53 protein-coding genes and 1 pseudogene (1 of these 54 running past the window's edge) are annotated in these 56672 nt (G+C 61.7%); 20 read left to right on the top strand and 34 right to left on the bottom strand.

Translation table 11 applies throughout. The annotated features are described in order from the left end of the window. Positions 1-210, bottom strand: partial view of an alpha/beta fold hydrolase gene (locus KGA85_RS19735; RefSeq protein WP_223459858.1) — the start only. Its footprint begins 747 nt before the window's first position; 210 of the gene's 957 nt are visible here — the first part of the coding sequence; its start codon is at positions 208-210; its stop codon lies beyond the left edge, outside the window. 22 nt (positions 211-232) lie between these two features. Next, complete coding sequence (locus tag KGA85_RS19730) at positions 233-1687, bottom strand: flavin-containing monooxygenase (RefSeq protein WP_223533725.1); 1455 nt, start codon at positions 1685-1687, stop codon at positions 233-235. Positions 1688-1885: 198 nt separating this feature from the next. Between KGA85_RS19730 and KGA85_RS19725 the strand changes: the two genes are divergently transcribed. Beyond that, on the top strand, positions 1886-2959 hold the full coding sequence (locus KGA85_RS19725) for a diguanylate cyclase (protein ID WP_223537722.1): 1074 nt from the start codon (positions 1886-1888) through the stop codon (positions 2957-2959). A 56-nt stretch (positions 2960-3015) separates the two neighbouring features. Here KGA85_RS19725 and KGA85_RS19720 read toward each other — a convergent pair whose 3' ends face one another. The 3 genes from KGA85_RS19720 to KGA85_RS19710 all read right to left on the bottom strand — a co-directional run bounded on the left by KGA85_RS19720 (position 3016) and on the right by KGA85_RS19710 (position 6128). Continuing rightward, positions 3016-3885, bottom strand: coding sequence for an oxaloacetate decarboxylase (locus KGA85_RS19720; RefSeq protein WP_223533727.1), 870 nt, complete (start codon positions 3883-3885; stop codon positions 3016-3018). Positions 3886-4027: 142 nt separating this feature from the next. Then, positions 4028-5062 carry an arginine N-succinyltransferase gene (astA, locus tag KGA85_RS19715; protein WP_223533728.1) on the bottom strand — a complete coding sequence of 345 codons (1035 nt, stop codon included), beginning with the start codon at positions 5060-5062 and terminating at the stop codon, positions 4028-4030. A gap of 49 nt (positions 5063-5111) precedes the next feature. Continuing rightward, entirely contained in the window at positions 5112-6128 is a 1017-nt protein-coding gene (locus KGA85_RS19710) for an arginine N-succinyltransferase (protein WP_223543325.1), read from the bottom strand. 563 nt (positions 6129-6691) lie between these two features. Between KGA85_RS19710 and KGA85_RS19705 the strand changes: the two genes are divergently transcribed. Next, the gene (locus KGA85_RS19705; RefSeq protein ID WP_223533730.1) at positions 6692-7264 is read left to right on the top strand and encodes a histidine phosphatase family protein; all 573 of its coding nucleotides are present in this window, start codon (positions 6692-6694) and stop codon (positions 7262-7264) included. After that, positions 7264-8019: a precorrin-6A synthase (deacetylating) gene (gene cobF, locus KGA85_RS19700; protein WP_223533731.1), complete on the top strand. Its 756-nt coding sequence runs from the start codon at positions 7264-7266 to the stop codon at positions 8017-8019. Before KGA85_RS19705 ends, cobF begins: the two co-directional genes overlap by 1 nt. Before the next feature lie 133 nt (positions 8020-8152). On the opposite strand, the gene ftrA is transcribed toward cobF, so the two are convergent. Next, positions 8153-9127 carry a transcriptional regulator FtrA gene (gene ftrA / locus KGA85_RS19695; protein ID WP_223537731.1) on the bottom strand — a complete coding sequence of 325 codons (975 nt, stop codon included), beginning with the start codon at positions 9125-9127 and terminating at the stop codon, positions 8153-8155. 101 nt (positions 9128-9228) lie between these two features. Between ftrA and KGA85_RS19690 the strand changes: the two genes are divergently transcribed. Further along, a complete protein-coding gene (locus KGA85_RS19690; protein WP_223533733.1) occupies positions 9229-9663 on the top strand; it encodes a rhodanese-like domain-containing protein in 435 nt (144 codons plus the stop codon). A gap of 152 nt (positions 9664-9815) precedes the next feature. Here KGA85_RS19690 and KGA85_RS19685 read toward each other — a convergent pair whose 3' ends face one another. After that, complete coding sequence (locus KGA85_RS19685; protein ID WP_223459841.1) at positions 9816-10457, bottom strand: type 1 glutamine amidotransferase; 642 nt, start codon at positions 10455-10457, stop codon at positions 9816-9818. A gap of 330 nt (positions 10458-10787) precedes the next feature. Here KGA85_RS19685 and KGA85_RS19680 point away from each other — a divergent pair, with 330 nt between their 5' ends. From KGA85_RS19680 to KGA85_RS19670, 3 genes are all read left to right on the top strand, one after another. Then, positions 10788-11567, top strand: a complete 780-nt coding sequence (locus tag KGA85_RS19680; RefSeq protein WP_150752940.1) for an ABC transporter substrate-binding protein — start codon at positions 10788-10790, stop codon at positions 11565-11567. Positions 11568-11674: 107 nt separating this feature from the next. Next, on the top strand, positions 11675-12787 hold the full coding sequence (locus KGA85_RS19675) for a succinylglutamate desuccinylase/aspartoacylase family protein (protein WP_223459839.1): 1113 nt from the start codon (positions 11675-11677) through the stop codon (positions 12785-12787). A 210-nt stretch (positions 12788-12997) separates the two neighbouring features. Further along, positions 12998-13714, top strand: coding sequence for an alpha/beta hydrolase (locus KGA85_RS19670; RefSeq protein ID WP_223543324.1), 717 nt, complete (start codon positions 12998-13000; stop codon positions 13712-13714). Between the two features lie 3 nt (positions 13715-13717). On the opposite strand, the gene KGA85_RS19665 is transcribed toward KGA85_RS19670, so the two are convergent. The 3 genes from KGA85_RS19665 to KGA85_RS19655 form a co-directional block, all read right to left on the bottom strand. Next, positions 13718-14284: a hypothetical protein gene (locus KGA85_RS19665; protein ID WP_223459836.1), complete on the bottom strand. Its 567-nt coding sequence runs from the start codon at positions 14282-14284 to the stop codon at positions 13718-13720. Positions 14285-14604: 320 nt separating this feature from the next. Beyond that, on the bottom strand, positions 14605-15276 hold the full coding sequence (locus tag KGA85_RS19660; RefSeq protein WP_223533735.1) for a glutathione S-transferase family protein: 672 nt from the start codon (positions 15274-15276) through the stop codon (positions 14605-14607). 97 nt (positions 15277-15373) lie between these two features. Further along, positions 15374-16180, bottom strand: a complete 807-nt coding sequence (locus tag KGA85_RS19655) for a hypothetical protein (RefSeq protein ID WP_223533736.1) — start codon at positions 16178-16180, stop codon at positions 15374-15376. 167 nt (positions 16181-16347) lie between these two features. Between KGA85_RS19655 and KGA85_RS19650 the strand changes: the two genes are divergently transcribed. Beyond that, on the top strand, positions 16348-16878 hold the full coding sequence (locus KGA85_RS19650) for a chalcone isomerase family protein (protein WP_223533737.1): 531 nt from the start codon (positions 16348-16350) through the stop codon (positions 16876-16878). Positions 16879-17063: 185 nt separating this feature from the next. On the opposite strand, the gene KGA85_RS19645 is transcribed toward KGA85_RS19650, so the two are convergent. The 3 genes from KGA85_RS19645 to KGA85_RS19635 are packed head-to-tail and all read right to left on the bottom strand — an operon-like array spanning position 17064 to position 19657. After that, positions 17064-18245: an acetyl-CoA C-acetyltransferase gene (locus KGA85_RS19645; RefSeq protein ID WP_223543323.1), complete on the bottom strand. Its 1182-nt coding sequence runs from the start codon at positions 18243-18245 to the stop codon at positions 17064-17066. An 11-nt stretch (positions 18246-18256) separates the two neighbouring features. Next, on the bottom strand, positions 18257-18922 hold the full coding sequence (locus tag KGA85_RS19640) for a CoA transferase subunit B (RefSeq protein ID WP_223533739.1): 666 nt from the start codon (positions 18920-18922) through the stop codon (positions 18257-18259). A 36-nt stretch (positions 18923-18958) separates the two neighbouring features. Then, on the bottom strand, positions 18959-19657 hold the full coding sequence (locus tag KGA85_RS19635) for a CoA transferase subunit A (RefSeq protein ID WP_046043267.1): 699 nt from the start codon (positions 19655-19657) through the stop codon (positions 18959-18961). Positions 19658-19832: 175 nt separating this feature from the next. On the opposite strand from KGA85_RS19635, the gene KGA85_RS19630 reads away from it, so the two are divergent. Next, positions 19833-20735, top strand: a complete 903-nt coding sequence (locus KGA85_RS19630) for a LysR family transcriptional regulator (RefSeq protein ID WP_223459828.1) — start codon at positions 19833-19835, stop codon at positions 20733-20735. Positions 20736-20753: 18 nt separating this feature from the next. Here KGA85_RS19630 and KGA85_RS19625 read toward each other — a convergent pair whose 3' ends face one another. Both KGA85_RS19625 and KGA85_RS19620 read right to left on the bottom strand, forming a co-directional pair. Continuing rightward, positions 20754-21596: an NAD-dependent protein deacetylase gene (locus tag KGA85_RS19625; RefSeq protein WP_223533740.1), complete on the bottom strand. Its 843-nt coding sequence runs from the start codon at positions 21594-21596 to the stop codon at positions 20754-20756. Between the two features lie 103 nt (positions 21597-21699). Continuing rightward, positions 21700-22746 carry a class I SAM-dependent methyltransferase gene (locus tag KGA85_RS19620; RefSeq protein WP_223543327.1) on the bottom strand — a complete coding sequence of 349 codons (1047 nt, stop codon included), beginning with the start codon at positions 22744-22746 and terminating at the stop codon, positions 21700-21702. Between the two features lie 414 nt (positions 22747-23160). Here KGA85_RS19620 and KGA85_RS19615 point away from each other — a divergent pair, with 414 nt between their 5' ends. From KGA85_RS19615 to KGA85_RS19605, 3 genes are all read left to right on the top strand, one after another. Continuing rightward, on the top strand, positions 23161-24495 hold the full coding sequence (locus tag KGA85_RS19615; protein ID WP_223459824.1) for an acetamidase/formamidase family protein: 1335 nt from the start codon (positions 23161-23163) through the stop codon (positions 24493-24495). A gap of 171 nt (positions 24496-24666) precedes the next feature. After that, positions 24667-25491: a DUF692 domain-containing protein gene (locus KGA85_RS19610; RefSeq protein WP_223543322.1), complete on the top strand. Its 825-nt coding sequence runs from the start codon at positions 24667-24669 to the stop codon at positions 25489-25491. Positions 25492-25494: 3 nt separating this feature from the next. After that, positions 25495-26250 carry a DUF2063 domain-containing protein gene (locus KGA85_RS19605; protein ID WP_223543321.1) on the top strand — a complete coding sequence of 252 codons (756 nt, stop codon included), beginning with the start codon at positions 25495-25497 and terminating at the stop codon, positions 26248-26250. 865 nt (positions 26251-27115) lie between these two features. Here the strand turns inward: KGA85_RS19605 and KGA85_RS19600 are convergent. The 16 genes from KGA85_RS19600 to KGA85_RS19525 all read right to left on the bottom strand — a co-directional run bounded on the left by KGA85_RS19600 (position 27116) and on the right by KGA85_RS19525 (position 45724). After that, the gene (locus KGA85_RS19600) at positions 27116-27910 is read right to left on the bottom strand and encodes a ChbG/HpnK family deacetylase (RefSeq protein WP_223460086.1); all 795 of its coding nucleotides are present in this window, start codon (positions 27908-27910) and stop codon (positions 27116-27118) included. Then, complete coding sequence (locus KGA85_RS19595) at positions 27882-29099, bottom strand: GNAT family N-acetyltransferase (protein ID WP_223460084.1); 1218 nt, start codon at positions 29097-29099, stop codon at positions 27882-27884. The genes KGA85_RS19600 and KGA85_RS19595 overlap by 29 nt, the downstream gene beginning before the upstream one ends. 4 nt (positions 29100-29103) lie before the next feature. Further along, the gene (locus KGA85_RS19590) at positions 29104-29790 is read right to left on the bottom strand and encodes an N-acetyltransferase (protein ID WP_223460082.1); all 687 of its coding nucleotides are present in this window, start codon (positions 29788-29790) and stop codon (positions 29104-29106) included. 84 nt (positions 29791-29874) lie between these two features. After that, positions 29875-31794, bottom strand: a complete 1920-nt coding sequence (locus KGA85_RS19585; RefSeq protein WP_223543320.1) for a hypothetical protein — start codon at positions 31792-31794, stop codon at positions 29875-29877. Beyond that, the gene (locus tag KGA85_RS19580; protein ID WP_223533773.1) at positions 31791-33095 is read right to left on the bottom strand and encodes a lipopolysaccharide biosynthesis protein; all 1305 of its coding nucleotides are present in this window, start codon (positions 33093-33095) and stop codon (positions 31791-31793) included. The genes KGA85_RS19585 and KGA85_RS19580 overlap by 4 nt, the downstream gene beginning before the upstream one ends. Next, entirely contained in the window at positions 33092-34090 is a 999-nt protein-coding gene (locus KGA85_RS19575) for a polysaccharide deacetylase family protein (protein WP_223537915.1), read from the bottom strand. The genes KGA85_RS19580 and KGA85_RS19575 overlap by 4 nt, the downstream gene beginning before the upstream one ends. Before the next feature lie 12 nt (positions 34091-34102). Further along, positions 34103-35239 carry a glycosyltransferase gene (locus KGA85_RS19570; protein WP_223533771.1) on the bottom strand — a complete coding sequence of 379 codons (1137 nt, stop codon included), beginning with the start codon at positions 35237-35239 and terminating at the stop codon, positions 34103-34105. Beyond that, entirely contained in the window at positions 35232-36200 is a 969-nt protein-coding gene (locus KGA85_RS19565) for a glycosyltransferase (RefSeq protein ID WP_223460072.1), read from the bottom strand. Before KGA85_RS19565 ends, KGA85_RS19570 begins: the two co-directional genes overlap by 8 nt. Next, positions 36197-37564: an O-antigen ligase family protein gene (locus tag KGA85_RS19560; RefSeq protein ID WP_223460071.1), complete on the bottom strand. Its 1368-nt coding sequence runs from the start codon at positions 37562-37564 to the stop codon at positions 36197-36199. The genes KGA85_RS19565 and KGA85_RS19560 overlap by 4 nt, the downstream gene beginning before the upstream one ends. Further along, positions 37561-38655 carry a glycosyltransferase family 4 protein gene (locus tag KGA85_RS19555; protein ID WP_223533769.1) on the bottom strand — a complete coding sequence of 365 codons (1095 nt, stop codon included), beginning with the start codon at positions 38653-38655 and terminating at the stop codon, positions 37561-37563. Before KGA85_RS19555 ends, KGA85_RS19560 begins: the two co-directional genes overlap by 4 nt. Beyond that, a complete protein-coding gene (locus KGA85_RS19550; protein WP_223533768.1) occupies positions 38652-40244 on the bottom strand; it encodes a GumC family protein in 1593 nt (530 codons plus the stop codon). The genes KGA85_RS19555 and KGA85_RS19550 overlap by 4 nt, the downstream gene beginning before the upstream one ends. A 15-nt stretch (positions 40245-40259) precedes the next feature. Next, positions 40260-41291, bottom strand: a complete 1032-nt coding sequence (locus KGA85_RS19545) for a polysaccharide biosynthesis/export family protein (RefSeq protein ID WP_223460066.1) — start codon at positions 41289-41291, stop codon at positions 40260-40262. A gap of 22 nt (positions 41292-41313) precedes the next feature. Continuing rightward, positions 41314-41961: a CpsD/CapB family tyrosine-protein kinase gene (locus KGA85_RS19540; protein WP_223460064.1), complete on the bottom strand. Its 648-nt coding sequence runs from the start codon at positions 41959-41961 to the stop codon at positions 41314-41316. Then, positions 41962-42708, bottom strand: a complete 747-nt coding sequence (locus KGA85_RS19535; protein ID WP_223460062.1) for a sugar transferase — start codon at positions 42706-42708, stop codon at positions 41962-41964. It abuts the gene before it with no gap. Between the two features lie 131 nt (positions 42709-42839). Then, positions 42840-44192, bottom strand: coding sequence for a UDP-glucose dehydrogenase family protein (locus tag KGA85_RS19530; protein ID WP_223460060.1), 1353 nt, complete (start codon positions 44190-44192; stop codon positions 42840-42842). 491 nt (positions 44193-44683) lie between these two features. Next, a complete protein-coding gene (locus KGA85_RS19525; protein ID WP_223537909.1) occupies positions 44684-45724 on the bottom strand; it encodes an AraC family transcriptional regulator in 1041 nt (346 codons plus the stop codon). A gap of 71 nt (positions 45725-45795) precedes the next feature. Between KGA85_RS19525 and KGA85_RS19520 the strand changes: the two genes are divergently transcribed. Continuing rightward, positions 45796-46710, top strand: coding sequence for a LysR family transcriptional regulator (locus KGA85_RS19520; protein ID WP_223537905.1), 915 nt, complete (start codon positions 45796-45798; stop codon positions 46708-46710). 49 nt (positions 46711-46759) lie between these two features. Here KGA85_RS19520 and KGA85_RS19515 read toward each other — a convergent pair whose 3' ends face one another. Continuing rightward, positions 46760-47680 (bottom strand): LysR family transcriptional regulator, encoded by a 921-nt coding sequence (locus KGA85_RS19515; protein ID WP_223543319.1) that lies wholly within the window; start codon positions 47678-47680, stop codon positions 46760-46762. Between the two features lie 94 nt (positions 47681-47774). On the opposite strand from KGA85_RS19515, the gene KGA85_RS19510 reads away from it, so the two are divergent. The 6 genes from KGA85_RS19510 (at position 47775) to ycaC (ending at position 53641) form a co-directional block, all read left to right on the top strand. After that, the gene (locus tag KGA85_RS19510) at positions 47775-48614 is read left to right on the top strand and encodes an AraC family transcriptional regulator (RefSeq protein WP_223543318.1); all 840 of its coding nucleotides are present in this window, start codon (positions 47775-47777) and stop codon (positions 48612-48614) included. A gap of 860 nt (positions 48615-49474) precedes the next feature. Beyond that, entirely contained in the window at positions 49475-49834 is a 360-nt protein-coding gene (locus KGA85_RS19505) for a DUF6124 family protein (RefSeq protein WP_223537898.1), read from the top strand. Between the two features lie 254 nt (positions 49835-50088). Continuing rightward, positions 50089-50505, top strand: a complete 417-nt coding sequence (locus KGA85_RS19500; RefSeq protein ID WP_223533765.1) for a DoxX family protein — start codon at positions 50089-50091, stop codon at positions 50503-50505. Continuing rightward, positions 50498-51106 carry an antibiotic biosynthesis monooxygenase gene (locus tag KGA85_RS19495; RefSeq protein WP_223533764.1) on the top strand — a complete coding sequence of 203 codons (609 nt, stop codon included), beginning with the start codon at positions 50498-50500 and terminating at the stop codon, positions 51104-51106. Before KGA85_RS19500 ends, KGA85_RS19495 begins: the two co-directional genes overlap by 8 nt. Further along, the gene (locus KGA85_RS19490; protein WP_223460046.1) at positions 51106-52944 is read left to right on the top strand and encodes an amidohydrolase; all 1839 of its coding nucleotides are present in this window, start codon (positions 51106-51108) and stop codon (positions 52942-52944) included. The genes KGA85_RS19495 and KGA85_RS19490 overlap by 1 nt, the downstream gene beginning before the upstream one ends. A gap of 70 nt (positions 52945-53014) precedes the next feature. After that, positions 53015-53641, top strand: coding sequence for an isochorismate family cysteine hydrolase YcaC (ycaC, locus tag KGA85_RS19485; RefSeq protein WP_007977200.1), 627 nt, complete (start codon positions 53015-53017; stop codon positions 53639-53641). A 125-nt stretch (positions 53642-53766) separates the two neighbouring features. Here the strand turns inward: ycaC and KGA85_RS19480 are convergent, their stop codons facing one another. After that, complete coding sequence (locus KGA85_RS19480; RefSeq protein ID WP_223537895.1) at positions 53767-55194, bottom strand: mechanosensitive ion channel family protein; 1428 nt, start codon at positions 55192-55194, stop codon at positions 53767-53769. Positions 55195-55339: 145 nt separating this feature from the next. On the opposite strand from KGA85_RS19480, the gene KGA85_RS19475 reads away from it, so the two are divergent. Further along, a complete protein-coding gene (locus tag KGA85_RS19475; RefSeq protein ID WP_223460042.1) occupies positions 55340-56236 on the top strand; it encodes a LysR family transcriptional regulator in 897 nt (298 codons plus the stop codon). 96 nt (positions 56237-56332) lie between these two features. Here KGA85_RS19475 and KGA85_RS19470 read toward each other — a convergent pair. After that, positions 56333-56672, bottom strand: a pseudogene (locus KGA85_RS19470) (hypothetical protein); the annotation flags it as partial.

Genomic DNA, 56672 nt, shown 5'->3' with positions numbered 1-56672 from the left:
ATGGAGCATCAGCACATTGCTGGTGGCTTCGTACGGTCCGCCTTGCCAGGTCGAGACGGTCATCTCGGGGATGGGCACGACGATTTTGTGCAGCCGGTACAGCTTGGCCTCGGCCGCCATGTTCAAGTCATAGAGCCAGTAGCCGATGGCCGGGTAGGTCAGCCAGCTCCAGGTGACGAACACTGCGAGAACGACGAACAACAAAAGCATCACGCGTCTCCCTTGTATCTGCTCAGGACAAAATGTGATCGGCGGGTTTCAGCGCTCGGGTCAAGCGATGAAAGCTGAAGCTGAATCCCGGAAACATCGCAATCACATGACCGCTCTTGCTTTGATACCAACTGTGGCAACCACCGGACTTCCACACGGTGCGTTCCATTTCCCGGTGGATCATTTCAGTGTAGGTACGTTCCGCCTCATGGCGAACTTCGATGCTACGTAAACCTTGATTCTTCAAGGTGCGAATGCAATCGAGGATGTAGTTCATCTGGGATTCGATGATGAACAGCGCCGAGGTGTGGCCGATGCCGGTGTTCGGCCCGGTGACGATGAACAGGTTGGGAAAATCGGGCAGGGCGGTGCCGAGGTAGGCCCGCGGGTATTGCGCCCAGACCTCCTTGAGACGGGTGCCGTTTTTGCCCGTTACCGGGTAGGAGATCACCCCGTCGGTGGCGTCGTAGCCGGTGGACCAGACGATCAAGTCCAGGACAATGTGCTGGCCATCAAGGGTAACGATGCCGGTTTCGTCGATGGCCGCGATGCCTTGCTCGCTGCTGTGCAGGGTCACATTGCGGCGGGCCAGTGCCGGGTACAGCGTGCTGGACAGAATCACCCGTTTGCAGCCAATGGTGTAGTCCGGCGTCAGTTTGCGCCGCAGTTCGGCGTCCGGCACCTGGTGTTTGAGAAAACGCAGGGCCTGGCGCTGGACCCTGTGCACGGCCGGTTTCGAGTACTTGAAGCCAATCACCCGGGTTTCGAATTGCCAGTAGATCCCCCAGCGCAACAGCTTGTAGGCGGGTTTGAGGCCCAGCAGCCAGCGTTGGAAGCGGCCGAAGCTGCGGTCAGCTCGGGGCAATACCCAGTGGGGCGTGCGCTGGAACACATGCAAGTGCCCGACGTCCGGGGCAATGGCCGGAATGACCTGGGCCGCACTGGCGCCGCTGCCGACGATGGCCACGCGTTTTTGCCGATAGTCGTAGCTGTGATCCCAGTTGTTGGTGTGAAACGTCTTGCCCTGAAAGCGTTCCTGTCCGTCGAAGTGCGGCACCACCGGCTGACTCAACGGCCCGGTCGCGTTGATCAGGAACTGCGCGCAAAACGTGCCTTTGCCGGCGGTGTATACCGTCCAGCGCTTATTGGCGTCGTCCCATTCGACGCGCTCGACATTCGCGCCCAGTTCCACTTTGTCCTGCAGGCCGAAGTGTTCCACCACGTGGCGGGTGTAGCGGTGCAATTCGGCTTGTTCGGCGAACATTTGCGTCCAGCGATACGGGGCGAAAGACAAGGAGTACAGCGGCGAGGGCACGTCGACTGCCGCGCCGGGGTAGGTGTTCTGGCACCAGGTGCCGCCGAAGAAATCCCGCCGCTCCAGCAGGCGGAAATCGTCGATTCCGGCCTTGAGCAAATTAATTGCGGCACACTGGCCGCCAAACCCGCTGCCGATGATCAATACTTGAAAGGTCTGCATGGGCCTCCTCTTATGGTCATTGATCAACCCTTCTTTCATGTATAGCCGTTTCTGGAGACGAGGCTTTTGCTTTTATGCGAGCGTGATGTCGCGATATTCAGCCTGTCAGTCGGTGATGGCTATTTGATTTCACCCTGATAGACTCCAGCACACAGGCACAGGCTGTTATCGCATTCCGTCGAGTGGCACAGAGGCCCTATGGCAAAAACGGGAGGAAACGGATTTTCATTGGCCAGGAGGCTCTATACATCGCGAATCCTGGGGGTGGCCCTTGGGTTGGTATGCGTGAGCGCGGCGATGTATCCACTCGATCCGGCGCCCTGGGTCTGGGGGTTCATGTGGTTCAATGGCCTGGTCTGGCCACACCTGGCCTACCAATGGGCGCGTCGGGCCAGAAAGCCTTATCACGCCGAACACCGCAATCTGCTGATCGATGCCTTTCTCGGCGGCTTCTGGATTGCCGCCATGCATTTCAATCCACTGCCCAGCGCGACCACCATTTCCATGATGGCCATGCACAACGTGGCCATCGGTGGCATGCGCTTCCTGCTCGCCGGGACGGCCGCGCAAGTATTGGGCGTGGGCGTTGGCCTGCTGATTTTCGCCCCGGCGTTCATTCCTGCCACCAGCCCGTTGCAGCTCTATGCCTGTTTGCCGTTGCTGTGCCTGTATCCACTGGCGCTGGGCTGGATCTGCTTCCGCCAGGCCCATACCCTCGGCCGTCAGAAGCGTGAACTGCTGGCACTGAGCCGCACCGACAGCCTGACGGGCCTGCTGAACCATGGCACTTGGAAGGACCAACTGGAGGTCGAGTTCCAGCGTTGCAAACGCCAGCAAAAAGGCGGGGCGATCGCGCTGATCGACATCGACCATTTCAAGACCATCAACGACACCTACGGCCATGTTGCCGGCGACATCGTCCTGCGTCGGTTGAGTAAAATGCTCAGGCAGAGCCTGCGAGCGGCCGATATGGCAGGGCGCTACGGCGGTGACGAGTTTTGCGTGATCCTTCCGGACCTGCCCCTGAACCGCGCCGCCGCCGTCATGGATGCCCTGCGCGATCGCTTCGCCACCTTGGGGTACGAGCAGAACCCGGCGCTGAAAGTCAGCCTGAGCATTGGAATGGCGTCATTCAACCCGGCCCATGGCGACGCGACGCTTTGGCTCAACGACGCCGATCATGCGTTGTACGAAGCCAAGACTACCGGGCGCAATCGAGTGATCTGCTGCGGGAATGGGAAACCCCATCGCGAACTGCTCGACTCGGTGTGACTGTCCACCGCTAAACTGCGGACGCTCTCGCGATGGCGGCGTGTCTGTTTAAACCGTCATTCCTTCACACTCATGAACTCCTCCGCGTAGCGGATGTATTCCTCGGGTTGCGTGTAGGTGTGCGTCAGCTCTGTAGCGTTCAGGTCCGAGGTCTGGGTGAGGATCTGGCGTTGTTCGCGCAGGCTGTCGTAGGTCGCCTTGATCGCGGCGAAGTACGCGCCATGGCCGTCGATGGTCACGCGCACACCCAGTTCGGCCAGGCGCTTGTCATCGCGTAGCAGCGGGTTGCCGTAGGTCACCAGCATCAGTGGCACGTTCAGGTGCTCGGCGATCTGCTCCAGATGGTCGAAGTCCTTTACGCCCACCATGCAGATCCCGTCGGCCCCGGCACGCTGGTATTGCCGGGTGCGGCTGATGATTTCCTGCACCGGCAGAATCCCGGCATGGGTGCGGGCGATGATCGCCATTTCCGTATCGCAGCGGGCTTCCAGTGCCGCGCGGATCTTGCCGACGCCTTCGGCGACCGTGATCAGGTCGGTGGATTTGCGGCCAAACTGCGCCGGCAGCAAGGTGTCTTCGATGGTCAGCGCAGCGACGCCGGCCCGTTCGAGTTCGACGATGGTGCGCATGACGTTGAGCGCGTTGCCGTAGCCGTGGTCGGCGTCGGCAATCACCGGCAACTGGGCGACACGGCCGATGCGGGTGGCCTGTTCAGCGAACTCGCTGAGGGTGATCAAGGCAAAGTCAGGGGCGCCCAGCACTTGCAACGAGGCGACCGAACCACCGAGGATCCCGACTTCGAAGCCCAGGTCGGCGGCGATACGGGCCGACATCGGGTCGAAAACCGAGGCCGTGTGGTAGCAGGTGTCGGAGGCGAACAGTTGGCGAAAACTGCGGCGCAAATCTTGATGGGAAAGCCTGGACATATGAGTTCCACCAATGGAATGGAGGGGCTTGAGCAAAAGTGTCAACGCCAAAGAAATAAAAGGCTATCACGCGCGCCGCAGAACGAAGATGACGAATTTGCTGGGTAAGGCCGATTGACGTCGCAACGATGGAACTGATAAATCACGCCGCCTCGGCCTGTTGCCGTTGGTCAAGCAGCGGCACCGCGCGCACCGAGTCGCCGGGTTGCAGCTGCAAGCGCTTGGCGGTCAGGCGATCAACCACCAGGCTGGTGCCCACCTGTCGGGCCGGGGCGCAGGTAATGCGACAGTTTTCCAGACGGCGGTTGTGAATCAGCCAGAGGGGCGCTTTATCGTCCGGCGAGTCGATGGCCAGTATCAGCGGTTGGCTGTCGCGCACGGTGCGGATCCCGGAAACCGGGGCTTCGATGACCGGTCCGCCGTCGAAGATATCGATGTAGCCTTTGTGGGCAAACCCTTCGCCGCTGAGGATTTTCAGGGCCGGCTCGGTATTCGGGTGGGCCTTGCCGATCACTGCCTGGGCCTGTTCGGTGAGCAGGCAGGTGTACAGCGGCTGGCGCGGCATCAGTTCGGCGATGAACGATTTGTTGCCCAGCCCGGACAAGTGATCGGCGTAGCTGAAATCCATCTTGAAAAAGTGCCGGCCGAGGCTGTCCCAGAACGGCGAGCCACCTCGTTCGTCGGCGCTGCCGCGTAATTCGGCGATGAGCCGGTTGCCGAACAGCTGCGTAAACTCGGCCACAAACAACAAACGCCCGAGCGAAAGCAAACGGCCGTTGCTGCCCTGGCGCTGATCGGGGCGCAGGTACAACGAGCTGACTTCCGATTGCCCGGTCAATTCATTGCTCAGGAACAGGGTCGGGATCTGGCGCTGGATACCCAGGTCCGCTGAAGCGCTGACCGTCAGTCCGACCCGGTAGTTGTACCAGGGCTCGCGCAGACCGACGGCACCCGTCAGGGCGCTGACGCCCACCACTTGCTGCTCGTCATCCTCGAGCACGAACAGGTAATCGGCATCTGCCCGATCGACCTGCCCGGCAAATGTGCGTTGGGCCCAGCGAATCCGGTGGGCCAGGCGTTCTTCGTCGGCCGGCAGGCTGGTAAGCCCAGGAACTGCCTGACGCACCAGCTTGAACAGGGCGGGCAGGTCGGTGATCTGCACCGGACGGACAATCATGCGGCGGCTCCTTGTTCGCGTGTGCTCGGGCGTTGAATCTGGCGGGTATTCACAGGGCGATCAGCCTGATCGGGCTGCCCTCGGTCACCTTCAGCGCCTCGCACATGGCGGCATCCAGCGTCACAGGTTGTCCGGCGATGTAATCAAGATCGGCGACGATGGCCCGATAATCCGTCAAGGACTCGTTGCTCACCAGAAAGCTGCCACGGGCATCGATCACCGGGCCAGGCTGCGTTACGCCGCACTGGCTGTGGGCGATGGAGCGAATGCCCGAGGTGCGCGCATAGAGCGTCGGGCCGCCATCGAACAGATCGATGTAACTGTTGGTTTCGAAGCCTTCACGTTCGAGGATATCGAAGGCTTCCTGGCCATCGGGGTGAATGCTGCCGATGCAGTCCTGTGCCGCCTGGGGCAGCATGGGCACGTAGATCGGATACTGCGGCATCAGTTCGGCGAGAAAGGTGCGGCTCTGCAGGCCGCAAAGCCGTTCGGCCTCGACGTAGGGCAAGTCGAAGAAATGCTTGCCCACGGCGTCCCAAAATGGCGAGTGGCCTTCATCACTGCTGTAGCCGACGATTTCGGTGATCACCGTTTCGGAAAAACGCCGGGCGTGGGCGGCGATGAACAACAGGCGCGCCCGCGACAGCAGTTCGGAATGCGCGCTGCGCACCCGGGCGGCATCGATATGGAAGCCCCGCAGCAAGGTGTGGCCACTGAGGTCGTGACACAACGACAAGGCCGGTACGCCGTGCTCGATGTTCAGTTCCCGCGAGGCACTGGTGAAGTGCCGGTTGCGCAAGCTGTAGAACGGCTCGTTGTGTCCCGCCGTGGCGAGGATTTCCGAGCAGCCGACCAGGTGCTGTGTCGTCAGGTCTTCGAGTACAAAGAAATAGTTTTCCGGGCCATGACCCTCGACGTCCTTTTCGAACGAGGCACAGGAATCGAGGATTTTTCCGCGTAACCGTTCGCTATCGTCGGGCAGGGACGTGACGCCCACGAGGCTTTCACGAGCCAGCCTCTGCAACTGGAGCAGGTCGGCCAACTCGACTGGACGCAAGACCAGCATGGAGACACTCCTGTATCAAACGATTCGGCGATTTGAGCCGAACCTGACTATCACTGTCGGTTTTCCCCCACATTAAATCGGTGGTTATCTGAACGTTGTCAGGCGCCACTCTTTTTCTTGTCAGATGTTTCTTGGGATGGACCGCATTAAACAAGGAACGGGCAATTCGGCCGGATGCGATGCCTGGCCAGGCGCATTGATGGGGAGTTTGAGAAAGAGCATCCGGGCTCCTGCTGGATGAGCGTGGTACATGTTTTAACAGTCCGTTGAAAGGAGTATTTAATTATCGTGTACTGCCTGTCTAGTGAATTTTTGCGTGGTTTGACCGTGTCCGAAAAGGGGCGAAGTGCCTGTGCCAAGGGGCTACGCCGATGTCGTAAAGTCTTGTAGGTGATTGCCTGTATTGCGGTCAGCCATGACAGAAAATCTGGCAGGAAATGACTGAAGGAATCCGTTTCAAGCAGGAAAATTAAACACCACCCGGGCCTGCTTTGTTGCGGCACAATTGCGCAATGGCGGTCACCTGACGCCGTCGTTCCTTTCCATCTTTAGAGTGATTGCTGGTGCAGGCAACCCGTTTAACCCTGATTTGCCACGCTCGAACCGTCGCACAGAAATTGGCGCGTTTTCCTCTGGACGAACCTCTGGAGGTGGATTGGCAAGCGCTCAGGCTTTCCCGTTGCAAGCAGTTCAAGGGCGCTACACGCCTTGTCTGCGGCCCGGAGTTGCGCACCCGGCAAACCGCTGAACTGTTTGGCAATGCGTCGCAGATTGTCGACGCACTGAGGGACTGCGACTTCGGGCGCTGGGGCGGTGTGCGCATCGGCGATCTGCAAAAAACCGAAGCCCTGGCACTCGAGCATTGGCTGGGCGACTCGGCTTCGGCGCCCCACGGTGGTGAGTCGCTGGTGCAACTGGGCGAGCGGGTGGGCGCGTGGTTGACAACGTTGCAATCGACGCCGGGGCACATCGTGGCCATTACCCATCCCTTTGTCATTCGCGCCGCGCTGACGCAGGTGTTGCAGGGGGCAGCGTCCAGCCTGATCGACGTCGAACCCCTGTCGGCTGTCGAGTTGCGGTTCCATGGCCGCTGGCGGCTGCGCTTGCCAGGCACCGACCCCGAGGACCTGCTGTGATGAAAAAACTCCTGGTCATCGGGATCGGTGCCGGCAACCCCGACTACATCACGATGCAGGCGGTGAAGGCGCTGAATCAGGTCGATGTTTTTTTTCTCATGGACAAGGGTGAGAGCAAAGACAAACTCATCGAATTGCGACGCGAAATCTGTGAACGCTACATCACCGGCCACGATTACCGTTTTGTCGAAGCCCACAGCCCGGAGCGTGAGCGCGGTGAGGTGGACTACAAGACCAGTGTCAACGACTTGAACCTGGCCAGGCAGCAGGTCTTCGAACGGCTGATCGACGAGGAAATGTCCGACGGTCAGTGTGGTGGTTTTCTGGTGTGGGGCGACCCGGCGCTTTACGACAGCACCATCCGTATCCTTCAGGCGATCCAGGCCTCGGGCGCCTGCGCGTTCGAGTTCGAGGTGATCCCTGGCATTACCAGCGTTCAGGCGTTGGCGGCCCGGCACAAGGTGGCGCTCAACCAGATTGGCCGCTCCGTTGAAATCACCACCGGCCGGCGTCTGGCGGCAGGCCAGGTGAGCGATGCCGACAGCCTGGTGGTGATGCTCGATGCCCAGGATGCTTACCAGCAGGTGGTGGATCAGGACACCGAGATTTACTGGGGGGCCTATTTGGGGACGCCGGATGAAATCCTGATCAGCGGCAGGCTCAAGGATGTGGCGGATGAAATCGAACGGGTGCGCAAGGCTGCAAGGCTGGCCAATGGCTGGATCATGGATACCTATCTGCTGCGCAAGCCTTGAGAGTTGAGGTGACCGGGCTGACGCCTTCGCGAGCAAGCCCGCTCCCACAGGTTGCGTGTCGTGCCCGGATCATGTGGCAAGCACAAAACCTTGTGGGAGCGGGCTTGCCCGCGAAGAGGCCCTTGAGAACACCTCAAAAAACCGCATTGCCTCCACGCCCAAACCGCTCCCGATACACCGAAGGCGGCACGCCAACCACCGTTCGAAAGGCCACCCGGAAGCTTTCCACCGAGCGATAACCACAACGTTCGGCTATCTGCTCGGTGTTCTGCTCGCTGCTTTCCAGCAGTTCGCGGGCGCGGCCCAGACGTTCGTGCTGCAACCAGGTTTTCGGTGACTGGCCACTGGCTTCGGTAAAGCGGCGCAGGAAGGTGCGTTCGCTCATGGCGGCTTCGCTGGCCAGGTCGCGTACCTCCAGCGGTTCGTGCAAACGCTCACGCGCCCACTGCATGACGCGGGAAAGATCGCTGCGCGGTGTAGGACTGACCGGCGTCGGAATGAATTGCGCCTGGCCACCGCTGCGTTGCGGCGACATGACCAGGCGTCGCGCCACACAATTGGCCACCTGGGTGCCGAAATCCCGTGCCACCAGGTGCAGGCAGGCATCGATGCCCGCCGCGCTGCCGGCGGATGTGATCAATTGGCCGGAATCGACATACAGCACGTCCGGGTCCACCAGGATGCCGGGAAACCGTTCGGCCAGTTCCGAGGTATAGCGCCAGTGCGTGGTCGCACCGTGGCCGTCGAGCAACCCGGTGGCGGCGAGGACGAAAACACCGGAGCAGATCGACAGCAACCGCGCCCCCCGCGCATGGGCCTGGCGCAGGGCGGCGATCAGTTCTGCGGGCACTGCGGCGCTGCGGTCGCGCCAGCCGGGAATGATGATGGTGCGGACATCGGCGAGCAATTCCATGCCGCCATCGGCCAGGACCTGGATGCCGCCCATGGCACGCATCGGACCTTGATCGACCGCGACGATACGATGCTCGTACCACGGAAAATCGAATTCAGGCCGTGGCAGGCCGAAGATCTCCACGGCAATGCCGAACTCGAAGGTGCACAGGCCGTCGTAGGCCAGAATCGCGACCATTCCTGGAGTGGGGTTCATTTGGCGGAAAGTTCCCGGTGGGTGTCTTGTACGCCACTGTAGCCGCAGGCGGCTGGCGGATAAAGTCTTCCCACACCCACCGCTTCTTTGGAGTACAGCCCATGACCAGCCTGGTTCGCGAAATTCCCGCCGCCCCATCGGCCATCGCCCTGATGCATTTCAGCAACCGTCTGACCTTCGAAACCGATTGTTCCGACGTCCACGCCAGCCAGCAGGACGGTGAAGTCGATTTCATTCTGGTGGATGTTCGTGGCCCGCTGGCGTTCGAACGCGGACATGTGCCGGGAGCGATCAACCTTCCCGGGCGCTTGCTGAGCGCCGAAGGCTTGGCGGGTTATCCAAAGAACAGCCTGTTCGTGGTGTATTGCGCCGGGCCTCACTGCAACGGCGCGAACAAGGCGGCGGTGAAACTGGCGGCCCTGGGGTATCCGGTCAAGGAGATGATCGGCGGCGTGATCGGGTGGCTGGATGAAGGGTTTGAGTTGAGTGTCGGGGTGCAGCGGCCGGTGAATGCTGTGATCGGTTGTGAATGCTGATACCCAAACACCATTGATCATTGTGGTGAGGGGGCTTGCCTGTGGCGAGGGAGCTTGCTCCCGCTGGGTCGCGAAGCGGCCTCAAAAAAAGCGTCTGCTGCGCAGCCGAGCGGGAGCAAGCTCCCTCGCCACAAGAGTGGGGTCCCCACGGATCAGTGTTCGTTAGCGGCCGCCCACCACTCATCCAGTGTCGCCTGCAACCACGCCAACACATCGGCGTAGGCCGCATCGTCCTGCGGCCCTCGTGGCAACGGCGACTCATCGCCAAAATGCGCATTGAGCATGGCCACCGACTCGGCATTCCACTCCGGATGAAACTGCAACCCCAGCCGCGCCGGCCCGGCGCGGTACATCTGCTGCACACAGTGCTCGCTGCTGGCCAATAGCTGCGCGGCAGGCGGCAGGTCGATAGCGTCTTCGTGCCACTCCAGCACCTTCAACGTTTGCCTATCGATAAAGCTCACGGTGGTCCATCCGGTTTCGCTCCGGTCCATCCGCCGTACATTCCCGCCCAGGCTCAACGCCAGCAACTGTGCCCCCAGGCATATGGCGAACACAGCTGCGTCCTGATCGAGACTTCCTCTGAGCCATTGCCGTTCGGCTTCCAGCCAGGCCGGACCGGCATTGGATTCGTAAGGCCCGCCCAACAGGACCACGGGATCGGCGCTGACGGGCGGCAATTGGCCGAGGTCGGCGCGAAACACCTTCAGCGTCAGCCCTCGGGATTCGGCCCAGATGGCGATGGCGCCCGGACCTTCGGCGGGGTGGTGCTGGATCAGGTTCAACGTGGGCATCACGCTACTCTCGATGGGACGCAAGGGCGCTCAATGTGCCGTAAAACACCCGGTATCGCCAGTCGTCCCATTCTGTCGGATGGAGCCGGAAAACCTGTAGGTCTGGTCTGAAAACGCGGTATGTCTGACAGACTTTGCACCGTCAAGGCGCGTTCACCTCTATGCCTCCCTCCGGGTGCCACTTTTCTATAAATATTTGTCGCCTTGGCGTAATTTGCCCTCCTGTAGCCGCTCTAGACTGCCGGCCACTTCGGTTCCCGCTCACGAATCGATGACCGAACGCTGCCAATCGAAGCTGCCAATAAAAGCCTCCGCACACAGGAGTTATAAATGAAGAAGCTAGTGATGTTCGGTGCCCTGGCACTGTCGATGTTGTCCCTGACCGCCGTGGCCGAAGACGCCAAGCCGATCCGCATCGGTATCGAAGCTGGCTACCCGCCATTCTCGATGAAAACCCCTGACGGCAAACTCACCGGTTTCGACGTGGATATCGGCGATGCGCTGTGCGAGCAGATGAAAGTCAAATGCACCTGGGTCGAGCAAGAGTTCGACGGCCTGATCCCTGCGCTGAAGGTCAAGAAAATCGATGCCATCCTGTCGTCCATGACCATCACTGACGACCGCAAGAAGAACGTCGATTTCACCATCAAGTACTACCACACCCCGGCGCGCTTCGTGATGAAGGAAGGCAGCGACGTCAAGGATCCGCTGACCGAACTCAAGGGCAAGAAAGTCGGTGTCCTGCGCGCCAGTACCCACGACCGCTTCGCCACTGAAGTGCTGCAACCGGCAGGGATTGTCCTGGTGCGCTACGGCTCCCAGCAGGAAGCCAACCTGGACATGGTGTCCGGCCGCATTGATGCGCTGCTGGCCGACTCGGTCAACCTGGACGACGGTTTCCTGAAAACCGATGCCGGTAAAGGTTTTGCCTTCGTCGGCCCTGAGTACAACGATCCGAAATACTTCGGTGGTGGCGCCGGAATTGCCGTGCGCAAGGGCGATACCGCTCTGGCCGAGAAATTCAACACAGCGATCACCGAAATCCGCGCCAACGGCAAGTACAAGCAAGTGCAGGACAAGTACTTCAAGTTTGACGTTTACGGCGAGTAATCCAGCCGTTTGGAAAAGTGGCAACCGTCAGACGCGGTTGCCATTTTTTTTGTGCAATCATTTTCAGCACAGGTGATCTCGCCGTTCTGACATCAGGAGTTCCCCCCATGCAACGCATCGATCACAAACTGCCCTGGAGCCACCTGGGCAGCGAGCGCACCCTCAGCGTGTTTCGTTATGGCGCGGGCACGCGCAAGGTCTACATCCAGGCCAGCCTGCACGCCGACGAATTGCCGGGCATGCGTACGGCCTGGGAGTTGAAGAAACGCCTGGCCGAACTTGAACAACAGGGGCAATTGAAGGGTGTGATCGAACTGGTGCCGGTGGCCAATCCCATTGGCCTCGACCAGCACTTGCAAGGCAGCCACATGGGGCGTTTCGAGCTGGGCAGCGGCAAGAACTTCAACCGCTCGTTCGTCGAACTCAGTGCGCCGGTGGCCGCGTTGATCGGTGATCGCCTTGGCAGCGACGCCCAGGCCAACATCGCGCTGATTCGCCAGGCCATGGGCCAGGTCCTCGACGGCTTGCCGCCAGCGGCATCGCAGCTGGAAGCGATGCACCGCCTGTTGCTGCGCCATGCCTGCGACGCCGACATCACCCTCGACCTGCATTGCGACTTCGACGCCGCGATCCACATCTACGCTTTGCCGCAGCACTGGCCACAATGGCAATCCTTGGCGGCGCGCTTGAAGGCCGGCGTGGCGTTGTTGTGTGAAGACTCCGGCGGCAGCTCGTTCGATGAATCCTGTTCTTCGCCATGGTTGCGTCTGGCCAGGGCGTTCCCGGCGGCGGCGATTCCACCGGCCAACCTGGCGACCACCCTGGAACTGGGCAGCATGGGCGACACCCGGGTCGACCAGGCCCAGGCCAATTGCGAGGCCATCCTCGGGTTCCTCGCCGAGCAGGGTTTGATCTCCGGCACCTGGCCGGCGGCACCGGCCGAATGCTGTGAAGGCATGCCATTCGAAGGCACCCAGTACCTGTTCGCCCCGCATCACGGCGTGGTCAGTTTCCTGCGTGAGGCCGGGGAATGGGTGGAGAAGGGCGATGCGCTGTTCGAGGTGGTCGACCCGTTGAACGACAAGGTCACCACCGTGCAGGCCGGCACCAGCGGTGTGCTGTTCGCCATTGACCGTGGACGCTACACCCAGCCAGGCAGCTGGCAGGCGAAGGTGGCGGGGCGTGAGCCGATTCGGGTGGGTAAGTTGATCAACGACTGAGCCAGGAATTTCTTTGTCTGTACTGGCCTCTTCGCGAGCAAGCCCGCTCCCACACTGGATTTTCAGTGAACACATAATCGGTGAGCCACGGCGATCCAGTGTGGGAGCGGGCTTGCTCGCGAAGGCGGCATCAGCCACGCCCGAGATGTTCCTGCCTACTGACCAGTGTTAGGCTCTTCCCCGAATCCTGCATTCCGTGAAGGAAGACCCATGTTGAAGATTCTCGCGCTGCTCACGCTCCTGGTATCCACTGCCGTTCACGCCCAAACCCCTCTGCAAACCGACTTGCCGCTCAAGTACCTGGAGCAGGCCAGCACCGATTCGAACCATCAACCCCTGGTGATTTTCCTCCACGGTTACGGCAGTAACGAACAGGACCTGTTCGGCATCAAGGATGACTTGCCTGCGTCCTACACCTACCTGTCGGTGCGGGCGCCGTTGGTGATGGAGGCGGGCAGCTATCAGTGGTTCCGCAAGAAGGGCGAAGGGGCCTACAACGGCGAGACCGATGATCTGAAGTCCAGCGGCCAGTTGCTGCTGGATTTCGTCGCACAGGCCACGAAGAAATATCACACCGAACCCGAGAAGGTGTTCCTGGTCGGCTTCAGTCAGGGCGCGATCATGTCCTACGAAACAGGTCTGCGGCATCCCGAGGCGCTCGGTGGGATCGCTGCGTTGAGCGGGCGGATTCTGCCGGTGCTCAAGTCTGAGCTTCAACCGGATGAAAAACGCCAGTCGCTGGCGATATTCATCGGTCATGGCGAGCAGGACAAACGCCTGCCATTCAGCGACGGCACCGAAGCCAACAGCCTGTTGCAGAGCGTGTCACTCGAACCGGAGTTTCACGGCTACCCCGGTGTCGGTCACAGCATCAGCACCGACGAGATACAGGATTTGAGCGCCTGGTTGCAGCGTCTCAACCCCTGAGCCTCATTTTCCGCTGACGATCTGTTTGATCAGGGTTTCGTGGGCCGCCATGTCGCCTGGGCGGGAAATCACCTGGATCACCGCCATGCGAGTGCCGGATGCGGCCATCAGCGTGGTGGTGAGGGTCATGCCACCGCCTTGCGTGGCAGTGCCGTCGACCTGGCGCAGGCCCAGACCGGTTTTCCGGGTCAGGGCTTTCTCGCTGAGCTTGTTGTAGTCGGGCAGGGATTTGTGTTGCGCAGCTTCGAAATCGGCCACGGTGCCGTCGAGGAACCCGCCGTCGTTGTCCTTGACGCTGACACCGTTGGGCAGGGTGTTTTCAGCGGCGATCACCACGGTCTTGGTGGTTTCATTGCTGTACAGGGTGCCGCTGGCGCCTTCAGGGCTGGCCGGCAGCGGGTTGGCGATGAAACCCTTGGGCAGGTTGAAGGTGAACTTGCCGCTGAGCATCGAGACTTTCTGGGCGGGTGCATCGCTGGAAGTGGCCTTGGCGGCCTGCGCATTCAAAGCCCCAAGGCCGGTAGCGGCTGCCAGCAGCAGGACAACGGCTTTTTTACTCAACAATGACATCGGAATCTCCAGGGATGGGCGCGCGGTGGGGCGCGATCATCCCATGGAGGTTGTGATGCATTCCAGTGTGCTCTACCGAGTGGTCATGTGAGCACTTGTGGCGAGGGAGCTTGCTCCCGCTCGGCTGCGAAGCAGTCGCTAAGCCGCCTGCCTGTGCGGTACATCTGAAAGTGTGCAGGGGGCCGCTTCGCGACCCAGCGGGAGCAAGCTCCCTCGCCACAGGCAAGCCCCGCACCTCAGTCAAACTTCCCGCTGCGACGGATAACTCTGGATCACGTCGAGAAACTCGATCCGCCGCTCGCTGGCCAACAACCGGCGGGTTACGCCTGGTTTTGCGGGAACAGGTTGCGACGGGTTTCTTCGTCGAATTCGGCCTTGAGCACCAGTTGCTCTTTCAGGCCGTGGGCACGCTGGGCGGCCGGGCGGGCGCTGACTTCATCGTACAGGCGCTTGACGTTCGGGTACGCCGCCAGACCACTCTCGCCGAGGATGTAGGGTGCGTAGTTGGCCCAGCCCCACAATGCAATGTCGGCGATGCTGTAGGTGTCGCCCGCCAGGTACTGATGTTGGGCCAGACGCTCGTCGAGGATGCGGTAGTGGCGTTCGACTTCCTTGAAATAGCGGTTTTTCGCGTAGGGCAGATCTTCCGGTGCGTGGTGCAGGAAGTGCACCGCCTGGCCGGAGAAGGGCGACAGGCCGGTGCCGATGAACATCAACCACGACAGCATCTCGGCCTGGCCGGCAGCGGAGGTCGGCAGGAAACGCTGATGTTTGTACGCCAGGTGCAGCAGGATCGCCTGGGAGTCGAACACGGTGGCATCACCATCCACCAGCGCGGGTACCTTGGCGTTTGGGTTGATCGCCAAAAAGGCTGGCTGGTGTTGCTCGCCCTTGAAGGTGTCGACGCCGATCAACTCGTATGGGGTTTGCAGCTCTTCGAGCAGCAGGGCAACTTTCATCGGGTTCGGCGAAGGGTGGAAAAAGAATTTCATGGTGCAGGCCTCAGTCGGGTAGGGGGTGGAACTGAGGCTGATGTTGAAGCAAACCCGTTCGATTGACGTGCAACGTTGTTGTTCTACTCGTGCGAAATCATCGAATGGGTTTCGTTGCTTTGACGGTTCCTTCAGTGTCCGTCGCCGGGCTGGCTGGCCGCGCCAGCAGGCGTTTGGTCACGCCCAGCATGGCCACCGACACCGCGATGCCCAGCACAAAAGCGTTCATCCCCATCGTCGGCAGGGCCAGGGCCAACACCAGGCAGAAGGCGGCGAACGAGTACATGCCGGTGGCGGTGGCGCGCAACAGTGCGGCGGTGAAGGCCGGGCCACGGGTTTGCTGGGAGAATACCGCCATTACGCTGCCCAATACCGGGAACACTGCCAGCAGGCCGCTCCAGCGGTCGCCGACAGTGCTGGCCAATAGTGTCACAACCAAGGTGAGCAATGCACCGGCCACCATGCGCAGCAAGAGCTTGTCGGATTTCGGCGCAGGGCCACTGAGCACCGGTTGCACGGTGGGGAACAGGTACGGTGCGGCGAGCAGCGCGGTGGCGGCGGCGCACACCGAAAACACCAGGGATGCAGGGATCAGCGACAGGACAACCGCCACCAGCGCCCAGACCGACAGCGAGATCAACAGCGCCAGCGGCCATCCGGCCCGTTGTGCGGCCTGGGCGTAGGTCACGCAAAACGCAATCATCGCGAACATGGCTGACAGCGCGGCGGTGGCCGATTGCGCGGCGAACGCCTGGCCTTGTTCGAGGGCGAGGAACAACAGGATCGGCCCGACCACCACCGGCAACCCCGACAACCAACCGGCCACGCTCGGCCCCCAGCGTTTGCCAGCCAGGGAAATCAGTAGCAGGAAGCCTGGGATCACCAGCAATTTGAGGATCAACACGCGCACGTCTCCGACCTGTGTGAGGTGGCAACGGTAACATTGCATCGGATAGATTGCTTTATGTGTATGTGCATTTTGTATACAAAAATAGAGGCCTTTGGAAATTGTACGAAAGGGTCTATTACGCGTACGTTTTTTTGGGCATCCCGCGATGAGGCCAATCTGCCATGAACCGCCAACGAACACCGCTGCGCCATGGTCTGTGGCTGCTTGTCTTGCTGAGCTGCCAGGCCCTGGCCAATTGGCAGGATTCGCTGCCTGGTGCGCAAATCCTCGGCAGCGGTGAGTTTCGCAAGTACGGCTTCGATGTCTACAGCGCACGGCTCTGGAGTACTTCGCGGCCCCTGGCGGGCGATCAGCCGTTCGCCCTGGAGCTGATCTACCAGCGCAGCATTTCCCGTGATGACCTGGTGAACGCCAGCGTCAGGGAAATCAAGCGACTCGCCGGCACCTCGGTCAGTGCCGAGCAATTAGCGTCCTGGCAGGCGCAGATGCAACAGTCGTTCGTCGACGTGCAGGCCGGCACGCGGCTGACCGGGGTCTATCTGCCGGGGCAGGGCGCGCGGTTTTTTCTCGGTCAGCAGTTACTGCGTGATGTGAAGGACCTGCAATTCGCCAAGGCGTTTTTTGCCATCTGGCTCGATCCGCGCACCAATAATCCCGAGTTGCGCCAGCAGTTGCTGGGTGCGGCCCCGTAGACTTTGCGTTTTGCCGGGTCTGGCCCGAGGTTTGTGGTGATCAGTGGGGCGAAGAACGATGACTCGGTCTAACTGAAAAAAACCAGGCAAAAAAGAACCCGGTGCGACTTGCATCGCACCGGGTGTTTTTCCAGACGGTCACGGATCTTCGTGGGTCCCCGCACCCCCTGTTGAACGCTGTTGGCTTACGCCCGCTCGAGCGCCAGCGCCACGCCCTGACCACCACCGATACACAGGGTGGCGAGGCCTTTCTTGGCGTCACGCTTGAGCATTTCATGCAGCAGGGTCACCAGCACGCGGCAACCCGAGGCACCGATCGGGTGGCCCAGGGCGATGGCGCCGCCGTTGACGTTGACCTTGTTCAAGTCCCATTCCAGGTCCTTGGCCACGGCCAGGGATTGTGCGGCGAAAGCTTCGTTGGCTTCGATCAGGTCCAGTTGGTCGATGTTCCAGCCGGCCTTGTCCAGGCAGCGTCGAGTTGCCGACACCGGGCCGATGCCCATGATCGCCGGGTCGACACCTGCGTTGGCGTAGGCAGCGATTTTTGCAAGCACCGGCAGGCCGAGGGCCTTGGCTTTTTCCGCGCTCATCAGGATCACGGCGGCGGCACCGTCGTTCAGTGACGAAGCGTTGCCAGCGGTCACCGAGCCGTCCTTCTTGAAGGCTGGCTTGAGCTTGCCCAGGGATTCGGCGGTGGTGCCGGCCCGTGGCTGTTCGTCGGTGGCGAAGGACAGCGGATCGCCCTTGCGCTGCGGGATCAGGATCGGGGTGATTTCATCGACGAAGCGCCCGGCTTCGATGGCGGCCACGGCTTTCTGCTGCGAAGCGGCGGCGAACGCGTCCTGCTGCTCACGAGTCAGGCTGTACTTCTCGGCCAGGTTCTCGGCGGTGATGCCCATGTGGAAATCATTGAACGCATCCCACAGGCCATCGCTGATCATGGTGTCGACGATTTGCCCGTTGCCCATGCGCAGGCCGGTGCGGGCACCGGGCATGACGTAGTTGGCCAGGCTCATGTTTTCCTGGCCACCGGCGATGATCACCTCGGCGTCGCCGCAGCGGATCGCCTGGGCGCCCAGGTGCAGGGCTTTAAGACCCGAGCCGCAGACCTTGTTCAAAGTCATGGCCGGCACGGCGAAGGGCAGGCCGGCCTTGATCGCGGCCTGGCGCGCAGGGTTTTGCCCGGCGCCGGCGGTCAGCACCTGGCCCATGATCACTTCATCGACTTGCGCAGGGTCCAGGCCGGTTTGTGCCAGCAGCTGACGGATCACCGCAGCGCCCAAGTCAACCGCGGACACATTGGCCAGGGACCCCTGGAAGCTGCCGATCGCGGTGCGCGTGACGGCAACAATGACGACTTCTTGCATGGAATGATTCCTCACTGGGCAGCGAACTGCATTTCCGGCACGTGGTCCGGCACGATCATTTTACCGGCAGTCTTGGCAACGATCTCTTCGACGCTGACGCCCGGTGCACGCTCTTTGAGAATGAACGCGCCGCTTTCGATTTCCAGGTAGGCCAGGTCGGTCAGTACGCGCTTGATGCAACCGGCGCCGGTCAGCGGCAGGCTGCATTGGGACAGCAGCTTGGACTCACCGTCCTTGGACGCGTGGGTCATGATGACGATGATGTTGTCGGCGCCGGCCACCAGGTCCATCGCGCCGCCCATGCCCTTGACCAGTTTGCCGGGGATCATCCACGAGGCGATGTTGCCTTGCACGTCCACTTCAAAGGCACCCAGCACGGTCAGGTCGACATGACCACCGCGGATCATCGCGAAGGACTCGGCGGAGGAGAAAATCGACGCGCCGGTACGTGCGGTCACGGTTTGCTTGCCGGCGTTGATCATGTCGGCATCGATGGTTTCTTCAGTAGGAAAAGGACCCATGCCCAGCAGGCCGTTTTCCGACTGCAGCATGACTTCCATGCCTTCGGGGATGTAGTTGGCGACCAGGGTCGGAATGCCGATGCCCAGGTTCACGTAGAAGCCGTCCTGCATTTCGCGGGCGACGCGTTGAGCCATTTGTTCGCGGGAAAGTGCCATTGTCGTTATTCCTTCATTCGGTCCGGGGGCAGGGGATCACTTACGCACGGTGCGCTGTTCGATGCGTTTCTCGAACGTGCCGCAGATGATCCGGTCGACGTAGATGCCAGGGGTGTGGATCTGCGCCGGGTCCAGTTCGCCGGGTTCGACGATTTCTTCGACTTCGACCACGGTGATCTTGCCGGCGGTGGCCGCCAGCGGGTTGAAGTTCTGGGCGGTATGGCGATAGATCACGTTACCGAAATGGTCGGCTTTCCAGCCTTTGACGATGGCGAAGTCGCCGGTGATGGATTCTTCCATCAGGTACTTGCGGCCATGGAATTCGCGCACTTCCTTGCCTTCGGCGACAGGCGTGCCAACGCCGGTGGCGGTGAAGAAGGCCGGGATGCCGGCGCCGCCTGCGCGCATTTTTTCGGCGAGGGTGCCTTGCGGGGTCAGGGTGACTTCGATTTCGCCCTTGAGCAGTTGCTCTTCGAACAGCTTGTTTTCGCCGACGTAGGACGCCACCACTTTGCTGATCTGGCGGTCGGTCAGCAGTACGCCGAGGCCAAAACCGTCGACGCCGCAGTTGTTGGAGACCACGGTGAGGTCGCGAGTACCTTTGCGCTTGATCTCGTTGATCAGGTTCTCCGGAATCCCGCACAGGCCGAAGCCGCCAGCGATCACGGTCATGCCGTCTTCAAGACCTGCCAAAGCTTCCTCATAGGAACTCACGCGCTTGTCGAAACCTGCCATATGCACCTCTTTTATTCTTTGTGGGCGGCTGGCTAGCCGAATGGGAAGGAGTGTCTCGCTGCAAGATTCATTTGTTAAGTTGTTTTTTAGATCTGATTGATTGATAAAGCTCAATAATGTGCTGCCCCGTCCCTTGCAGCTTAGAACCTGTAGCTTACAACTGGAGCATTGCCCCATGACCGTCAAGCAGATCCGCGCCTTTCTGGCCGTGGCCCAGAGCCTGAGCTTTGCCGTGGCCTGCGAGCGCTTGCACCTGTCGCAGTCGGCCCTGAGCCTGACCATCAAGGCGCTGGAGGAGGGCCTCGGCGGGCGCTTGTTCACCCGCAATACACGCAACGTGGCGCTCACCGCCGAAGGCGAATCCCTGCTGCCGCTGGCGCGCCGGTTGATCGCCGACTGGGACAATGTCGAGGATGAAATGCGCCAACGCTTCACCCTGCAGCGTGGTCGCGTGACCCTGGCGGCGATGCCGTCGTTCGCCGGCAACCTGCTGCCGCCGATCCTCAAGACCTTCCGCGCCCGTTATCCGAATGTCAACGTGACGGTCAATGACGTGATCAACGAGCAAGTGCTGGAAATGGTCCGTGACCGCCAGGTGGAACTGGGGGTGGCGTTCGAGCCGACCCAGAGTTCGTCGCTGCAATTCACGCCGTTGTACATCGACCGATTCGTTGCGGTGGTGCCCCTGGATTCGGCGCTGGCCGAACTCGATGACATCGACTGGCAGACCTTGCTCAAGGAGCCGTTCATTACCTTGCAGCGTCCGTCGACGGTGCGGGTGATGCTCGAAGAACACTTGCAGGCCCGCGGGATGAAGCTGCCGGTGGAGTTTGAAAGCCATCAACTGGCGACGGTCGGGCGCATGGTCGCCAGTGGCCTGGGCGTGAGCGCGGTGCCGGCCTTGTGTGCCGGGCAAATGCGTGAACTGGGGGCGCGTTGCATTACCTTGCGCGACCCGGTGGTGGAGCGGGCGCTTGGGGTGCTGACGTTGCCTGGGGGCGAGTTGTCGGCGGCGGCGCAGGCGTTGTTTGATGTGCTGAAAGAGGAAAATCTTGGGCAACGAGTAGCCATGCACTGAACACAATTCCTGTGTTGATCAGGAAGAGAGGCGCTCGGCCAACAACGGCAACAACCGCTCGCACGACCCCTCGATCTTCAAATCCAGCATCTCATCGGCCCGGGTCTTGCCCAGGTTGATCGCAATCAACGGCTTGCCCTGGTCCACCACCGCCCGGCACAAGCGAAACGCCGAATAGGCCATCAGCGACGAGCCAATCACCAAAAGCCCCGCAGCCTGTTCGACGGCCGACATCGCCCTGGCCTCTGTGGCCTGTGCGACGTTCTCGCCAAAAAACACCACATCCGGCTTCATCCGTTCACCGGCGCAATGCGGGCAGTGAGGGACCTGGAAGCGCGCCTCGAAGGCCGGGTCGAGCAAGGTATCGCCATCCGGCGCCTGCACCGCGTCGACGCCAGCCAGGTACGGGTTCTGTGTTTCCATCAAGTGCTGGATCGAATCGCGCTCACTACGCTGGCCGCAATCGAGGCACAACACCCGGTGCAAACTGCCGTGGAGTTCAATTACGTCATGGCTGCCGGCCTGGTCGTGCAGGGTGTCGACGTTCTGGGTGATCAACCCGCTGATCTGCCGCGTGCCTTGCAAACGGGCCAGGGTGTCGTGGGCCACGTTCGGCTGCGCCAGACGCACCCTCGGCCAACCGAGCATCGCCCGCGCCCAATAGCGACGCCGGGACTCCGGGGCGGAGAGAAACTCCTGGTACATCATCGGCTGCCGGCCCCGGCGCACGCCCTGGTTGTCGCGATAATCCGGGATGCCCGAGGGCGTGCTGATACCGGCACCGGTCAGCACGGCAAACGGCTGATCCGCCATGAGCTGATGGAGGCGATCGAGTTGGTCACGGGTTTGGCGGTCGAGCATGGTCAGCACTGCGCAGGACACTTGAATGTGTGCAGCGTAGCATTTGCCGCCGCGCCTGCAGGAGCAGCCTGCGGCAGCTCCTGCACAGAGCGGGCGGCGGTGTTTACTTACGCGCCTCCAGAATCAGGTTGAACGGCGTTTCCGTGGCCCGGCGAAAACGGGTGAATCCGGCCTCGCTGAACACCTTGCGCAACCGCGCTTCACCGGCCTGCGCACCGAGGCCCAGGCCGACTTCCTGGGACAGCGAGTTCGGCGTGCAAATAAAGGTCGAGGCGGCGTAGAACAGACGTCCGACCGGGTTGACGTTGTCGTCGAGCAAGTCGTTGGCGTAGGGCTCGACCAGCAGCACCGTGCCGTCGTCCTTCAGCGATTCATAGGCATGTTTGGCCGCACCCACCGGGTCGCCCATGTCGTGCAGGCAGTCGAAGTAGCAGATCAGGTCGTAGTCGCTGCCGGGGTAGCTTTTGGCCGTGCCCTGGAAGAACCTGGCCCGGTCGGATACACCCCCTTCTTCGGCCCGTTGGGTGGCAACGGTAATGGATGGCGCGTGGTAGTCGAAACCGACGAAGCGCGAATCCGGAAACGCCTGGGCCATGATCACCGTCGAGGCGCCATGGCCGCAGCCGATGTCCGCCACTTTGGCCCCGGCTTCCAGTTTGGTCACCACGCCGTCGAGGGCGGGCAACCATTCGGCGACCAGATGGGCTTTGTAGCCGGGGCGGAAGAAGCGTTCGGTGCCGCTGAACATGCACGGATGGTGATCGCCCCAGGGCAGGGCGCCGTTGCCGCGCATGGCGTTGACCAGTTTGTCCTTGTCATGGAAAAACGACGCGACCACGCTGATTCCGCCCGCCACATAAACCGGTGAGTCTTCGTTTGCCAAAGCCATGGCTTGCTCCTCGGGCAGACGGAACTGGCCGTCGCGGTGTTCCATGTAGCCGGAGGCGGCATGGGCACTGAGCCATTCGCGCAGCAGGCGGGTGTTGCAGCCGGTTTTGGCGGCGAGTGCTTCCGGGGTCATTGGCTGGCTGTCGGCCATCGCCCGGTACAGGCCGAGCTCTTCGCCGAGGATGACGTTGGCGAGCATCGCCGCGCCGCCCATGTCATTCACCAGTTTGCCCATGAAATCGTTGAGTCTGGCCTCGTCCATCATGTGTGCTCCTTCAGCAGGATCACGGTCCAGGGGCAGTGTTTGGCGAGGCGTTCGCCGCTGGGCGGTGGTCGTGGGAATGTACAGGGCACCAAGCGGGTCCTGTGTGCAGTAAGTTTAGTTCGGGCCTTGTACCGCGCGGCCTGGCGCGACGAAAGCTACATGTTCCTGACGGACACCGCTCCCTCAGGGGATTTGTGCTGTGTATCTCACTGTATCTCACCGGCCTTTCGATACAGTCCCGCGCAACTTCAGACCCCAGCCGAACACAGAACCGATACAAACCTGCGATGAACTGTGAAGGCCGTTTTGGCGCCGTTAAACCGTGGCGGCCAAGACGCTCTCCCTGGCCGTCGCGACCGGCGGCCGTACGCTCGACTCTGTTCCGCGCCTGATGCGGTCAAGGGGACTTCCATGACAACGCTTGTGTCTCAACCCGATCCCAACGTCACACCCGTGGATCGACTGCGGGTCGATCACTACACCAACGGCATCATTGGCCCGAGCCAGCCAATGCTCGGGCCGTTGGTCGACGGCGGTACGCTGATCACCGGTACGCCACCGGGCTGTTGGGGACCGATGATCACGCCCGCCTTCGAGGGCGGGCATGAAGTGACGCAACCGGTGGCGATCGCCGGGGCGCAAATCGGTGATGCCGTGGCCATCAAGATCAAAAGCATGCGCGTGACGTCGCTGGCGACTTCATCCGGGGTGATGAGCTTTGTTGAGGGGCGGTACAACGGCGATCCGTTCGTTTCTAAATTCTGCTCCATGTGCGGCACCGATCATCCCGCCAGCCATGTCGAAGGCATCGGCGCCGAGGCTATTCGCTGCAACCACTGTGGTGCCGAAGTCAGCGCGTTTTGTTTCAGCCACGGCTATGTGATTGTGTTCGATGCGCAGAACCAGGTCAGCCTGACGGTCAATCAGGACATCGCCAATCGGCTGGCAGGTAACGCCTCAGAAATGTCGGCGCTGCCGGAATTCGCCGCCCAGCATTCGATACTGTCCCTGGCCCGTGCCGACATTCCAGGTGTTGCGGCTCACATGCGGCCGTTTCTCGGCAACATCGGCACCCTGCCATCCCGGGACTTGCCCGATTCCCACAACTGCGCCGACTTCGGCCAGTACCTGATCAATGCACCGCACCGTTTCGGCATGACTCGCGAAGAGCTGCACGCGGCGAAAACCGACGGCCACATGGACACCAACTCGATTCGCGAAGGCTGCGTGCTGATTTGCCCGGTTAAAGTTCCCGGTGCCGGGGTGTACATGGGTGACATGCATGCCCAACAGGGCAATGGCGAAATCGCCGGGCACGCCACCGATTGTTCCGGGGAAACCGAAGTGGTGGTGCAAGTGGTGAAGAACCTGACCCTGGAAGGGCCGATCCTGTTGCAAAATCTCGATGACTTGCCGCCGATGGCCCGGCCAATGAACGCCGAACAACGGGCAAGAGTCCGTGAGCTGGGTGAGCGTTGGGGCCAGCACGAGATCGAACAGAGTGGGCCGATCACCTTCATCGGTAGCGGCGAGAACCTCAACCTGGCGGTGGAAAACGGCCTGCAACGAGCCGCTTCCGTTACCGGCCTGCCTTATGACGAAGTCCTCAACCGCGCCACCATCACCGGATCGATCGACATCAGTCGCCTGCCGGGCACCGTGCGTGTGACGTTCCTGTGCCCGATGAATGTGCTCGATCGCATGGGCATCGGCCATCTGGTGCGTGAGAAATACGACCTGGCCTGATAGCCAGTGGCGGGTCTGTACCGCAGTGTGTATGGACTTGCTGGCGATACACACGCTGGCATTTTCCGGCACAAGTGAACACAGGCCCGATACACCGCTTCGATTAACTGTGTCTGACGGCGGGCATCGATTCGGTGCCCGTACCCCCAGCCATCGTCTGAGATCGACATCATGCAAACCCCCGTCACTCCCGTAGCGAAGGCCAGCGTCGGCCTGGGCCTGCGCCGCGGTTTAATGAAAGACCTCCAGGCCGCACCGGCAGGCGATTTCGACTTTCTGGAAGTCGCCCCGGAAAACTGGATCGGTATCGGCGGTGCCCACGGCGCGGCATTGCGCGCCCTGGCTGAACGCTATCCATTGTCCTGTCACGGCTTGTCCCTGTCCCTGGGCGGGCCGTCGGCGCTGGACGTCGATTTTCTGCATGAGGTTCGCAGCTTCGTCGATCACTACAACGTGCCGCTGTACAGCGAGCACCTGAGCTATTGCAGCGATGACGGCCATCTGTACGACCTGTTGCCGTTTACCGAAGAAGCGGTGCACCACGTCGCGGCGCGTATCCGTCAGGCCCAGGACATTCTCGGGCGACGTCTGGCGGTGGAAAACGTCTCTTATTACGCCGCGCCTCAACAGGACATGGACGAGGTGACATTCACCAATGCCGTGCTGCGCGAGGCCGATTGCGACCTGTTGCTGGACGTCAATAACGTCTACGTCAATTCGATCAACCACGGCTTCGATCCGCAGGCGTTTCTGGCTGGCATCGATTCGGGCCGGGTGGTGGCGATGCACATTGCCGGGCATTTCGACGAGTCCGACACCTTGAAGATCGACACCCACGGCGCTTCGGTCAAACCGGCGGTTTGGTCGTTGCTGGCCCAGGCTTATGCCCGGTTTGGCGCACAACCGACCTTGCTGGAGCGGGATTTCAACTTTCCGGCATTCGCCGAACTGGTGGCGGAATTGCAGACCATTCGCCGTTTGCAACAGGAGGTTTGAACCGTGGAGAAGTCGAGTCTTTTGCATCAACAAACCACCATGGGCCTGTACCTGCGCGACCCTGAACACAACGCGCCACCCAGCGAAATGGACCCGGTGCGGGCACAGGTTTATCGCGATCTGGTGTTCGCCAACCTGTCTTCGCTGCTCAGTGGCACTTTTCCGGTGCTGGTGAAGATTCTGGGTGATGAACGCTGGCGGTCGCTGGTGCGGATCTTTCTGCGGGACTACCGCGCCTGCACGCCGAAATTTGGTGAGATTGCTCAAGAGTTTGTCGAGTTTCTCTCGGCCGGGCCTCAGACGTTGAGCGATGGGCCGTGGCCGCCGTTCATGGTGGAGCTGGCGCATTACGAGTGGGTGGAAATGGCGCTGCAACAGTCTGATGCCGAGCCTCTGGTTGGCGGTGATTCCGCGTTGCTGCTGGATCGGCACTTGCGGGTGTCGCCGCTGGCCTGGCCGTTGGCGTATGCCTGGCCGGTGCAACGGGTGGGGCCGGATTATCAGCCGGACGTTTTACCTGCTCAGCCGACCTTGTTGCTGGTACGGCGGGCGGAGGACTGGAGTGTGAGGTTTTCCGAATTGAGTCCGTTGGCGTGGCGGTTGTTGCAGAGGATTGGCGAGTTTCCCGAGTTGACCGGGCGTGAGCAGTTGCAAGGATTGGCGGTGGAGGCGGGGCAGGTTGGCTCTTCGGCGTTTTTCGAGGGTGGTCTGGGGTTGTTGCGGCAGATGCATGGGGAGGGGGTTGTTGGGGGCGGTTGATCTTCTTTGACCTTGGCGGTCTTTGGGCTGACCAGGTTCTTGGTCGATTGAGTACATATCCGTTTCTGCGGTAATGGCCTCTAATGGTTTCGCCCTTACGGCGAGTCACTTTTTTTACAAGCGCCTAAAAAAAGTAACCCAAAAAACGCTCGCCCCGAACGTACGGCCCCTCGCCTGGGCTCGGGGTTCCTTCGCTCCGGCATTCATCCGGGGGCATCGCCTCCGGTCGGCTTCGCTCGACCTCCTCTCGATGTGTTCGGCTGCGCCGAACGGCGCTGCGCGCCCACCCCCGGATGAACGCCTCCACTCAGCCTGCCGAGGGGGCGGGTGGATCAAGATCAAGAGCTGCAGGCGAGCTAACGCTCGGCCTGATGAGTGGTGAAGAGCGTGGGTGTACGCGGCACTGCTTTTGCTCTTCTGTGGGGGCGGCGGTGCGGCGATCCGACCTGCTCGCGATGACGACCTGACAGCCGATCGAAACTTTTCGGATGTACTGAGTACCTGTGGGAGAGGGCTTGCTCGCGAAGACGGTCTGTCAGCCGACTCAATTCTCACAGGCGAACGAACCCCGCGATCAGGCCGGCCGGTAGGCCGCCTCGCTTTTGCTTTGGCTTTAGCTTTTGATCTTCTTGCCCCCTCGTGAGCCCACGGAGCAGGACCGGAGCGAGGGCATGCCGAGACTTGGCGAGGCACCGAACGTCAGGGGCAAAGCGCTTTGGTTACTTTCGCGCTTTTCGAAAGTGACCCGCCGTAAGGGCGGAACCAATAGCGGCCGTTACCGCAGAAACGGATATGTACACCCGCAAAAAACCACGCCGCCTGCTAGGCAGCCATCGCGGGGCCACGCTCCCACAGGAATTGCGGATTACTCCAGAACGCCCTGTGCGCGGTGAGGCGCAGCATCGCCCGCAGCGGCATAGGCCACCCGCGGCACACCCGGCAAGCGCTGTTCCAGCAGTACACTCAAGGACTCGCCCGGTTCCAGGTAGGCATCGCCGAAGTCGGCGCCGAGCTGGTTCGGGTGGGCGACGATTTCCAGCAGTCCGTCGGGTGGCGGCTCGGCGTTGCGCAGATCCACCGGGGTGCACACGTAGTCGGCGGTGGCGCCGGCCAGGTTGCTCAGGCGACGGTTGAGCAGGTCCTTGAACACGCGCTTGGGCAGGCTGAGGTTTTGTCCCAGGTTGCGTGCCAGACGCACCGGCACCCCCTGGCGGGCGGCGAAGCGCGCGACGATCTCGCCGATCGGCCAGATGTTGTGCACGTGTTGATGGGAGTCCAGGTGGCTGGGGCGCAGGCCGTTGTCCAGGCAACGCTGCCACTGGGCTTCGAGTTCTTCGAGCACGGCGTGGCGATCCCGGCGCCCGAGCCATAGGCGGGTGCGGGGCAGTTTGAGGTCGAACACGCCGGCACCGTCGCAAAACGTCGGACGCTGCACAATGCTCTGGCTCAACGGCCGGCCGTAGGTCAGGTTGAAGTGCAGGCCGATGCGGCCTTCGAGCAACGGATGCCGGGCCAGGACGCAGGCCGCTTCGAAAGCCGGCATGTTGGCCATGGCGGTGGCGGAGCTGATGAGCCCGGCCTGGAACGCGCCCAGGATCACCGCGTTTTCGCAGGCACTGAGGCCGAAATCGTCAGCGTTGACTATCACTTGCCGAGGCATGTTTACCCTCCTTGAGGTTTTCCGTAGGCGCAGGCGCTTTGACAGCAGGTGCCGCGCCGGGCGCCGGGGTGGCGACTGCGGCCGCGGCGCGTCTGGCGCGCCATTGCTGCAATCGGGGTTTGAAGCGTTGCCAGATCCGCAAGGCCAGCCCCAGCAGCAGACCGCTGGGGCGCCCGGAGTAAAAACTCCAGCGCCAGTGTTCCAGTTGCCCGGTCATGCGTTCGTGCAGTTGATGGCTGGAGTTTTCCAGGCTGACCCGTGACGCATCGATCCACTGCCAGTTGTCTTCGAGGCCCCAGCGAATCCACTCTTCGAGCAGCACCCGGCCGCTGCCCAGGTCGGCATATTGCGGCAGGAACGCCAGGTTGTAGTCGTACAGTCGGCCCTGTTCCAGCAAGCCGAGTCGATAGCTGATGCAGCGCCCCTCCAGCTCCAGCACTACCACGCGCACCAGGCCTCGGGCCGCCAGGGCGGTGAAGGCGCGGTCCATCCACTGGCGATGGCGGGCATCGGAAAAGATCCCGACCCCTTCATCGCCTTTCCAGCTCACGGCTTCGACTTCACTGATTTCCTGCAATAGCGGCCCCATGGTCAGGGAGTCGGGGGTAATCCGCCGCACCTGGGCACCACACGCGGCGATGCGTTTGCGCGCGCGGCGCAGTTTGTAGCGCGGGTCGCCGGAGACTTCCTGATGGTCGGCCTCGCTGATCAGGTGCACCGGCACTCGACAGCTGAGGCGTTGTTCGGCGGTCGAACTCAATGCCTGCCACGGCGCCAGGGCCTGTGCCTGGGCCGTGGAACCGGCCAGTTCGTTGAGTTGCAGCACGGCATGGGGCAGGCGTTGCCGGATCTGCGTCAGCGCCTTGCGTAAATTGTCGTCGTCCAGCCTCGTCAGCAGTGCGAGGCGGTCGGCGAGGGGATAGCCCAAATGATGCAGGACCCGAAACGGCAAACGCGCAAAGCGCTCCACGGACGCCACCAGCGGCAGGCACAGCGCCAGTTCTTCACCCTGCCAGCCAAGCAGTACGTGCAACTGCTCGCCCGGATTGAGTGCCAGTTCCGAGGCGTACAGCCAGGCCAGGGTGTTGAACGGTGTGTGGTCCGTTACGCGCAGGCGCAACGCTTCGTAAGCCGCTATCGGAAAGTCGTCGGTGCACAGCGAAGTGCGCCATTCGAATCGTGCAGACATAAGATCAGCTCGCCTCGGCCGGAACAGGAGAGGGTGCCGGTTTGCGCAAGGCATTCAGGCGGGAACCGCTGTAGCGGGTTTCGCGGAAGAAGCGCCAGCCGAACAGGTGGTAGATGTTCATGATCCGTCCCTGCTCGCGATACCCCATGCGCATGTGCATCTTGAGCGCGGGAATGTTGTGGGACTCGCAGATATCCACCACTTTGTTGCAACCCTGATCAGCCATGGCTTTCCACAGGTTCAGTTGGAAATCGACCGACAGCGTGGTGCCCCGGTAGGCAGGAATCTGCTCGATGGCGAACTCGAAGAACTCACCTGGCTTCACCGGGAACATGCAGCCGTAGTAATGACGGTCGAGATAATCGCGTGTGCTGCCCCAGATAAAGGCCACGGTATCGCCGTTTTCATCCAGATACATGTGCCCGGTGTAGCCTTCGGACGCCAATTCGGCCATGGTGCCCACGCGATCGCCGAAGTGTTTGGCGAACGCCACGGCGTTCTGTGGGGTGATGGTTTCCAGCCGCAGCGGTGAATAGGGCCGAAGGTTGTGTGGTGGTACCGGGCTCACCAGATCACGCTCCATCCACAACAGTTCTTCGTGGAAAAATACGTAGTGTTTCCACACTTTGCCGACGGTGGCGCGCAAGCCTTTTTGCTTGATGTGATCGCTGAGTTTTTTCAGAACATTCATGTTTTTGACTCCTGACGGTGTTGGCCGTGAGTGGATTGACTCAAGGCGCGACGAATCGTCCACGCGGTAAAAAATCAATGACGTTCATGAGGTGCTCCAGCTGAGGGCAAACAGGGTTTCTCCTGGTAAATCGAAGTTGATGTGACCCTCCAGGCATTTGAAAGATGCGTCGCGACTGCGGTTGTCGGCGCCGAAATAGCGCAATGATCCCTGGGCCAATGGACATAGCGCGCCAGCCAGGCTCACACGCTGCAAGCGTGAGCCTTTGTTGACGCCCAGCAGGCTGCGTTGGTGCCCGGCAGACATGGCCAGCACGTCAACCTCGAAGGCGTCGTTCTCCAGGCGCATGACATCGTGTAGCCAATGCTGGCGGATAAATTGCTGCGCCAGGCCCACGGGCTTGAGCTCGAATTCATCCTCGCCGAGCACGCGCAACATGCCCTTGGGATACTCAGGTTCGTCGGCGGCCTGGAACCAGCCGAGCATGTCGAGCAAGCCGTCCTGGGAAGCATTGATGATGACCGAGGCCCACCATAACGAGGCGTAGTGGGTTTCCTGATCGTAAGGGCTGAGGCTGGCCCCGCTGGACATGTTGGTCTGGTCCAGCAACAGGGCTTTGCGCGGTCGTCCCTGGGCGTCGAGCCCCACCAGCTCTGCCGCTTTGCGTACGCTATCGCGGTAGACACGGGTCGCCAGCAGGTCGCGGACCATCCATTCGTGCCAGGCCAGCGCATCGATCTTGTCGCCGGACTCGGCCAGCAAGCGTCGGGCCCAGTCGATGCCGCGCTTGTCGGCGGCATGGTCGACGAACGGGCCATTGACGAACCGGGAACTGGCCGGCATGGCGATGCGTACGCCGGCTTTGGCGTTGTCCGGGTTGCTGCGCACTTGCCAGGCCATGCTGTTGAAGATGCGCTGGTAGCTGGCGTAGTCCGGGTAGTTGAGGTTCGGTTCGTCGGCAAAGCCGATGTAGTGCGTGCCCTTGCCGCCAAGTGCGCGTGTGGCGGCGAGCCAGGCGTCGAGGCCGGCGTTGCTGGTGGTGTCGGCGCGCAGGTAGGCCTGGCGCTGTCTGCCGGCCAGCAGGGTGATGTCCTGGGTGATGCCCAAGCGATCCTGATACAGCCGGCGGAACACGTCTTCGTAATGCGGCCGCGTCGCCATGATGTCGACCAGGCTGTAATAGGTTCCGGCCTGTGGTTGCAGGGCATCGAGCACGGCGAAACTGGAATCCGGCAGTCGCGCATAGGGCAGGGCGATCCCCAGGTTCGGGGTCTTGCCGAGCACGTCGTTGTGCAGCGTCAGCCGGGTCTGGCCTTCGTCTTCGCGCAAGGGTTTGAGCTGTTGCGGGTTCTGGGCGAACAGGTTGGCCGTGCCGTCGAGCCAGAATGCGACCTTGCCGCTACCGCGCAGGTGCAGGCGCCAGACTTGATCGGTGGTTGCAACGGGCAACTCGATTTTGTCGAACTGCCAATAGGCGGGGTAAGGCTTTAGAGACAGTGAAAGTTGTTGGCCGTCACTCACGCGCTGCGCTTGCAACGCGCCGACGCCGCCGTGGAATTTTCCGGCCAGCACCGCGTGCTCACCGGCCGCGACCTTGAAATACAACTCGTCACCGTCCCGGGGCTCGGCGCTGAAATGCACCTTGGCCGGGGCGAACAGTGCGACGGTGTGGTCGTCGTGCTCAACCGTATAACGGCGGAAGCTGTAGCCGGGAATTTCCAGTCGATAACTGGCGGCTGCCGGCGCCAGGTTCCAGCGTTGACTACCGCGGGGCTCATTGGCGGCAATCAGTCGTTCGCTCTGGAGTTTGCCCTGGCCGTCGAGCAAGTAGAGGTGCTCTTCGTTGGCTTCAGCCTGCCACACCGGGGCCCAGAGCACGGTCAGGCTGTCGGGGCGGTCCGTTTGCAGGTACAGGCTGCCGTCGCGGATATCGGCCCAACGCATGGTTGCGGCTTCGGCGCTCAGCCCGAGGCCAAGACTCACCAGCAATAACAGGTGTTTCATGCCGATTTCCGTTGCAGCATCAGCAGCATCGGCGCGATGTCGCCGGGCAGGACGATGAGCGTTTGCCAGACCGGCACGTGGCTCAACCGGCAATACACCACCAACAGCGCCAGGGTCACGGCCAGGTACGCGATAGAGGATGCGGCTGCTGCGCCGACGATGCCGTAGGTCGGGATCAGCAGCACATTGAGCGCCAGGTTGAGCAGGGCGCTGAGGCCCATCAACAACGAAATCGTGCCGGGCCGGTTTTTGCCCAGCAGGTCCAGGCGCAGAATGCTCATGTAGCACAGACCCAACAGGCCCGGCAGCAGCGCCAGCAACGCAGGATATGCAGGCTGATAGGCCTCGCCAAACAGCGTCACGATCAACCATTCACCGACCACTGCCATGGTCAGGCAAGCGCCGAGCATCACCGTAGCGGTCAAGCGCAAGGCCAGTGGCGTGACTTTTTCGATGCCTTCTTCCTGTTGCAACAGGCGCTTCATCAGCGGCGTGGTCACTGCTTCCGGAACGATCAGCAGCAACTCGGCGGCCGCGCTGGCCATGGCGTAGTGACCCAGCGCCGTGGTGCCGAGCAGGGCGCCGATGAACAGGTAGTCGGAGCGCAGAATCACTTGCTGGAACAGCAGGTCTGGATGACTGCGGGCGCTGTAGCGCAGCAGTTCGTTTTGACTGGCGCGGTCCCATTGCAGGTTCAGCGGATGCTCGCGCCTGAGCCACACCGAACCGGCCAGCACCACCAGGCTGATCCCCGTCAGCCAACTGATCAGCGCCGCTTCCAGGGCTGCGCTTTTCCACATCCAGAACAGGGCAAGGAACACCAGCAGCGGCGCCAGCGACTCGATCAGGCGCAAGGCATTGAAGGCGACCACGCCGCCCGAGGCGTTGTGCAGGGTCAGCAAACCGCTTTTGAGCACGGTCAGCGGCACCGCCAACAGCAACAGCCAGGCGAGTAGGCCCAATTGCGTGGTGATGCCCAGTTCACTGCCGAACTCGCGGGTCAGCGCCACCACCAGCAAGGTCAGCAACGCCGCCGGCAGACAACCGAACAGCAGCACCTGACTGAGCAGCAAGCCCATCGGTCGCTGCTTGGCCGCCTGGTAGCCCACCGCTGAATTCAAGCCGCCGCTGGTGGCAGCGCTGATCAGGTCGGGCAGGGCGCTGAGCAAGGCAAACAAGCCCCGTTCGCTGGGGCCGAGAATCCGCGCCAGCAACACGTTGCGCAGCAAGCGCAGGGCGATCATCACCAGTTTGGTGCCCATGCTCAGGGCCAGGTGCCTGAGGTAGTTGTTGCGGCTCATGGACGCGCCCCACGGTAGATGCGCCAGGACAGCAACCCGGGATTGCGCGCGGTGCGCTGGCTGACGCCGAAGCGTGGCAGGGCCAGTGGATCTTCGGTTCCTCGATAAATGCCGGTGTCGGTGCCCAGGGCAAACGGGAAGTGATGCCTGGCCACCTGTTGGCGCACCCGCGCATCGTTGTCGCCATTGGGGTAGCAGTAAACCGGCAACGGCCGGTTGCAACCGTGGAGCAGCGCCTCGCGACTGCGGCTCAGTTCTTCATCCAGGCGTTGATCGTCGAGACCAGTGAGGATGGCGTGGCTGGCGCCGTGGGGGCCGAAGCGCACCAGGCCGGACGCTTCCAGGTGGCGCACTTGCTGCCAGTCCAGCGCCTGGGGCAACGACTCTTGCGGGCAGTCGTCGGTCAGGCGATTGAGGTCCAGGGGTGACAGGGTTTTCAGGCTCTGCAAAAAGTTCAGCAACGCCAGGCTGCGGCGTTGCTGATCCGGGTCGTCGCACAATGCCGGCAACGGACGCCCAAGTTGCTGCAAGCGTTCGATCAGCTGCAGGCGTGCCTGTTCGCCATGGCTGTTCCACAGGGTTTCGCCAATGCTTTCCCACCAGAAGCGCTGGCGGCTGCCGATGAAATCGGTGGACAGAAAGATGCTCGCCGGCACCTGGTGTTTTTGCAGCAGCGGGAACGCGTTCAGCGCGTTGTCGCGCCAGCCGTCGTCGAAGGTCAGCGCCACTTTTGGCCGCTCCGAGCGCGCACCCGGTTGCAGAATGTCCATCAGCGGCACGCAGTCGAAGTGTTTTTTCAACCACGCCAGCAGATGTTCAAACGCCTTTGGCCCGACGCACAGTTCATTGCGATGGGGCAGTTCGGCGGCCTGGTCGCTGGCCAGCACCCGGTGCAGCATCAGGATCACCCCGGCGCCGTGCAGTTGATTGCGCCCGACCGGAGAGTTGAGGTACAGCCAGCCACTGGTGCGTTTTAACAGTTGTTTGATCGCCACGGCACGCGCCTCTCATCGATTTTGCTCGGGGTTCCATTGGGCGTAACGCTGACCGCGCAGGAACTGCCACAGGCCGATGCTCATCCCGGCAAGGGTCACCAGGAGGAAGGCGGCGAGGCGAAAGGGTTTGGGCAAGCGGTGTTGCGAATCCAGCAGGCCGGCAATGGCCGCCGTGTAACCGAGCAGTTGAGCGATCAGGCTCAGGCGATAAAAACCGTGATCCTCCCACAGCCAGAAGTTGCTCAGCAGCAATGGCAGCAACAGGATCGGCGCCAGACGCCGGATCAGCTTGTGGCTGATCAACGCAATCGCATACAGGCCATGGGTCCGCGGATTAAGCAGCTCCCGGCGCTGGGCCAGGCTTTGCAAGCCACCCACCGTGACCCGCTGACGGCGACGGAATTGCTTGTCGGCTTCGTCCACACCCTGGTCGATTACCCGGGCCTGGGGCACGTAGACAATCCGCTTGAACGCCACCGGCGCGCAGGTGCTGATAAAGAAATCGTCGTTGACCTCCGCCGGCACGCTCTGGAACAACTCGCGGCGCAGGGCGAGCAATGCGCCATCGGCGGAGACCATGCAGCCGGTGCGATTTTCCACGTAGCGCAGCCAGCCTTCGTAATGCCGATACAGGCTGTCGCCCACGCTCAACCCCTTGCCGGTCACCGGGATCACCATATGCCCGGCGCAGCCACCGACCTGCGGGTCGTTGAGCGGCGCGAGCAAATGGCCGAGGGTGTCGGTGGACCATTGGTTGTCGGCGTCGGTGAACACCAGGATCGCGCCGCTGCTGATCGCGACCCCGGCATTGAGCGTCGCCGCCTTGCCCTGGCGGGGCAGGTCGAGCACGGTGATGCGCGGGTCATTGATCTTGTGTGCACAGGCCACGGTGTCGTCGGTCGAGCCGTCACTGGCGAGGATAATGTGCAGCGAGCGGGCCTGATAATCCTGGGCCAGCACAGTGCGCAGTTTTTCTTCGATATGCCGCGCTTCGTTGTGCGCGGCAATCACGATGCTTACGTCCATCGGTTGGGCCGGTCCGTGGCGCGGTGCCGGGTAAAACGGCGCCAGCAAGGTCAGCAACAGGGGGTAGCCGAGGTAGGCGTAAACCGGTAGCAACAGGCACAACCAGTAAATGAATTCAGCCACGGGCGGGCCTCCTGGCATTCCAATGACAAAGGCTGAGGATGAACCCGGCGCCCGCCAGGTGCAGGCGCACCCAGTGCAGGCCCCAGAGTTGCAGGGTCAGGAGCGGGTCGCGGTGCCTGGCACTCTGACGCAGGCTCAGTGCCAGGGCGGGCAGGACGGTCAGCAGCAGCATCAGCAACGAATGATGGGGGAAACCGTCGAACAGGGCGGAAATAGCCATGAAATCGATCACCCAGGCGGCAATCGACAGCAGCGGAAAGCGCAGCAACCGCAGGCTCGGGCCATGGGTGCGCAGCAGTTGCAGATGACTGCCCTGGCGCCACAGTTCCTTGCCCATCCACTCCCGCCAACTGCATTCGTAACCCCAATGCAGCGCCACGCTTTGGTTGACCGAGAGCAGCTTGGCACCGGCGTCGACCAGGCGCATGGTCAGTTCCTTGTCCTCGCCGGTGCGCAGTTGTTCATTGAAACCACCGACCTTGTCGAACCAGCGACGGCGCATCAGCAGGTTGCAAGTGGGCAGCCATTGCGCGACATGCAGCGGCTGCGTATCGGGGCGCAAGGTGCGGCGCTGCCAGGCGTCGGCGTACCACGGCGCTTCGGCCGGGGTGTGCAGGTCCAGGCCGATGACATCGGCCTGGCCGCCGGACTCGAGGTCGAACAACAGCTTGAGCCAGTTCTCGGGCATCTCGACGTCGGCATCGATAAAGGCCAGCCATTCACCACTGGCAATCGCCGCTCCGCGATTGCGTAATGCGCCGATGAGCAGGCCGGGCAGGACCAGAACCTGGGCGCCGAACTGCCGGGCAATGTCCGGGCCCTGGTCGTCGGAGCCGTTGTCGAGCACGATCAACTCGCATTCGACGTTGGCCGCCTCGGCGGCATGTCGTGCCGCGAGCAGGGTCCGGGCGATGTGCTGCTCCTCGTTGTACATTGGAATGATGATGCTGATGCAATTCATGCCTTGACCTCTTTCAGCGGGGCTTCTTCGGCTTTCGTGCGCAGCACGCCGGTCAACGCGAGCATGATCCACAGATACTTATGGTTCGGCGCGCTGAGGAACATCAGGAACAACGTCAACGACAGAAAGCTCATGCTCAGGTGGGTCATCAGATCGGCCTGATGCCCGTCTCCTCGCAACAGCCAGGCCCGGCGGGCGCGAATCAGGTTGTACAACCCCAGGGCCAGCATGCCGACGAACATCAGGCCGGCGGGAATCCCCAGTTCACTGAAGATTTCCAGGTAGGTGTTGTGGGCGCGGCGGTACAGGTCGTCGGTCTTGCCGCTGACGGAAAAGGTCTTGGCATAACCGGTGGTGGCGTAGTGCAGCGGGAACGTGCCGGGGCCGGTGCCGAGCAAGGGGTTCTCGGCGATCATGGCGCTGCCGACCACAATGTAGGAGGCGCGACGGCCCAGGGACGCGTCCTGACTCTTGGCCCCAGAGCTGAGGATGCTCAGCGACTGGATGCGCGCCACGTAACTTGCCGGCATCGCATAGAGCCCAAGCGTAATCACAATCGTCAGGCCGAGCATGGCAAAGCCCAGGTGGCGTGGACGAATATGTGGTAACTGCGCGCGATAGTGCCACGTGCCGATCAACAGGCTGAGGAGCAACACCACCAGCCCCGAACGGGATTCAGTCTTGGTCATGCCGGCCAGCAGCACGAGGGCACAGGCCCCCCAGAACAACCGGTGCAACCGGTTCGGGCTGCGGACCACCAGCAACAGCGCCATGGGCACGGCGAAGGCGATCATCAGGGCAAATTCGTTCGGGTCATTGAGCATGCCGGACGCACGGCCTTCGTCCTGGTATTTGGCAGAGAACATCGCCATGGCGCAGGTCATCGCGACACTGACGGCAACCAGTTTGGCGAACATGTCGAGGTTCAACTCACGTCCGACCAGCAGGGTGATGACAAACAGAATCAGGCCAACGCTCAATTCGCGCAGGTGGCCCAGGGAGAAGCCCATGTCGTCGGTGTTCAACAGGCTCAGCAGGTACAGCACCATGAACCCGACCAGGAAACGCCAGATATTGCTGCGCAGGCGCTCGGACGGCAGTTGGTGAATCGCCAGTTGCAGCATCAGGATCAGCGCCAGCGAAGCCCCGAGGAACTTGGAGCCCGACAGCGCGCTGTCCTTGAACAGCCCCTCGAAAGGCAGGATGGCGACAATCCCCAGCAGGCCCCAGGCAGGCTTGCGGTACAGCACCGCGACACCCACCAGGCCCAGCACCGCTCCCGGCGCCAGATACGGATAGGGGCTGGCCAGCAATCCGAGGCAGACCAGGCCGAGCAAACTGACGATCGAGAGCGGAACAATCACGCACGTGCCTCCCGTGCAGTGCGGATGTAAAGCTGCGACCAGCGTTCGGCCAGGGCCTTGAGGTCGTAGCGGTCCCGTTGCGTACGTTTTGCGTTGTCGATCAACTCGCCGGCCAGGGCCGGGTCACCCAGCAGCGCGCCGATCTGGCGGGCGAGGGCGGTGCTGTCGGTGGGCGCGGCGAGCAGGCCGTTGTGGCGGTCCTGCAAAACATCGGGAATCCCGCCGACGCCGAAGGCCACCACCGGCACCCCGGCCTGCATCGCTTCGAGCAGAATCATGGGCGTGCCTTCGGTGCGCGAACTGATCACCAGCGCATCGAGTTGTCGCCACCAGGTGCGCATGTCGGTCTGGTAACCCGGTAATGTGATGCGCGCCTGCAAGCCTGCCTCGTCGATCCGCGCCTGCAGGCTTTCGCGCTCCGGCCCGTCGCCGAGCATCACCGCGTCCAGTTGCGGGTACTGCTGACACAACGGGATCAGCGCATCGAGAAACAGGTCAGGGCCTTTTTCGCTGCTCAGGCGCCCGACGTAGCCAGCCAGCCAGCGTTGTCGCTCGCCACTGTGCGGCAGCAAGTCGTCGGCCTCCGGCAGGCCGTTGGGGATTACCTGCAACTTGTCCGTGCGCACATTGGCCTGACGGTGCAGCGCCGCAATGCTTTCGGCGACACACACCACCCGGTTCACCGAGGCTGTGCGGCACAATTGCAGGCTCAGCCAGGTGTAGAACTTCTGCTTGCGACTGCGCGGGGTGAAGCCGTGCTGGGTGATCACCAGTGGCAGGCGCAACAGCGTGGCGCCGAGCCAGCCGAACAACAGGCCCTTGAAGTTGTGCGTATTGATCAGTGGCCGCCGGTCCCGTCGCTGGCGCAAATGCCCAAGCAATGCGCCCAGGCCTGCACAGCCGAGGCAATCGACACCGGCCTGGCGAAATCGCGTGATCAGCTCTGGCGGCGCATCGAGAAACAGCACCTGGTGCTGCCCCGGCGTCGCCAGGCAATGATCCAGCAGCATCCGCTCGGCGCCATAGAAGCCGCCGCTGCTGAGCAAATGAATGATCGGCAGGTCGTGGGCGGTGCCGAGCGGCGCGTTCAATTGCGCACCCAATGCACGAGGGCCGGTACGCTCCAGTTCTTGTGCGGGTTGTTCGGCTGGGTGCTGTGATCATTGATCACCAGCAGCACCGGCAAGCCCAGTTCATGGGTGATTTGCGCAGGGTGCTTGAAGCGGTGGTCGAAGAATTCACGCACATAGACCAGGGCAATCGCCAGCAGCAAACCGGTGAACAGCCCGAACGGAATGATCAGCATCGGCTTGGGGAACGCCGCTTCGGTCGGTTCGAACGGCGGGCTGAGTATCCGTGCGTTGGACAGGTCGTTGTCCAGTGCGCGCGCGGTGCTGCTTTCAGCGAAGCGCTGGGCATAGGTGGCGAACGCCTTGTGCAGCGCGTTGATCTCGGTGTCCATCTGCCGCAGCTTGCTACGGGTTTCCTGCAATTGATGGATGCGATTCTTGAACTCGGCAATGCGCGCGTTTTTCTGGTCGATGACCGAGCTGATCGTCACCAGGTCGCTGGTGCGCTCCTGAATCCGGTTGCTGACGATCTTCAGGAATTGCCCACGGGCCCGGATGATTTGCTCGCGGGCCATTTGCATCGGATCACTGCCAGGCTGCAAGACCGCCAGGTCGTCCATGTAGCGGCTGACCAGGGTCGTCAGTCGCTCACCCAGTTGCTTGATCTCGCGGTCTTCGAACGCGACGCTGTCGACCGTGGTGGTGAAGGTGTAGGGGAAGGTGTAGTCGTTGAATCTGGCATTGTTGGCGGTCGCCAGGCTGGCTTTCAGGTAATCGAGCCAGCGCTGGCTTTGCAGCAGTCGGTCCTGATACAGGTTGAGTGCCTGCTCCTCGGTGTTGATCGCGTTGAGGCGGAATGTGATTTCTTCCTTGGGGTCGGACGAACCGATGCTTTCGAGCAAGGCCAGGCGATTGGCTTCCAGGCCATCGAGACGCACCTGGTACTGCAATTTCTTGGTCTCGTAGAAACTCTGCGGCAGGTCGATCGATTGCATTTCCTGGCGGGTGACCAGGTAGTTTTGCAGCAGGGCAGTGACGAATCGGGTGCCCTGGGCCGGGTCAGGGAAGTGGTAGACGATCGAGATCACGTTGGAGCCCGGCAAGGTTTCAACCTTGAGGGCAGCGGACGCTTGTTGCGTGAGGGCATCGAGCAGGGTGTCGCGTACCGGATCGGTCTGCAGCCCGAGCAGGCTGCGAACCGGGTTGATCACGTGTTCGCGAACGGGATTGATCACAAACCGTTTGAGCGGCTGCACCAGCAGTTTGTTGAAGGCGCTCACGGGCTGCGTGTACTCACCCTTTTCGCGCAACTCGCTGATGGTCTGGCGGATCAAGGCCGGCGAACGCAGGATATTGCTCTCGGTCTCCATGTCGGCCAGCGACGGCGGGATGAAGGAAGCGTTTTCCTGAGTGAGGGTGCTGGTGGCATCCCCCTGGGAGATTTTCTTGGACTGCACGATCACCTGGGCGGTGATATCGAAACTCTGCTTGAGCAACAGCGGCAAGACCACGGCGATCACGGCAAAGATCAGGAAGACTCGCTTCACCAGCTGCTTGTTGGCGAAGAAGATCCTGAAGAACTCATGCAGGTAGTTTTCCTTTGGATTCATGTGGGTACCTGAGAGTTAGTTGCTGCTGTCGTCTTTGTTGTCGACGCGGTAGCTGAAGCTGAGGCCCATGCCCTGGAACAACACGACGTCCGCCAGTTGCCGCGCGAGCTCACCGGCGCTGGCCAGTTTGGTCTTGGGCACGTACAGCATGTCGTCCGCTTGCAGGTAGGCGATCTGGGTGGCGTCGCCGGACAAGGCTTTTTCCACGTCGTAACGATGCGCGACCACTTGGTTGCCGTTGCGCCGCATGATCATCACCGAGTCCAGGCGTGCCTTGGCGTTGGAACCGCGGGCCATGGTCAGGGCTTCGAGCACCGACACCGGGCGGCGGATCGGGTAGGAGCCCGGCTGGCCGACTTCACCCAGTACATAGATTTCGTTGCCGGCGGTGGACTTGAGCAGCACGTCCACGGTCATGCGCCCCGGCAGGGTGGCATAGCGTTTGTTGAGGTAGGCCTCCAGTTGGTTGACGGTCATGCCTTGCAGCGGCACGGCACCGATTTCCGGGAAGCTGGCGTAGCCGTCGGTGCCCACGGTGATTTCCCGGCTCATGCCGGTGGCGGGGTGGTTGAGCACGGACTTGAGGTTCCATTCATTGGCCAGCGGGTTCACCACCATCACTGACAGCTGATTGCGGTTGGGCTGGAACAGCTGTTTGCGATCGTAGGCGCGCTGAATCGCGTCCCGTGCTTCATCGCGGGTCAGGCCCTCGATTTTCACCGTGGTGTGGGCCCCCGGCAGTTCGATGGTGCCATCGGGCAGCACCAACTGGTTGCCGTTGAACTGGCTGGCGGCGGTGAAGTTCAGCGCGATCGTGTCCCCGGACTGCACGCGATAGGCGGCCGAGCCACTAGTGCTGATGTGGAAGATCACGTCTAGCACATCCTGTGGGCGCAGGGTCTGCTCGACCTTGGGCACGTCAGTGGCCTGGGCGTTGGCCGGTGGGGCCGTGAGGATTTGCACCGGCATGCTTTGTGATTCGTCGGAGGAAGTGCTGGAGCAACCTGCAAGGGGTAGCAACAGCAGGACAAGCATCTTGGCGTTCATGGCGTCATCCTTGTCTGACTGCTCACAGGTTTTTGTACAGCCATTCGGGCATGTAGTACTTGCGTCGGTTGAACACGCTGCCGACCAGCTTCGCTCCCGCCTGGCTCAAGCGCTGGGCCGCGGCCTGGGCCACTTCCCAGCGAGTGTCTTCCGCGCGCACGACCAGGACCACGCCGTCCACCTGGGTGCTGATGACCAGGGTGTCGGAGGCCGAATACACCGCGTCGCCGTCGATCACCACGAAGCGGTAGCGGATGCCGAGTTGATCGAGCAGCGGGCTCAGGAGTTCGGGTGTCAGGTGTTCATTGCCACGGAAGTATCGGCCGAATGGCAGAACGTGAAAGGGCAGGCTGGAGACGTCCACCACGCAGTCCTGCAACAAGGGCGGGCTCTGGGTGTTGAACATCAAGTCGCGAAACCCCCGTTCCTTGCTCAGCCCCAACTGTTGCGTAAGGTTGGTCGCCGACTGGCTGGCATCCACCAGCAGCACCAGGCCGCTGCTCATCTTCGCCAGTTGACTGGCCAGCGCCAGGGCGCTGGTGGTGGTGCCCGCGCCGGGGTTGGCGGCGGTCAGTAAAAGGATCCGCAGGTTCTGGTCGAGTACGGTTGATGTCAGGTTGGACTCGCTCGGGCTGGCAATGCTGAGGCTTTTAGCCGTTGAACCGTCCATTTAACTTGCTCCGTGGCCGCTGAAAACTTTGAACGGGGTTTTCAACAGAATCTTCAAATCAAGCAGCAGGCTCTGCTGGGCGATGTAGGTGAGGTCCAATTCAACGCGCTGGTCGAAGTCGATATTGCTGCGCCCGGAGATTTGCCACAGGCCGGTCATGCCGGGGTAGATGCTCAGGCGCGCGAGGTGCTTGTCCTTGTAGCGGTAGGCGTTGAACGAAGTCGGCCTGGGGCCTACCAGGCGCATGTCGCCGGTCACCACGTTGAACAGGTTCGGCAGCTCGTCGAGACTGGTGCGCCGCAGGAAACTGCCGATACCGGTGATGCGCGGATCCTTGTCGATCTTGAAATCGATGGCGTCGGCGCCGTGCTTGTTCAGGTGCCGCAGGGACTCCTTGAGCTCCTCGGCGTTGACGACCATGGTGCGGAATTTGTACATGCCGAACATGCGGCCGCGGTAGCCGGTGCGTTTCTGCACGAACATCACCGGCCCCGGGCTGGTGAATTTGACGGCCAGCGCCAGCCCCAGCAGCACCGGGGAAATCAGCACCAGGACCAGCAGCGCGCCGAAGCAGGCCAGGACGCGGTTGGTGCGCGACAGGGTCCACGGCCGGCCACCTTCGCGACCGGTTATCCAGCCACAACCCTGCATGTGGATGGCGGCATCCATGCGCTTGCGTTGCTCGGGGTCCAGGCGCTTGTCCCTGCGCATATTGCTAAGTGGCACACTTTTTTCGTGTTCAGACATAAATTCCCCGCAGAGTTCAGCCGTGTGCGGCATGGGCGACGCAGTCAGTAGTCAGTGCGGAACCAGGCAACGAAGCGCCCCAGTCCCTCATCGGGCACCCATAAAACCGGTCGCTCCGGTGACGAGAGTGTTCATGGATGGACGGCCTCGGGCACGATGTGGCGCAAGCCAATGCCGCTGTAGTGGAGGCCGGCGGCCGCCACCTGTTCCGGGCTGTAGAGATTGCGCCCGTCCACGATCACCCGATTACGCAGTTTGCTCGCCAGCCTGTCGAAGTCGACCACGCGGAAGTTCTTCCACTCGGTGCAGATCACCAGGGCATCGGCGTCTTCGAGTGTGTCATCGCGGGTGGCGCACAGATGCAGGTCGTCGCGGTAACCGTAAATGCGCCGGCATTCGGACATGGCTTCCGGGTCGTAGGCATGCACGCTCGCACCTTCGGCCCAGAGTGCCTCCATCAGGTAACGGCTCGGTGCTTCGCGCATGTCATCGGTGTTGGGTTTGAACGCCAGGCCCCACACGGCGATGGACTTGCCGGCCAGTCCACCGGGAAATTGCGCCTTGAGTTTGCTGAACAGGATATGCCGCTGGTGGTCGTTGACGTCGGTCACGCTACGCAGCAATTTCAGGGGCATTCCGGCGTGTTCGGCGGTGTGCAACAGGGCGCGCAGGTCCTTGGGGAAGCAGGAACCGCCGAAGCCGCAGCCGGGGTAGATGAAGTGGTAACCGATGCGCGGGTCCGAACCGATGCCTTTGCGCACCGCCTCGATGTCCGCGCCCAACAATTCGGTGAGGTTGGCCAGTTCGTTCATGAAACTGATGCGCGTGGCCAGCATCGCGTTCGCCGCGTACTTGGTCAGCTCGGCGCTGCGGTTGTCCATGAACATCAATTTGTCGTGGTTGCGGCAGAACGGCGCGTAGAGCTCGCTCATCTGGCTGCGGGCTTCATCGTCACCGGTGCCGACGATGATCCGGTCCGGGCGCATGCAATCGGCCAGGGCACTGCCTTCCTTGAGAAACTCCGGGTTGGACACCACCCGTACCTTCAGCGAACCTTTGCCGCGGCGCTGCAACTCTTCAAAGGCGGTGGCACTGACCTGGTCCGCCGTGCCGACCGGCACCGTGGACTTGATGATGAGGGTGCGGTCGGCCTCCATGAAGCCGGCAATCTGCCGAGCCACGTTCAGCACATGGCTGAGGTCGGCCGAACCGTCTTCGTCGGCGGGCGTACCGACGGCGATGAAGATCAGCTCGGCGTGCTCTACCGCATCGCTGGCCTGGGTGGTGAAGAGCAGGCGACCGGCCTTGATGTTTTCTTCAAGGGTGCCGGAAAGCCCCGGCTCACTGATCGGAGGCACGGCCTGTTGCAGTTGCCGGATCTTGTTCGGATCGATGTCGACACACAGGACGCGATGTCCGACATCGGCCAGCGCAACTGCTTGTATCAGGCCAACATAGCCCGTACCAAATACGCTCACGTCCATATTAGCGTGCCTCGTAAAACGGTGGAGAGTTGCGAAATAAGACTGTCAAAAGGGGTATAGACCAGCCTAGGCAAACCGTGTAAGCAAACCGGCATGTAAAAGAGGCGAGATACCCCCAAATGTGGGGGCTATTGCCATCAAAGTCGCACCACTATTGGGTTTCCCCTCCGACTTTGGCTGTTTGGCGAAAATCTCAAGAAAGTGACAAGCGGTCGTAAGCCTTGAAGTACAAGGGTTGTAGCTGCTTGATTGTGTCAGGTTTGAGTCGCCGAATTAATGACAATTTTTAACAGAATCCGACAGTTCTTACGCAAAGATGGCGCAATGCTAGTGTTAAAAATGTCCGACAACCTATGGGTCCAGTGCCTGTCGAGTCATAGCAAATTCAATGATGCCGTCTTTGTCAGCCAGCCGCCTGTGAGCGGCAACGGGCGTCAATTCAATGTGCTGGTTGCTCAGGATGACGATCACCTGGCCGCTGGTGTGGTTTTTTATCGACCTTGCCGGGTTCGCCAGGAGCCCGGCGCGCACCCCAGCCACCGCAGGCAAGCACGGTTGAAGCTTTGCACATCGCTGTAGCCCAGGCGGTCGGAAATCTCCACCAGCTCCAGGTCTGTCCCCTGCAAAAAGTCTTCGGCCCGGTAGCGGCGGTATTCGTCGAGCAATTCTGAAAAGCTCCAGCCCAACACCTTCAAGCGTCGGGCGGCGGTGCGCTCGAGCAAATGCTGGGTGGTGCAGAACTGCTGCCAGTTGGCCTCGGCGAGGTCGCCGATCAAATGGTCGCAGACTTGCTCCAGCAAGGTCGGTTCGCTGTTGCGTCGGGTCTGCTCCAGCAACTCGACCAGCGTGTGTTCCAGTTCATGATTGCCCGGCGTCAACGGGATGACGAACAGCTGTGGATCGAGGCGGATCGAGTGCTGCGCCTGCCCCCATTGCACCGGTGCGCGGAAGGCTTGTTGATGTTCCTGCGGATTGGCCGTGCAGACACCGGCCAGCCCGACGCCCAGAACCGGATCACGCTCCAGGCCGCTGGCGAGGAATTTGCGCCGCAACATGCTGCACAGGCTGATGAGGATGTAATCGGTGGTTGCCGCGCTGGTTTTCACGCTGCCGCGGTCGAGCAGGTGCAATTCGACGCTGTCGTCGCCGCGCACGATCTGTGCCTGGAAGTGCCCGTTGAAAAACGGAAAGAAGCGCACGAAGTACTGGCAGGCGCTGTCCAGTGAGTCGGCCACGTCGAACAGGTACGTCAGGCCATTGGTGGCGGTGGAAACGAAACGCCGACCGGCCGCCAAGCCGATCAGCGGATCGCCGCTCTGCTCCAGGGCAAACGCCCAGAAGCGCCGCGACATGAACAGCGGAATGCGCATGAATGGCGTGCGCAACTCGAACAGGCTGCGACGAAACAGGCCCTCGATACTGTCCCGGTCCACGCCACGGGCCAGCAATTCTTCGATGGCCGGCAGCAGGGTCGGTGCGTAGAACGCATTGGGTATTGATCGATCGTGCAGTGGCTGATCGCTTTTTGTCATGTAGGGCTCACAGCTTGTTCCGGAACACTGGTTAGGCTGCCCGACGTTAAGCGATTTGCCGGAGCAAGACCATGCTTGATTTACGCCAGCTCGATTTGAACCTGTTGCTCGCCTTCGATGCGATTTACCAGCAGCGCAGCGTCACCCGTGCGGCCGAGGTGATGTGTCTGTCGCAACCGGCCATGAGCAATGCGTTGCGTCGCCTGCGCGAACTGTGCGGCGACCCGCTGTTCATCAAGAGTCGCCTGGGGGTGACGCCGACACTGGTCGCCCATCGTCTGGCCGACTACGTGCGTGCCGCGCTCGAGTCGTTGCGCGATGGCTTGCGCATGATTCCCGCCGCACGGCAGAACAATCCGCTGCTGCGCATCAGTTGTCTGGATTGCCTGCAACCGGTGCTGCTCGATGCCTTGCTCGAATCGCCCCACGCCGATTGGCAGGTACGTTATTTCCAGCCCCGGCGCCGCGACGCCTTGCAGGACCTGGCCAGCGGCAAGCTGGATATCCTGATCGACCTCGACCAGCCGCTGGCCGGGCTTGCCGGCCTGCACAAACAGGCATTGCCCGCCGACCATTACGTGTTCGCCTATGGCGCCGCACTCAAGGAACCGCCGCGCACCCTGCAGGATTATCTGCAGCAGCCACAGATTCAGGTATCCAGCCGCCGTGACGGGCTCAGCCCGGTGGACTTGCAGCTTGGCTTGAAAGGCCTGCGCCGCAATGTGGCGATGAGCACCCAAAGCACCCTGGCCGCAAAGCTCATCGCCGACCGCCAGCCGTTCGGCATCAGTCTGCCAAGCCGGGTCGCCAGTGTGCTGGGCTTGCAACAGGTGCCGCTGCCCCTGGACGAACCGGTGGAATTGAAACTGGCGCTGTACATCGAGTCGCGCTATCGCTTCGAGCGCAGTCGCGAGGAGGCGATGCACTGCCTGCTGCGTGCCCTTGGTGAGCCCCGGGCATTGCAGGCGCTGGCGCGGCGTGCGTGATTTCGAGGTGACATCAAACCCTGTGGGGGCGTGCGTAGTTCAGATGCACCTAATTCGACGCCAGCAAGCGCCGGTCGACCGTCAGCACCGCATCGACCATCGCCAGCGCGGCCGGTGTCAGGGAATGGCCGGCGCGGCTGACGATGCCGTAGTGCAATTGCAGGCCGGGGTCCTCCTTGGGGACATCGGTAAATTCCAGCAGCCGGATCAGACCCTGGTCGACCAGTTCGGCCAAGGCCTCCACAGTGGCGATGCCCACCGCGTCGGAGCGCATCACCACGCGGCGGATGGCATCGAATTGCGCGCATTCCACGCTCGGGTTGAAGTCCGCCTCGCCCTGTACGTCGGCGAGGATCTTGCGGATCATCGGCGGTATTCGCGTGCCGACCACCGCGTAGTCGAGCAAGGCGCGCAGGGACAGGTTCTGCTGCTGCACCAAGGGATGACCGATACGGCAAAAGAACCGACCACGTCGAGGGCGCAGCAGTTGCACCTGATATTGCGGGTCACCGGTGAAGTACCGCGCGTCGGCCACGAGGAATTCGATCTGCTGTTCGCGAAGCCAGACCGCCAGTTGCTCCCAGTCGCCCTGGTGGAAGCTGATGCGGATCGCCGGATGAGCCTGGATGAATTCCGCCAGCGCCTCGGGTACCAGCACCTGGGCCGGGTACGGGCCGCAACCGAAGTGCAACTCGCCACCGGTCAGGCCGTTGTATTGCGTCAGTTCGTTGTGCAGGGCCTGGCTGCCGGCGAGCAGGCGCCGGGCGTGTTGCAGCACCAGTTCACCCTGGCCAGTCAGGCGGAATTCGCGGCTGCTGCGTTCTACCAGCGCGCAGTCGAGGTCGCGCTCCAGGGTCTGGATGCTGCGACTGAAGGCGGGCTGGCTGAGGTTGATCGCCTCGGCGGCACGGCCGAAGTTGCGGTAATCGGCCAGGGCGACAAGGTGGCGGAGTTGTCGTAGGTCCATCATGCGTCTCCTGCATTCTGCGGATACTTTTAATGCATTGGATCGATAGCATAGAGGCTGGCATAAGTACACGCCTGTCTTCTCGCCGTAACGTGCCATGACCCGTCAACTGTTCATTTCCAGCGCCTTCACCCGCACCATTCTCAGCCATGCCCGGCAGTCCGGCCTGTGTCAGGACCAACTGTTGCAACGGGCCGGCATCTGCCTGTCGTTGCTCGAAGGGCAGGACCTGCATGTGCCCGCGCACCTGGTTGAACGCCTGTGGAGTGAATGTGAACGTGCGGGCGCGGGGGGGGCGTTTGGCTGCGAACTGGTCAACGGCATGGCGACCACCACATTGCGGGGGTTGAACATTCTGCTGGACTCCGCCGCGACCCTGCGCGCGAGCCTGGCGTGTTTCACTGATTTCCTGCCACGGGTGACCAACTACGTAGTGGCGGAACTGGAGGAGGGTGACGGGCAGGCCCGCTTGCATTTGCGCAGTGTTGACCGGCAGCCGCATTTTTTCGGCCTCGATGCGGCGACCCTGACGTTGGTGCGTAACATTGCCCGGCGTTTGGGGCGAGCGCCGGCGCAGGTGTTTGTCGCGGTCCACTTGACTCCGCAACAGGCTGCCGGGCAGTGGTTGCGTAGCGTGGGTATCGAGGTGCTGGAGGGGGCACATCCGTGTTTGAGCCTGTCAGCGGCTAGTCTCGATGAGCCTTTGCTCGGGGCCAATGGGTTTTTGCATCAGAGCATGTTGCGGCACTGGCAGACTGCGGCGGCGCAGCATACCCGCAGTGACAGCCTGGAGTTGGCGCGGCACTGGTTGACGGCGGGGGATCAGCCGATTGAGCGGATTGCCGAGCGATTGGGGTATCGGCAGCCGAGTAATTTTATTCGGGCGTTTCGTAAGCAGTTCGGGATTACTCCGAAGCAGTTTCGTCTGGGGTTGTAGGGTGTGTACATATCCGTTGCTGCGGTAACGGCGGCTTATGGTTTCGCCCTTACGGCGACTTCCTTTTTTACAAGCGCCTAAAAAAGGAAGCGAAAAAACGCTCGCCCCGAACGTACGGCCCCTCGCTAAGGCTCGGGGTTCCTTCGCTCCGGCATTCATCCGAGGGCATCGCCTCCGGTCGGCTTCGCTCGACCTCCTCTCGATGTGTTCGGCTGCGCCGAACGGCGCTGCGCGCCCACCCCCGGATGAACGCCTCCACTCAGCCTTCCGAGGGGGCGGGTGGATCAAGATCAAAAGCTGCAGGCGAGCTAACGCTCGGCCTGATGAGTGGTGAGGAGCGACGCGGTGGTGTGGGCTGCTCTGCTTTTGCTTTTCTGTAGGAGCGACGGTGCGGCGATCCGACCTGCTCGCGATAGCGGCGTAGCAGTCAACACCAATGCCGGATGTGATGCCGCCTTCGCGAGCAGGCTCGCTCTCACAGGGAATATGCAGTGTTCTGACAGCCCTGTTTAAAAGCCGTCAGCCACTATTCCTGAAAGCCACACCGCCTTGCGTCGTTGCCTACAACTACGCCAGAATCCGCCGGCTTGTGAGTCTTGTACCCGGTCTTTATCGTTTCCCTGTCGCTGCAAATTCAGCGGCCGGGTTTAGCGACCCGACCAGGTATAAGCGCAACAAGGCTCCAGTCTCTATTGCACATATTCGTGTGTTTGCAATTTTCGACATGGTGGCTGTGCGCGGGAGGCCTTCGGGTCTGCCGGGTCTTATACCTCCCGGTTCGCTAACCTGCGTACAGCTGCCACCCTTACTTGTTTAGCGACGGGTTTTGGTGGTTTCACCAGGTATAAAGGAGCTCCGCCATGTTCAAACCAACCCCGAATCCCCCGCAATCCGACGACGTTTCCCCCTACGATTCGCTCGACTCCAGAAAGCTCCACGAAGCCGCCGACCGCGCACTGGATCACTACCTAAACCCCGCAAAAGATCCGGCTCCATCGCACAAACCCAGCACGATGTTTGTCATCGACCCCGACATCAATACCGAAACTCTATTGGCCCACGCCTGCGAATCCCTGGCCTCGGCCAGCATCATGGCCAGTGACCTTGCGGGATTTCTGCAAAGCCCTCATCGCAACGCGCTGCTGGGGATTGCGCAGATCATCATGCTCGGTGAGCTGGCGGTGAATCGCGCGCTGGATAATCTCGACCCGCAGGAATAACCCGGTAGAAACAACAACAAATAAACCTGTGGGAGCTTGCTCGCGATTGCGGTGGGTCAGTCAACATCCATGCTGAATGTGATGCCGCCATCGCGAGCAAGCTCGCTCCCACAGGGATCTGTGTCGATGGGCAGTTCTCAGTCCACACCGCAAACAGAGCACGTACATTCAATTTTTCCTCCCCCCGTCCCGTCACTATCGAACCCGGTCCCGGCGCATCGACGCCGGTGGTTTTTCATTTGTGCGGGTGGGCCATGGACGCTTCGCGACGCGATGATCGGGCGCAAGACTGGGGGCTGCTGTTCCTGCGGGTCAGCGGCGGGTTGTTCCTGTTGTGGGTGCACGGTTTGCCCAAGCTGCTTCACTACAGTACCGAGCTGCAAAACATCGAAGACCCTTTCCACCTGGGCGCGAACCTGACGCTGGTGCTGGCGATTTTCGCCGAGGTCGTGTGTCCGCTGCTGATCGTCGCCGGGTTGCTGGCGCGTCTGGCGTGTTTGCCTATTCTGTTTTTGCTGTGGGTGTCGATGTTGGTCGTGCATCCGCAGTGGACCCTCTTCGAAGGCCAGTTCGGCTGGCTGTTGTTGATCCTGTTCACCAGCATTTTTATCGCCGGGCCGGGACGGCTGGCGCTCAATGTCCGTTTCGCCGGAGCCTTGCGTTATGTCTGAACTCAATCGCCGTGAGCCGGCCAGTCCGGGGCCTGATGAGGTGGTGACCCTGATCGTCAAGCACCGGGTCAAGGCCGGTTTTGAAGTGCCTTATGAAGCCTGGCTGCGCAACATCGTCAAGGTGGCCGCGCAGAACGTCGGGCATTTGGGCGTGGATGTGGTGCGCGGCAAGCACGCCGGCCTCGACACCTACACCAGTGTGCTGCGCTTTTGCTCGACCGAGGCGATGCAGCGCTGGCTCGATTCACCGCAACGCCAGGAACTGGTCAACGAAGCCGCGCCGATGCTGGCCGATGGCGACCAGACCGAAGTCAATCCGGTCAACGAGTTCTGGTTCTCACCCCAGGCCGAGGCAGGTACGCCACCGCCGCGCTGGAAGCAGGCCGTGGTGACGCTGCTGGTGATCCTGCCGCACACCTTGCTGGTGCCGCTGCTCTGGGGGCCGCTGCTTCAGCTCAATGCATTTCTCTCCAACTACGTGGTTGCCACGTTCCTGATCACTCTGACCATCGTGCTGTCGGTGGTTTACCTGTTCATGCCCATGGCGACGCGCCTGTTCGCGCCCTGGCTGTCTCCCTCCACATTGCATGAGGAACCGTGATGAACGCCGATCTGATTCTGTTCAATGGTCAATTTCATACCGTTGACCGCGAAAAACCGCTCGCCAGCGCCGTGGCGATCAGCGACGGTCGTTTTGTCGTGGTGGGCAGCGATGCCCAGGCCATGGCCCTGCGTGGCTCGAACACCCAGGTGATCGACCTCAAGGGTCGCTGCGTGATTCCCGGGCTCAACGACTCGCACTTGCACCTGATCCGTGGCGGCCTGAACTACAACCTCGAACTGCGTTGGGAAGGCGTGCCGTCACTGGCCGACGCCTTGCGCATGCTTAAGGATCAGGCTGATCGCACGCCAACGCCACAGTGGGTGCGGGTGGTCGGTGGCTGGAACGAATTCCAGTTCGCCGAAAAGCGCATGCCGACCCTGGCGGAGCTCAACCAGGCCGCGCCAGACACGCCGGTGTTCGTGCTGCACCTGTACGACCGCGCCTTGCTCAACCGTGCCGCGTTGCGCGTCGCCGGTTACACCCGCGACACGCCGAACCCGCCGGGTGGCGAGATCGTGCGTGACGCCAATGGCGAGCCGACCGGCATGCTGGTGGCGCGGCCCAACGCGATGATTCTGTACTCGACCCTGGCCAAGGGGCCGAAGCTGCCGCTGGAGTATCAGGTCAACTCGACCCGGCAGTTCATGCGCGAACTCAATCGCCTGGGCCTGACCAGTGCCATCGATGCCGGCGGCGGTTTCCAGAATTACCCGGACGATTACCAGGTGATCGAACAGTTGGCGAAGGACGAGCAACTGACCGTGCGCATCGCCTACAACCTGTTCACCCAGAAGCCCAAGGAAGAGTTGACCGACTTCAAGAACTGGACCGGCAGCGTGAAGCTGCACCAGGGCGACGATTACCTGCGGCACAACGGCGCCGGGGAAATGCTGGTGTTCTCGGCGGCGGACTTCGAAGACTTCCTCGAACCGCGTCCGGACCTGCCGCAAACCATGGAAGCCGAACTGGAACCGGTGGTGCGCCACCTCGTCGAGCAACGCTGGCCGTTCCGTTTGCACGCCACCTACAACGAATCCATCAGTCGCATGCTCGACGTGTTCGAGAAGGTCAACCGCGACATTCCGTTCAACGGCTTGCCGTGGTTTTTCGACCACGCCGAAACCATCACCCCGCAGAACATCGAACGGGTGAGGGCGCTGAGTGGCGGCATTGCGATTCAGGATCGCATGGCATTCCAGGGCGAGTATTTCGTCGAGCGTTACGGCGCCAAAGCGGCCGAAGCCACGCCACCGATCAAACGCATGCTAGCCGAAGGTGTGCCGGTCGGCGCCGGTACCGACGCGACGCGGGTGTCGAGCTACAACCCATGGACCTCGCTGTACTGGATGGTCAGCGGCCGCACCGTCGGTGGTATGGAATTGCACGCCGAAGGCCTTTCACGCCTGACGGCGCTGGAACTGTTCACCCACGGCAGCGCCTGGTTCTCGTCGGAGCAAGGCAAGAAGGGCCAGATCAAGGTCGGGCAATTGGCCGACGTCGCGGCCCTCAGCGCGGATTTCTTCAGCGTCGATGAAGAGGCGATCAAGTGGATCGAGTCGGTGTTGACCGTGGTCGGCGGCAAGGTGGTGTACGGCGCCGGTGACTTCGAGAAACTCGGGCCGGCCAGCGTACCGGTTCTGCCGGACTGGTCGCCGGTGGTGAAGGTGTCGGGCCACTGGCGCCCGACGTCGCCGATGCAGGCCCAGGTTCACCATTGCAGCGGCCCGTGTGCGGTGCATTCCCACAGTCATGAACGAGCGCGCCTGTCGAACGCTCCGGTCAGCGATTTCGCCGGTTTCTGGGGCGCCTTTGGCTGCTCGTGTTTTGCCTTCTGACCCATTCAAAAAAAGCGCCGGCCCAACAGGTCGGCGCTGACTGCGACAACCATCCATCAAGGAGCTTCCAATGAGCAACGTTCCGTACAAACGCCTGAACAAAGACGATGCCGTGGTATTGCTGGTCGACCACCAGACCGGTCTGATCTCGCTGGTACAGGATTTCTCGCCCAACGAGTTCAAGAACAACGTGCTGGCGCTGGGCGACATCGCCAAGTTCTTCAAACTGCCGACCATCCTCACCACCAGCTTCGACAGCGGTCCGAACGGCCCGATCGTGCCGGAGCTCAAGGCGCAGTTCCCGGACGCGCCGTTCATTGCCCGCCCGGGCCAGATCAACGCCTGGGACAACGAAGACTTCGTCAAGGCGATCAAGGCCACCGGTCGCAAGCAACTGATCATCGCCGGTGTGGTGACCGACGTGTGCGTGGCGTTCCCGACCCTGTCGGCCATTGCCGAGGGCTTTGAGGTGTTTGTGGTGACCGACGCTTCCGGCACCTTCAACACCACCGTGCAACAAGCTGCCTGGGCGCGCATGTCGGCTGCCGGTGCGCACCTGTTGAACTGGTTCTCCGTGGCCTGCGAGCTGCAAGGCGACTGGCGCAACGACATGGAAGGCCTGGCCAACCTGCTGTCCGAGCGCCTGCCGAACTATCGCAACCTGATCAACAGCTACATGAAGTTCACGGCCAAGTAAGACCTGATCACATAACCTGTAGGAGCGGGCTTGCCCGCGAAGGCGTCATGACAGTCAGCATTGATGTTGCCTGAACCACCGCCTTCGCGAGCAGGCTCGCTCCCACAGTTTTTGCGCAGTCCATTTCAGCGGTTCTGCAACCAACTCAAAAACCCACCTTTCCTGACCGCCACCGGTTTGGCCATCAACGCCATCCGGCTGTTCTGCTGGCGCACCGCCTGCAGCTTGTTCAATGCCCGGTCGACTTCCCGTCGTTGCTCCATGCAACTGCGGGTCAGGGATTTGTCGAGGCGGTAGATGATGCTTGAGGTCATGGCGGTGAACCGTGCCTGGGACGGGGTGTCGGCGAGGATGCTTTGTTCGCCCATGACTTCGCTCGGCCCCATGCGCCCGGCTTCGATCTGCGTGCTGCCATCGGGGACGGTGGCGCTGACCACGCCGGTGGCGATGACGAACAGGCTGTCCGGTACTTCTTCCAGATCCAGCACCACCTCACCGGCCGCGTATTGCTGCGCCACCATGTTCTGAGCCAGGCGATCACGTTCCTCGGTGCTCAGGGAACGGAAGATCTTCACTTCATCGAGTAAGGCCCGTGCGCGGGTCGACGGCTCGATCACGCCATCGGGTTGCCGGGAAATGCCGGCCGCTTCGAGGTGCCGATGGGCCAGGTCGAACAGTTGATTGCGCACTTCACCCTTTTTGCCCAATTCGGCGATGAAGCCGCTGGCCACGTATTCGGACATGGTTTCGCCGGCCTCCTTGAGCACGGCTTTCGGCGCCGGATCGAGCAGCAAACTGCTGCTGCCCTGAAGGGTGCGGTCCAGGGCATCGAGCACCCGACGCGGACGGATGTGGTTGGGCACCTGAATGCTGATCGACACGCCGTGCATGTTGGTCGGGCGGCTGAGGTTGACGATTTTCGCCTTGGCCGCCACCGAGTTCGGAACCACCGCCGTGCTGCCGGCGCTGGTCAGCAGGTGGGTGGCACGCCAGTCGATGTCCAGCACCTTGCCTTCGACACCGTCGATGGAGACCCAGTCATCGACCTGGTACGGCTTGGTGGTGTTGAGCACGATGCCGGAGAACACGTCGCTCAAGGTGCTCTGCAATGCCAGGCCCACCACGATGGCGACGACGCCGGAGGTCGCCAGCAAACCTTTCACCGGCAGCTCCAGCACGTAGCCGGCGGCGGCCACCACGGCAATCAGGAACACCAGTGCGCCGATGACATCCTGCAACAGCCGGCCGCTGTGGCCGATGCGCCGCATCAGGACCAGGCCGATCACTTCGGTGAGCACCCGCGCGGCGTACAGCCACCAGAGAATCCCCAGTGCCGTGGCCCCCAGTTGCGCCACGCGATCATCGGCAAACAATGGCGCCTGCAACGGGCTGACGCCGGCGTTGATGAGCACTGCGCTGAACAGCACAAACAGCGCCAGACGCATACCGACCCGGCTGACGCGATGCTTGTATGGCGCGAGGTGCCAGAGCAGGGCGTCGATGGCCAGCAGCAGGGTACCCAGGGAAAGCAAATGATCAAGGAGCAAGGACATGGGGAAACTCCATTTAAATATTTGCGGCAAACAGATCGCAGCTCCTTCGGGGAAGGTGATTTCAGCGCAGTGAACGAAGATTAATGGTGTGCCTGGAAGGGAAAAAGCGGCTATAAAGTGTTTGACTGTCAACCGGGAAGTGACAATGAACCCCTTCGAAGATATGCGTATTTTTTGCCAGGTCATGGACTCCGGCAGCTTCACGGCGGCCGCCGATCAACTGGGGCTGTCCAAGCAGTTTGTCAGCCGCCGCTTGATGCAGCTCGAAGAGCGCCTGGGCGTGCGCTTGCTCAATCGCTCGACCCGGCGACTGGATGTCACACCGCTGGGGCAGAGCTATTACGAGTCAGCCTTGCGCCTGCTCAGCGAAGTCGAACAAGTGGAGCAGGGCATCGCCGGCCAGACCACCGAACCACGGGGGACCATTCGTGTGAGTGCACCGCTGTCGTTCGCACTGGCGCATCTGGGCTGCCTGTTGCCGGTGTTTTTGCAGCGCTATCGCGACGTGACGGTGGAGATGGATTTGAGCGATCGTCCGGTGGATTTGCTTGGTGAGGGCTACGACCTGGCGCTGCGCATCGGCACGCTCGAGGACTCGACGCTGATTGCCCGGCGGATTGCCTCCATTGAGCGGGTGTATTGCGCAAGCCCCGCGTACTTGACCGAACGCAGCACACCGCTCAAGCCTGAAGATTTGCACGGTCACGACTGCCTGCCGTACGGCCATGGTCGACAGGTGCAATGGCGTTTTGCGGGGCAGGGCAAGCCATTGAGCGTCAATGTCAGCGGGCGGATGCGGGTCAACAACGGTGAATTGCTCAAGGACGCGGCGATCGCCGGGCTGGGGATCACGTATTTGCCGACGTTCATTGTCGGCTCGGCGTTGAAGGATGGACGGCTGGTGGAGGTGCTGGAGGGTTTCCGCCCCGAGCCGCTGACGTTGTCGGCGGTCTATCCGCAACACCGGCAGAGTTCGCGGCCGGTGCAGGCGCTGGTTGAGTTCTTGCGCGAGGAACTGGATCAGTCTGAGGGTGGGTTGTAAGGATATGGTTCACACAATCTATTGTGGGAGCGAGCAAGTCGGATCGCCGCACCGCCGCTCCCACAGGGTTTTGTGTTGTATGGGAATCAGCGCGGATCAGGTCCTTTTGTCATCGCCGGGTTCGGCATGGGCGCCACGGTCATCACCGGGCTCGCCATTGGCATGGACGCCACGGTCATCGCCGGGCTCGCCATTGGCATGGACACCACGGTCATCGCCGGGCTCGCCATTGGCATGGACGCCACGGTCATCGCCGGGTTCGCCATTGGCATGGACGCCACGATCATCCCCGGGTTCATCATGGGTGCCGCTGCGTCCTGAGGACGAGGCCGTTCCGGAGTGACTCGAACCGCTGTTGGCACTGCCATGGCCGCTGTTGCTGCCATGGTCGCCGCTATGGCCGCTGCCGCTGTTTCCACCACTGCCGCTTCCACCG

Origin of the sequence: Pseudomonas sp. GL-B-12, assembly GCF_019955895.1 — a bacterium.
Lineage (GTDB): Bacteria > Pseudomonadota > Gammaproteobacteria > Pseudomonadales > Pseudomonadaceae > Aquipseudomonas.
This window is presented reverse-complemented; position numbering and strand designations above follow the sequence as displayed.

Bases quoted from the DNA above. Each gene is read 5' to 3' on its own strand.
- KGA85_RS19585 (WP_223543320.1), bottom strand. From the start codon at position 31,794: ATGAAACACCTGTTATTGCTGGTGAGTCTTGGCCTCGGGCTGAGCGCC.
- KGA85_RS19725 (WP_223537722.1), top strand. From the start codon at position 1,886: ATGGCAAAAACGGGAGGAAACGGATTTTCATTGGCCAGGAGGCTCTAT.
- KGA85_RS19490 (WP_223460046.1), top strand. From the start codon at position 51,106: ATGAACGCCGATCTGATTCTGTTCAATGGTCAATTTCATACCGTTGAC.
- KGA85_RS19500 (WP_223533765.1), top strand. From the start codon at position 50,089: ATGGACGCTTCGCGACGCGATGATCGGGCGCAAGACTGGGGGCTGCTG.
- KGA85_RS19615 (WP_223459824.1), top strand. From the start codon at position 23,161: ATGACAACGCTTGTGTCTCAACCCGATCCCAACGTCACACCCGTGGAT.
- KGA85_RS19710 (WP_223543325.1), bottom strand. From the start codon at position 6,128: ATGCTGGTCTTGCGTCCAGTCGAGTTGGCCGACCTGCTCCAGTTGCAG.
- KGA85_RS19475 (WP_223460042.1), top strand. From the start codon at position 55,340: ATGAACCCCTTCGAAGATATGCGTATTTTTTGCCAGGTCATGGACTCC.
- ftrA (WP_223537731.1), bottom strand. From the start codon at position 9,127: ATGAACCCCACTCCAGGAATGGTCGCGATTCTGGCCTACGACGGCCTG.
- KGA85_RS19625 (WP_223533740.1), bottom strand. From the start codon at position 21,596: ATGCTCGACCGCCAAACCCGTGACCAACTCGATCGCCTCCATCAGCTC.
- KGA85_RS19545 (WP_223460066.1), bottom strand. From the start codon at position 41,291: ATGAACGCCAAGATGCTTGTCCTGCTGTTGCTACCCCTTGCAGGTTGC.
- KGA85_RS19610 (WP_223543322.1), top strand. From the start codon at position 24,667: ATGCAAACCCCCGTCACTCCCGTAGCGAAGGCCAGCGTCGGCCTGGGC.
- KGA85_RS19600 (WP_223460086.1), bottom strand. From the start codon at position 27,910: ATGCCTCGGCAAGTGATAGTCAACGCTGACGATTTCGGCCTCAGTGCC.
- KGA85_RS19670 (WP_223543324.1), top strand. From the start codon at position 12,998: ATGTTGAAGATTCTCGCGCTGCTCACGCTCCTGGTATCCACTGCCGTT.
- KGA85_RS19620 (WP_223543327.1), bottom strand. From the start codon at position 22,746: ATGGACGAGGCCAGACTCAACGATTTCATGGGCAAACTGGTGAATGAC.
- KGA85_RS19685 (WP_223459841.1), bottom strand. From the start codon at position 10,457: ATGCCCACGTTGAACCTGATCCAGCACCACCCCGCCGAAGGTCCGGGC.
- KGA85_RS19520 (WP_223537905.1), top strand. From the start codon at position 45,796: ATGCTTGATTTACGCCAGCTCGATTTGAACCTGTTGCTCGCCTTCGAT.
- KGA85_RS19595 (WP_223460084.1), bottom strand. From the start codon at position 29,099: ATGTCTGCACGATTCGAATGGCGCACTTCGCTGTGCACCGACGACTTT.
- KGA85_RS19640 (WP_223533739.1), bottom strand. From the start codon at position 18,922: ATGGCACTTTCCCGCGAACAAATGGCTCAACGCGTCGCCCGCGAAATG.
- KGA85_RS19505 (WP_223537898.1), top strand. From the start codon at position 49,475: ATGTTCAAACCAACCCCGAATCCCCCGCAATCCGACGACGTTTCCCCC.
- KGA85_RS19690 (WP_223533733.1), top strand. From the start codon at position 9,229: ATGACCAGCCTGGTTCGCGAAATTCCCGCCGCCCCATCGGCCATCGCC.
- KGA85_RS19665 (WP_223459836.1), bottom strand. From the start codon at position 14,284: ATGTCATTGTTGAGTAAAAAAGCCGTTGTCCTGCTGCTGGCAGCCGCT.
- KGA85_RS19645 (WP_223543323.1), bottom strand. From the start codon at position 18,245: ATGCAAGAAGTCGTCATTGTTGCCGTCACGCGCACCGCGATCGGCAGC.
- KGA85_RS19510 (WP_223543318.1), top strand. From the start codon at position 47,775: ATGACCCGTCAACTGTTCATTTCCAGCGCCTTCACCCGCACCATTCTC.
- KGA85_RS19565 (WP_223460072.1), bottom strand. From the start codon at position 36,200: ATGAATTGCATCAGCATCATCATTCCAATGTACAACGAGGAGCAGCAC.
- KGA85_RS19650 (WP_223533737.1), top strand. From the start codon at position 16,348: ATGAACCGCCAACGAACACCGCTGCGCCATGGTCTGTGGCTGCTTGTC.
- KGA85_RS19730 (WP_223533725.1), bottom strand. From the start codon at position 1,687: ATGCAGACCTTTCAAGTATTGATCATCGGCAGCGGGTTTGGCGGCCAG.
- KGA85_RS19550 (WP_223533768.1), bottom strand. From the start codon at position 40,244: ATGAATCCAAAGGAAAACTACCTGCATGAGTTCTTCAGGATCTTCTTC.
- KGA85_RS19680 (WP_150752940.1), top strand. From the start codon at position 10,788: ATGAAGAAGCTAGTGATGTTCGGTGCCCTGGCACTGTCGATGTTGTCC.
- KGA85_RS19530 (WP_223460060.1), bottom strand. From the start codon at position 44,192: ATGGACGTGAGCGTATTTGGTACGGGCTATGTTGGCCTGATACAAGCA.
- KGA85_RS19535 (WP_223460062.1), bottom strand. From the start codon at position 42,708: ATGTCTGAACACGAAAAAAGTGTGCCACTTAGCAATATGCGCAGGGAC.
- KGA85_RS19720 (WP_223533727.1), bottom strand. From the start codon at position 3,885: ATGTCCAGGCTTTCCCATCAAGATTTGCGCCGCAGTTTTCGCCAACTG.
- KGA85_RS19580 (WP_223533773.1), bottom strand. From the start codon at position 33,095: ATGAGCCGCAACAACTACCTCAGGCACCTGGCCCTGAGCATGGGCACC.
- KGA85_RS19480 (WP_223537895.1), bottom strand. From the start codon at position 55,194: ATGTCCTTGCTCCTTGATCATTTGCTTTCCCTGGGTACCCTGCTGCTG.
- KGA85_RS19540 (WP_223460064.1), bottom strand. From the start codon at position 41,961: ATGGACGGTTCAACGGCTAAAAGCCTCAGCATTGCCAGCCCGAGCGAG.
- KGA85_RS19525 (WP_223537909.1), bottom strand. From the start codon at position 45,724: ATGACAAAAAGCGATCAGCCACTGCACGATCGATCAATACCCAATGCG.
- ycaC (WP_007977200.1), top strand. From the start codon at position 53,015: ATGAGCAACGTTCCGTACAAACGCCTGAACAAAGACGATGCCGTGGTA.
- KGA85_RS19635 (WP_046043267.1), bottom strand. From the start codon at position 19,657: ATGGCAGGTTTCGACAAGCGCGTGAGTTCCTATGAGGAAGCTTTGGCA.
- KGA85_RS19660 (WP_223533735.1), bottom strand. From the start codon at position 15,276: ATGAAATTCTTTTTCCACCCTTCGCCGAACCCGATGAAAGTTGCCCTG.
- KGA85_RS19515 (WP_223543319.1), bottom strand. From the start codon at position 47,680: ATGATGGACCTACGACAACTCCGCCACCTTGTCGCCCTGGCCGATTAC.
- KGA85_RS19675 (WP_223459839.1), top strand. From the start codon at position 11,675: ATGCAACGCATCGATCACAAACTGCCCTGGAGCCACCTGGGCAGCGAG.
- astA (WP_223533728.1), bottom strand. From the start codon at position 5,062: ATGATTGTCCGTCCGGTGCAGATCACCGACCTGCCCGCCCTGTTCAAG.
- KGA85_RS19590 (WP_223460082.1), bottom strand. From the start codon at position 29,790: ATGAATGTTCTGAAAAAACTCAGCGATCACATCAAGCAAAAAGGCTTG.
- KGA85_RS19495 (WP_223533764.1), top strand. From the start codon at position 50,498: ATGTCTGAACTCAATCGCCGTGAGCCGGCCAGTCCGGGGCCTGATGAG.
- cobF (WP_223533731.1), top strand. From the start codon at position 7,264: ATGAAAAAACTCCTGGTCATCGGGATCGGTGCCGGCAACCCCGACTAC.
- KGA85_RS19630 (WP_223459828.1), top strand. From the start codon at position 19,833: ATGACCGTCAAGCAGATCCGCGCCTTTCTGGCCGTGGCCCAGAGCCTG.